This window comes from Megasphaera jansseni, assembly GCF_047974155.1.
GTDB lineage: Bacteria > Bacillota > Negativicutes > Veillonellales > Megasphaeraceae > Megasphaera.
Genome location: NZ_JBHYRR010000002.1, coordinates 58,427 through 112,745, shown reverse-complemented (window position 1 = coordinate 112,745; position 54,319 = coordinate 58,427). Strand labels below are relative to the sequence as shown.

Genomic DNA, 54,319 nt, shown 5'->3' with positions numbered 1-54,319 from the left:
ATAAAAATAGGCTTGAATAAAATTGCGATAAATGGGATAATTATGATAGCAGCTTATCCCGGTACCGAAGCCGGGGCTTGTGAAGAACAAGCGCTGCGGTCCTATTTACAGACCATACCCCAGCAGGACTTCCATATTTCGTCCTGGCAGCCCGTCAATGAGGTGCATTGTCCACCCGTATTATATATTGTACAGAAAAGAGGGAAACGTCATTATGAAGAGATTCCGTTACACCAAGATTAAAGAAATTGTCCAGTCCCGTCCTATCGAAACGCAGGAAGAGTTAGCCAAGGCCTTGCAGGAAGAAGGCATCGAAGTCACACAGGCTACGGTTTCCCGTGATATTAAAGAGCTCATGCTCATCAAGGTCCCGACCAGTGACGGCCATTACCGTTACGCCTTGTCGCCGGAACAGAATATGCTCATGTCCAAGAACCGCATGGCCCGCCTCTTCCAGGACTCCATCGTCCGCGTCGATTCGGCCTATAACCAGATCATCGTCCATACCCTGCCTGGCTCGGCGAATCCCATTGCCGCTGCCATCGATCATGCCCGCTGGGAAAATGTCATCGGCACTCTGGCCGGCGATGATACGGTCCTCCTCATCGTCAAGGACACGGAAACTGTTCCCAAGCTGGTCAAACTTATCGTATCACTGATGAAGGAATGAGGCCCTTATGCTGCAGTCCCTGCACATCCACAATTTTGCTCTGATTGAAGACCTGCACCTTACTTTTGGCGACGGGGTGACGATTTTTACCGGCGAAACGGGTGCCGGCAAATCGATCCTCCTCGACGCCATCGGTATGCTGGCAGGCAAACGCGCATCGGCATCGTTCGTCCGTCACGGGACGGACTCATTCCTCGTCGAAGGCGCGTTCTTTTTTTCTCCTTTGCCAGAAGGCCTGGAAGAGCTGCTGACCGACAACCACATCGAAGTCGATGAAGGACAGCTCATCATTTCCCGCCAGTTCCAGCGCAGCGGCCGCGGGACGATCCTGGTCAACGGCACGCTGGTGCCGACGACGGTCCTGCGGCGCCTCGGCGCCTACCTCTTGGATATCCACGGCCAGTTCGACAACAGCCTGATTTTCAACCCGTCTTACCACGTAGCCATCCTCGACGGCCTCACGGCAGACGTCCGTCAAGCCCGCCAGGACTACGACGGATTATATCGCCAGTGGCACCAGACGGAAGGGGAAATCAAGGCCCTGCGCCATGATGAAAGCGAAAAGGCGCGGATGCTCAGTATCCTGGCTTTCCAGATTAAGGAAATCGAAGGAGCCGCCCTGAAAGAAGGGGAAGACGACGAGCTGGAACAAAAAATCAACAAGGCTTCCCATGCCGAACACATCAAGGATAACCTGAAGGAGGCCATGTTTGCCCTGGAAGGGGGCGAACGCCAGCCCGGCGTCATCGAACAGATCGAGACCATCCACCGCAGCCTGGAGAAAGCGTCAGCTTACGACGAAGCCTTCAGCGCCCTGGCCGGCAAAGTCGAGACCCTGTCGTATGAAATCGAAGACGTCCACGACGGCCTCCTGCGCTATGCCGATTCCTTCGATTTCGATGAACGGGCTCTGGATGCCATGCAGTCCCGCCTGGCGTCGATTGAAAAGCTCAAGCGCAAATACGGCTTCACTGTCGCCGATATCCTGCAATTCCTGGCCAAGGCCAAGGCCGATTACGAACGGCTCGACCAGTCGGAAAGTCATCTGGCCAAGTTGGAAGAGAAACTGGCCCGTGAGGCCGCTGCCGTGCGCCAGCAGGCCCAGGTCCTGGCAGCGGCGCGCCATGACGCCGACAGCCAGTTCAGTAAGAAAATGACGGCGACGCTCAACAAGCTGGGCATGCTGAACAGCCGCATCGCTTTCCACATCGAACCGATGAAGGATATCACGCCCGACGGTTCGGCCGGTATCGAGCTGTATTTTTCGGCCAATACGGGTGAAGATATGCAGCCCCTGGCCAAAATCGCCTCGGGCGGCGAAGTATCGCGTATTGCCCTGGCCCTGAAGACGGCCGGTCCCGAACGGACGACGGGCAAGACCATGATTTTCGATGAAATCGACGTCGGCATTAGCGGCCAGACGGGCTTGCAGGTCGCCGACCATATCCGCCAGCTCTCCGGCCAGGGCCAGGTCTTCTGCATCACCCATCTGCCGCAGACGGCGGCCATTGCCGACCACCATTATTTCATTTATAAGAAAGAAATAGATGGCCGCACGGTCACTCAGGTCCGAGGCCTCTCGGAAGGGGAGCACGTCCTGGAAATCGCCCGCATGTTCGCCGGCAACGATACGACCAAGGCCAGCATCGAAGCGGCCCGCCAGATTGTAAAGCAAGTCAAGGGCATGTAATGCCATTGACTTGCGCTGTAGGGGCGCCCCGTGGGGCGCCCGCCTGAATTGTGTCGTCACACTGACTCAACGAGACAGGTTCTTCCCATTCGACATTGCTTTGCGGGTTGACGAATGTCCGCGATAGGTATATAGTTAATTATAATTTCAAAAAATAGAAGTTCTACGAAAACGAACCCATAGGAGGGATACATATGCTTCGTGTATTAGTCAATGGTGCCGATGGCCGCATGGGCAGCCAGGTCGTCAAAGCTGTCTTTGAAGACCCGGAATTGGAAGTTGCCGGCGGTATCAGCATCACGCATGTCGGTGAAGATGTCGGCGACATCGCCGGTGTCGGCCACTTAGGCCTGGCCATCCGCAATGACCTGGGCGCTGCCCTCGATGACATCAAACCGGATGTCGTCGTCGATTTCACGACGCCGAAAGTCATCTTCAACAATGCCAAGACCTGTATCGAACACGGCGTCAACATGGTCGTCGGTACGACGGGCCTGACGGCAGCGCAGCGCGATGAACTCAACGCCCTGGCTCTGGAAAAGAAGACGAGTATCTTCATTGCGCCGAACTTTTCCATCGGTGCCGTCCTGATGATGAAGCTCTCGACAGAAGTCGCTCCGTATCTGCCGGATGTCGAAATCATCGAGCTCCATCACAACAATAAACTGGATGCGCCGTCCGGTACGGCCATCATGACGGCCGATAAGATCGATGCCGCCCGCAAGGCCGCTGGTGCTAAACCGGCTCCGGACAAGACCCACGAAAGCCTTGACGGTGCCCGCGGTGCCTCTGTCGCCGGGATCCCTATCCACAGCGTCCGCCTGCCGGGTTACGTCGCACATCAGCAAGTCTTATTTGGGGGATACGGCGAACTGCTGACGATCCGCCACGACTCGATGGACCGCAAGTCCTTCATGCCGGGCGTCGTCTTGGCCGTTAAAAAAGTAAGCTCCCGTCCGGGCTTGACCTTTGGACTGGAAAACTATTTATAAAAAGAACCATTAGGGGAGGAAGTTTGTTATGACAAAAGAACCGGTAGTAGCGATTTTAGGTGCCACAGGTGCCGTAGGTCAGGAATTTATCCGCTTGATCGAAGAACGTAAATTCCCGTACAGCAAGTTGAAGTTGTTAGCATCGTACCGTTCGGCTGGCAAGAAATTGACCGTCAACGGCAAGGAATATACGGTTGAAGAAGCCAAACCGGAATCTTTCGACGGTGTTGATATCGGCTTGTTCGCCGGCGGCTCGATCAGTAAGGAATTGGGACCCGAAGCTGCTAAACGGGGCTGCGTCGTCATCGACAACTCCAGCACTTTCCGTATGGACCCGGATGTCCCCCTGGTCGTACCGGAAGTCAACCCTGAAGATATTGCTTGGCACAAGGGCATCATTGCCAACCCGAACTGCTCGACGATCATCATGCTCATGGCCCTCAAGCCGATCCACGACTTGTCGCCGATCAAGCGCATCATCGTCAGCACGTATCAGGCTGTATCCGGTGCCGGCAAAGAAGGCATCGACGAACTGCGCGATGAAACAGAAGCGTACCTCAAAGGCGAAGAAATGCAGCCGAAGATCCTGCCCAGCAAGAGCCTTCCCAAGCATTACCCCATCGCTTTCAACCTCATCCCGCAGATCGATAAGTTCGTAGAAAAAGATTACACTAAAGAAGAAATGAAGATGGTCAACGAAACGCACAAGATGCTTCACGATGACTCCATCGCCATTACGGCTACGACGGTCCGCGTCCCGGTCTTCCGCAGCCATGCCGAATCGGTCTATGTCGAAACGGCCGATGAACTGACGGTCGATGCCATCCGCAAAGCCATCGATGCTTTCCCGGGCGCCCAGGTACAGGATAATCCGGCTGAAATGGAATATCCCATGCCCTTGTTCACGTCGGAAAAATATGACTGCTACGTCGGCCGTATCCGCAAGGATTTGTATAATCCGAAAGCTATCAACCTCTGGGTATCGGGCGACCAGATCCGCAAAGGCGCTGCCCTCAATGCCCTGCAGATTGCCGAATACATGCTGGCCCACGACATGATCCACTAGTACGAAGAGGGGAGAGAATCCTTTATGTTAACTTTTCCAAATGTTATTGTCGCTATGATTACGCCGTTCCATCAGGATGGCTCCGTCAATTACGAAGCCGCCGTCGAACTGGCTAAGAAATATGCTGACGAAGGATCGGCCGTCCTCGTCGGTGCTACCACGGGCGAAGGGGCTGTCATGACGGAAGAAGAAAAACTCAAGCTCTTCAAAGTCACAGCCGACGCCTTGAAGGACAAGACCCTGGTCATGGGCAATGTCGGGACCAACAATACGGCACAGTCCATCGAAATGGCTCAGAAAGCCAAGGATACCGGCGTCGATGCCTTGCTGTGCATCGTCCCGTATTACAATAAACCGAATCAGGAGGGCTGTTATGCTCACTTTGCAGCCATTGCCAAGTCGACGGATATGCCCATCTTCATTTACAACGTACCGGGCCGTACAGGCGGTAAAATCGAACCGCAGACGGTCTGCAAGCTGGCTCATGACTTCCCGAACATCATCGGCCTCAAAGATGCCAGCGGCGACCTCGACTATGCCGGTTACGTCGCAGCCAATGCGCCGGAAGGGTTCCACCTCTACAGCGGTGATGACAACCTGACATTGCCTATCGTCGCTGTTGGCGGTGAAGGCGTCATTTCTGTCGCAGCCCACGTCATCGGCAAGGAAATGAATGCCATGATCCAGGCCCACAAAGACGGCGACGTCAAGAAGGCCGCTGCCCTCCATCAGAAGTACCTGCCCTTCATGAAAGGCTGCTTCTGCACGGTCAGCCCGGTCCCGGTCAAAACCATGCTCAACATGCTCGGCTTCCCGGCCGGCCCGTTCCGCCTGCCCTTGGTAGACGCTACACCGGAAATCAAGGCCAAATGCGAACAATACCTGAAAGACATCGGCCGATTATAAGTGCTGATAAATGGAAACCTCTCCGACCTGTACTCAAGCCTCCCTTATAAGGGAGGTGGCCCAGCGGGCCGGAGAGGTTTCTATAAACTTGGTTTTATATCTAAAAAAACCTTGACAGATTCCCAATTTCTTGTTATTATATATAAGTCGTCAGGAACGACAAGATATGACTCGGTAGCTCAGCTGGATAGAGTGACTGACTACGAATCAGTAGGTCTAGGGTTCGAATCCCTACCGGGTCACCATAGAAAAAGCTCACGCATTTTGCGTGAGCTTTTTTGTTGTGTTTGGTGAAAGGCTCCCTTCATAGGGGAGCTGGCCGCCTAAGGCGGTCTGAGAGGTTGATTTTTACGAGCCACTAACCCCTAGCCCCTAGCCACTAACCACTAGCCACTAGCCACTAGCCACTAACCCCTAAAAAGGGCTTGTCGTCATGCGACAAGCCCTTTTTACACTATTTCTTCAAATCCGGTGTGCAGTCGATGATGATGCTGCCCGGTTGTTTCATGACGGTGAAATTGCCTTTTGTCGAAGATAAGGCTTTTTCCAGGGTCTTGCTGTGCCATTTTTCGACGCCCATTTGGGAACCGCCGACGTTTTTCGACGATGCCGATTGTTTCTGGGCATCTTCCGGCAGGAGGTCGCTGATGTTGACGTTTTCACCGTCCTGGACTTTGAGGGTCACCGTGACGGCCCGGCCGTTCTGGAAGACGACCTGGTAGCGGCCATTATGGAAGACGCGGATCGTGTCGCCCTGAGAGTAGGGATGGCCCCATTCATTTTCCCAATCGGCCTGGGTATCGCCGATGGTCGGCAAGTTGGCGACGGGCGTTTCTTTCGTGTCGGCCTGGCTCTTGGTATCCTGGCCCTGCTTGCTTTCGCCCGGCTGTTGCTGCTGGGTCTGGGTCTGCTGTTTCTGCTGCTGGGAATTGGTCGGCGTCGCCGGCGTACATCCGGCAGCGATGAGGGTGAAGAGCATGAGGACGATGGTGAGATAGCGTTTCATGAGTAAGACCTCCTTTAGCGGCGCCGGCGGTTGTCTCCGCCCTTATGGCGCTGTTTATGGCGTTTTTCCCTGGTCGTCTGGTAGGTGCTGGCAGGCAGCTTGTCCTTATAGGTCTTTTTCTTTTTCGGCGGCCGGCTGCTGGCCTTGACTTTTACCTGACCGGTCAGGGTGTATTTGGTGATCGTCGCGTGGATGTTGTGTTCGATACGGCGGACCCAGTTTTCATCGGCTGCCGTGGCGAACATGATGGACAAGCCTTCGCTGCCGGCCCGGCCCGTGCGGCCGATGCGGTGGATGTAGTAATCGACGTCGTGAGGGACGTCGAAGTTGAAGACGTGGGTGATGCCTTCGATATCGATGCCGCGGGCGGCGATGTCGGTAGCGACCAGAATCTGCGTCTTAGCCTTGGCAAAGTCACGCAGGACCTGGTTACGGCGTCCCTGGGACATGTCGCCGTGGAGTTCGCCGATGTTGAAGCCCTTGGCGATGAGCTTGCCTGCCAGGAGAGACGTCCGTTCTTTCGTATTGCAGAAGACGATGGCCAGATAGGGGTTCATTTCCGTCAGCATCTGGCAGAGCTTGGGCAGTTTCTGTTCTTCCGTCATCATGTAGATGCGCTGTTCGATGTTTTCCAGGGCAATCGTCTGGCCTTCGAGGATGTTCAGGACCAGCGGGCTCTGCATATGCTTCTTGGCCAGGCCTTTGATCTTATCCGGGACGGTGGCCGAGAAGAAGAGGAGCTGCCGCCGTTTCGGCGTCAGGCCGATGAGGGTGTCGACGTCTTCCAGGAAGCCGGCCTGGAGCATCTGGTCCGCTTCGTCGACGATGACCCGGCGGACGCCGCTCAGGTCGAGGGAATGGCGGCGGCAGTGGTCGAGGAGACGGCCCGGTGTGCCGATGATGACATGCGGGTGGCGGTGCAGTTTCTGCAGCTGGTTCTCGATGGTCTTGCCGCCGATGAGGCTGAGGACGTCGATGCCCAGTTCCGGTGCCAGCGTATCGGCGACGTCGGCAATCTGACGGGCCAATTCCCGCGTCGGCGCCATGACCAGGACCTGTTCGGCGTGGATATCGGTCTTGATCTGCTGCAGCGACGGCAGGAGGAAGGCGAAGGTCTTGCCCGTGCCGGTCTGGGCCTGGGCCAGGATGTCACGGCCCTTGAACAACGGCGGGATGGCCTGGGCCTGGATGGCCGTCGGTTCGTCGACGCCCTGCTTATGGAGGAGTTCACAAATCTTCGGCGTAATGCCGAGGGATTCAAAATTCTTTGTCATGTATGTTCCTTTCTGTGCGGACTAAAATCACTTGCTATAATTTCTATTGTACACAAAAGCCAGGGCTTGCGCAAACTTTTCTTTCTTTTTCGGATATGGTATACTAAAGTGATTTCGTTTGCATTATTTTAGGAGGTCTTGCAGAAAATGAGTTGGTGGCGCGATATCTTGCGGCAATGTGTCTTCATGTGTTTCTTTATCATTCCCATTCCCATCGGTGCCTATACGATCCACAGCGGCTCCAGTGCCGTCGTAGCCATGGTAAGCTATGTCTTTTTATCGCTGGTCATCCCCGTGGCTTATGTGGGCTGCCACGATGCGACATTTGGCCCCAAGGGCGGCCGTATCCGCCGCTGGGTCATGGCCCTCATGTGGTTCATCGTCTTTGCCGCTATCGGAGCTTTTACGGCTTTCATGGGTGTCTATTGGAAGGCTGCGCCTTTCTGGGAATGGCCGACTATTGGCCGTGATATCGTATTTATCGTCGGCATGTACGCGGAAATCAGCGTGACTATGCTCCTGGCCTATGCCGTATCCCAGCTCCTGCCGGGCCGAAAGGAAGTAGGTTAATGGAAAGCTTAACAAAACAGACATGGCACGACTGGCTGCTGGCCGTCGTCTGGGCATCGTGCGGTATCCTGCCGCTGCCCTTTGGTGCCTTTGCTTCAGATAGGCCATATATCGCCTCAGCGTCGATTCTGGCCTTTTTTATCTTATCCTTTGTTGTTCCCCTGTGGCTGGGCCATCGCCGCCGTCGTGCGGGCAGGGACGGCGATTATGCGTCAGCAGGGGCGACCTGCTATGGCGGCGCCGTCGTCCTGCTCATCGCCGTCGGCCTGCTCAATGGCCTGACCGGCTTGGACTGCTGGCATTCCTATCCCGTCCGGGTCGGCTTGTTCGCCCTGTGGATGTTCCTGACCGTCGCCGTACAGTATCTGGCGGCGCGGGCCGTCGATTTCTGGAAAGGGCGCCGGCGGAAATACTGGTATTCCCAGTTCGTCGACCCCATCGTCTACAGCCTGCCCCTGCCTTGTGCCGTACTGGGCATGTTCCTCTTTCCGGCGGTCAGCGATTCGTCGGTGACGCAGAGCCTGGTCGTCGGCATCATGGCCATCATGGGCTTCTGCTTCATCGGCATGAGTATCTTCGTCATCGCCACCTTTGCCCTCTATTTCTTCCCGTACAAGCGCTACGGCTACCGGGGGAAACAGCGGCTGGTTCACATCGCAGCCATCATCGTCATGGTCCTCATGTGGGCCCTGGTCCAGCACATCCTCTTTGACAGCCAGATCCACATCTTTACGTACATCTTCAAGGCCATGCCGATCCTCCAGAACAATCCCCTGGTCTTCATCACGCCCTTCGTCGTAGCGGCCCTGACCATCATCGGCTGCGTAGCCATGCGCAACGTCGTCCTGGCGGCTTTTGGGGGGAAGAGGAGTTTGTAGTTTGTAGAAATTGTAGGGGCTTGCCGTGGCAAGCCCGCCTCAGAATATGAATGATTTTCCGGTTCAAAGAACGTCGCCTGATATCCAGCGGGTCGCCCACGTGGCGACCCCTACAGTAAAAAAAGGGGCTGTCGCACGAAGGCTTTTGCTTTCATGCTAGGCCCCATTTACTTTATAGTTTGTAGCAACAGCGTTTGTAGTTTTCAGAGAAAACCTTTAAATTTAAAGCCATCCGCTAACAACTAACTGCTAGCCACTAACAACTTTAAAGGGCTTGTCGTCGTGCGACAAGCCCTTTTTTCTTTATTTAATTTCCACGATGGTCTGTTTCATGATGGTGAAGCGGACGACGTATACCAGCCATCCCAGGAAGGCGGCGAAACAGCCGCTGAGGAAGGTCGTGGCATCGGTGGTGGTCAATGCATATACGCAGTAGATAATGGATACGCCTGCTAAGAATATCGACGTATTTCTGTTACAGACTTCATTGGGGATATGTTCCTTGCTGAGGATCGTCGTCAGGGCCCCGGCACAGAGCATGTAGGGGATGACGTTGGTGACAACGGCCAGATTGGCCAGAAGTTCGAACTGGGCGGCCAGGGTCGGGCTGATGGTCATGAGGGCCAGGAGGCTCTGCATGCAGAGGATGCACAGCATGCCTTTGACCGGGACGTCAGCACTGGTGACTTTGGCGAAAATCTTGGGGAACAGGCCGCGCTGGGCGCTGGTCTTGAAGACGCGGGCCAAGGTGAACTGCCAGGACAAGAGGGAACCAGCACAGGAGAATACCATCAGGCCCATGACGGCTTTGCCGGCCGTATCGCCGAGCATGTACGAGAAGGCCAGGCCGAAGGGAGCACTCGATGCCAGGATTTCCGCATTGGGGACGATGCCGGCAATGACATTCGTCGAGGCGACGTAGATGATGGCGACGCCGAGGGTGCTGACGAAAGTGGCAATCGGAACGGATTTTTTCGGATTTTCAACGGCATCCATGTTGACGGCTGCCGATTCGAGTCCCAGGAAGGACCACAGCGTCAGGGCGATGGAATTGCCGACGGCATCGCTGAGTCCCAGGTTATTGGGATTCCACGAAGCCAGCCAGGTAGCCGGGCTGAACCAATGCCAGCCGATGATAGAAATGCCCAGGACCGGGATGATGGCACCCCAGATAGTGATGGCACTGAGCTTGCCGGAATAACGGGAGCCGCTGAAATTGAGGGCTGCCGCGATCCACAATAAAGCAATCGTATATAAACACGTCTGCAACGGCGTAAAGGTTGTCTCAAGGAAACCGGCGCCGTAGCCGACCGCCGTAATGGCGATAGCGACGTTTGCAATTACGATAGAAACAGAGTAGGCGTAATTAGCCATAAAATGTCCTACACGCCCGAAAGCGTATTCGGAGTAACCGCCCATACCACCTGGCTTCGTCGTGAACATGCCACATCGGGCAAAAGCCATGGCCAGGGCTAAAGAGCCTAGTGAGGTAATAATCCAGGAAATAATCGAGATCGTACCGACTTCGGCGAGCTTGGTCGGCAGCATGATGATACCGGCGCCAAGCATGTTGGCAGCAGTGACAAAGGTCAACTGTACCACAGACATTTTACGACATGTAGTTTTCATTATCAGTCCTTCTTTCGTTAGTGATGCGTATAAGCATGGCTTGAAATTTTTAGCAAATTAATTTTATCATTTTTACCGGGAAAATTAAATACTTTTTGGAAAAACGTTATATGTATTTGGGCCACTTTTCACGCTCCATATTCCAAATGGGAATAGAATTTTGTGGCTAAATTTAAAAACATCAGCTGACTGCTAAAAAAAAGGCTTGCCGCCGAAGCGACAAGCCTTTTTACACATGAGAAATGAAATTAGTCGATGTTTTCTACGACGCAAGCCGTACCCTGGCCGCCACCGATGCACAGTGTAGCCAAACCGTATTTGCCGCCGACTTCTTTCAAGCCATAGAGCAAGGTTACGAGGATACGAGCGCCCGATGCACCGATCGGATGACCGAGGGCGATAGCGCCGCCATGGATGTTGACTTTGCTCATATCGAAGCCGAGTTCACGGCAGCAGTATACAGCCTGAGCTGCGAAAGCTTCGTTAGCTTCGACGAGGTCGAGGTCTTTGACTTCGAGGCCTGCTTTAGCCAATGCTTTACGGGAAGAAGGAATAGGGCCGGTACCCATGATAGCGGGATCTACGCCAGCGGAAGCATAGCTTACGATCTTAGCCATCGGTTTGATGCCGAGTTCTTTCGCTTTGTCAGCAGACATAACTACGAAAGCAGCTGCGCCGTCGTTGATGCCGGAAGCGTTACCAGCCGTAACGGTGCCGCCTTTTTTGAAGGCCGGTTTCAATTTAGCCAAAGTTTCCATGTTGGAACCTTCACGCGGGCCTTCGTCGGTGTCGATGACGACGTCCTGTTTCTTCTGATGAACCGTTACCGGAACGATCTGAGATTTGAATGCGCCGCTATGGATAGCTTCGCAAGCGAGGTTCTGCGAACGAACGCCGAGTTTATCCTGATCTTCACGAGTTACGTTGAAGCGTTCAGCAATGTTTTCAGCCGTGATGCCCATATGATAATCGTTGAATGCGTCCCAGAGGCCATCTTTGATCATCGTATCGACGAGGACACCGTTGCCCATGCGATAGCCATAACGAGCTTTCGGAACAGCGAACGGAGCCATGGACATGTTTTCCATGCCGCCTGCTACGATGACGTCAGCGTCGCCGGCTTTGATCATCTGAGCTGCCAAGGATACGCAGCGGAGACCGGAACCGCAAACTTTGTTGACCGTAAGAGCCGGGACTTCAATCGGCATGCCAGCTTTGATCATAGCCTGACGAGCCGGGTTCTGGCCCTGAGCAGCCTGGAGGACGTTGCCCATTACGACTTCGTCGACATCTTTGCCTTCGATACCAGCACGTTTGAGAGCTTCTTTAATGACGACAGCACCGAGTTCTACAGCCGGTGTGTTTTTGAAACCGCCGCCGAATTTACCAATTGCCGTACGGCAAGCACTTACGATAACTACTTCTTTCATTGGAATCACTCCTTGAAAATTTTTACGTATTGAAATAGGTGCCGGTGTATCAGTATGAGAGGATGCACCGTGCAAAAGTGTCATGTTGAAAATGACACTCTGATATTACTATCTTACACCTTTTTAAAGAAAATGTATAGAGCACGTTCCAAAAATTACGTACTCTATACATCTCCATTACTTATTGCTAGGGAATAGGGAAATTTGTTAAATTACAGACGTTCTACGATGATAGCCGTGCCCTGGCCGCCGCCGATGCAGAGGGAAGCCAGACCATATTTACCGTTGATTTCCGGTTCAGCCATTGCGTAGAGCAAGGTGACAACAATACGGGCGCCGGAGCAGCCAATCGGATGGCCGAGGGCGATAGCGCCGCCGTGGATGTTGACTTTGTCCATGTTGAGGCCGAGTTCGCGGACGCAGTATACGGACTGAGCTGCGAAAGCTTCGTTCAATTCGATGAGGTCCATCTGGTCAACAGTCATGCCGGTCTTTTTCATGACTTTGCGGACTGCCGGAATCGGGCCGGTACCCATGATAGCCGGTTCAACACCAGCCGAAGCCCAGTCGATGATGCGAGCCAGCGGTTTGATGCCGAGTTCTTTCGCTTTTTCAGCGGACATTACGACAACAGCAGCTGCGCCGTCGTTGATGCCGGAAGCGTTACCAGCGGTGACCGTGCCGTTTTTGATGAAGGCCGGACGGAGTTTAGCCAAGGTTTCCATGGTGCAGTTCGGGCGGATGAATTCGTCTTTGTCGACGATGACGTCGCCTTTTTTCTTATGAACCGTTACCGGAACAATCTGGCTGTCGAATTTGCCTTCCTGCTGAGCTTTGTAAGCCAGGTTTTCAGAACGGCAAGCTAATTTATCCTGATCTTCACGGGTTACGCCGAAACGGGCAGCGACGTTTTCAGCCGTTACGCCCATGTGGTAGTTGTTTTCGGTGCAGAACAGGCCATCGCGCATGAGCAAGTCTTCGAGGACGCCGTTACCCATACGGTAGCCGCGGCGGCCTTTAGCGATGGAGTAGGGGGCGTTGGACATGGATTCCATACCGCCGGCTACGATGATGTCAGCATCGCCGAGTTTGATCTGCTGGGAAGCGAGGGAAATGGCACGCATACCGGAACCGCAGAGTTTATTCAATGTGAAAGCAGGAACTTCCTGAGGAATACCCGAATGGAGGGCTACCTGACGGGCCGTGTTTTCACCGCAGCCAGCCTGGAGTACGTGGCCCATGATGACTTCGTCGATCTGATCTACAGGGATACCTGCGCGTTTGATTGCTTCAGTAACAGCAGCAACACCGAGGTCTACAGCGGTGACGTCTGCGAACTGGCCATTGAAACTGCCGATGGCCGTACGGCAAGCACTTACGATAACAGCATCTCTCATTAAAAAAACCATCCTTTCTGATGTGGAACAAAGTATAGAATAATATAGTATATAAGACTTTTTTGGCGGAGCCACCGCTTACGCAGCTCCTTGGGGGTTACGCTGAAATGAAGAACTTGAGTTCTAAATTTCACAATCTCCATGCCTATATAGTACATTTTTTCACAAGGAAATGCAAGAGGAAAATGAATTTTTCTTATGCTAGATACTCATGCTAAAGAAAGAAGCAGATGAGAAAAGAATAAAGAGAACGAATAATTCGCTATACGTATGGTTATGTAGGGACCGTCCCAGCGGGCGCCCCGGCTCTCCTCATAGGAGAGCTGTCAGCGAAGCTGACTGAGAGGTTAACATCTCAGTCCCTCCGGGCTACCCCTACGAACCCCTAACCCCTAGCCCCTAACTGCTAACTGCTAAAAAAAGGGACTGTCGCACGTGCGACAGCCCCTTTTTTATCCCTTTTAAAGAAGATGAGCGATGAAACTGTATGAAAGTAAAGCACTCATGGAGATGATGATTTTTGCATTGGCACTTAAGTTCATAGTTCTTACCTCTTTTCTTCCTTAATATATGACGATACTTAATAATTTTAAATCATTCCCAGATATTCGTTCCGCCTGTGGAGAAACTCTTTATCTATAAATATAATAACATACGAGTAAATAAAATCAATGGCTGAAAAATGCAATGACAGGTCTCATAAATGATTTAAACGCAATAAATGGCTTAATAACGATATAAAATCAAGAAAAACAGGGGACTTATTTTTTAAAAAGAAGAAAGATACGGTGAAAAACAGGAAGTATAAAGCAGTATAAAATAAATATTTATTCATAACAGAAAAATATTAAAATTTACGTTTAAATAAAGAATAAACTTAAAAATAGATAAAATGCGCCGTCGGCGGTACTAGCGGCAAGTTCAGAAATGCCTTATAATAGATATGTCTGCTGGCGGACGGCGGAGGGTTCCGCTGCCGGCATCGGTTGAAAAGGTTATTATTAATGTATTATATATATTATAGGAGGAATACCATGGGATTTTTTGACGCTTTCTTTAAAGAGCAGCAGCGCACGAAGAGTGAAGAAATCTATGACAATGCGCTGCAGATCTTTAATTCACCGGAATTACAGAACCAGGCTTTATCGGGAGAATTGGCCGACAAGGTGCGGCATGGGGAAGACTGCGACATCGTTCCGGGCGCCTATGGACGTTTTGGCCATGATGCGACTAATCCCATCCCCGTCAACGGGCCGAGTGGTGAATTCGTCTATTTGTCGCGCCTGCGCCTGCGCCGGACCGGGTCCATGGTCTTTTTCCACAAGGCCGGCCAGGTCGGGAATCTGGACGTCTTTGAATTGACTAACGTCAGCGGTAAGTTCGTCGACCGCCTGTACGTCGACATGTATCATCCCCGCTGTTCCCGCCGCTATCCGGACGGTTATACGCTGGAACGGGAAGCCGTCTTTCCGCGGGGGGTGACGACGACGCTGGCCGATTTTCCCAAGGGCCTCTATAAGGCCATCAAAAAAGAAGCGAAATTGCGTCTGGGCATCGACGTCGCCGAAAAGGAAAGCGATTGCATCGATATCCCGGCCGTTCAGGAGGCCTTGGCCCATTTTCGCCAGGAACGCCCGGCAGCTCCCGTCATGAAGCCATTGAAATAAAGGGAAACTATGGTATAATTACACCAGGTTAGTAATGTAGATTATTAGGAGGGTTATCGATGAGAGAATTACCGAAAGCACATGAAATTTGGCGTCACTTCAAAAAGAATACCTATGAAATTATTACGATTGCCGAACACACGGAAACTGGCGAAAAATTCGTCATTTACAAAGCCTTGCACGACACGATGAAGACCTATGCCCGTCCGTTGAAGGATTTCATGAGCGAAGTCGATAAGGAAAAATATCCCCGTGCTGAACAGGATTACCGTTTTGTCAAGGTCAAATAAGCTTGACAAGGCCTTTCTTGGCTGATATAATATGTACTGTTGAAAATAAAGCAGAAGCTATCCGCTTCTCACCTTACAAGGCGCTGGAGTCACTAAGGTCTATGACGGAAACGTAGAGCGGATAGCGATGCTATCCGTTCTTTTTTTATTTCGGAGGTGAAAGACGATTAGTAAGGAATTACGTATCAACGATCAAATCAGAGCCCGTGAAGTACGCGTGGTCAGTGATTCTAACGAACAGCTCGGTGTCATGTCTCTCCGTTCGGCCCGCCAGATTGCGGAAGAACGGCATTTGGACCTGGTAGAAGTCGCACCGAATGGCAAACCGCCTGTCTGCCGCATCATGAACTACGGGAAATACCGTTATGAACAGCAGAAGCGTGAAAAGGAAGCCAAGAAAAAGCAGAAAGTCTTGACATTGAAGGAAGTAAAACTTCGTCCCAATATCGAAGACCATGACTTCTACGTTAAGATGAAAGCTGCGCAGCGTTTCCTGGGTGAAGGCAGCAAAGTCAAAGTTACGATCATGTTCCGCGGCCGCGAAATGAGCCATCCGGAACTGGGCCGTGATTTGCTGGTTCGATTCGCTGATGAATTGAAAGATACCGCCCATGTAGAAAAAGAACCTAAAATTGAAGGCAGAAACATGACCATGGTCATCGCTGTCAACAAGAAGTAACAGGAGGACAATTATTATGCCGAAATTGAAAACTCGCCGTGCTGCGGCAAAACGCTTTAACACAACTGGTACAGGTAAAATCAAACGCATGAAACCGTATAAGAGCCACATCCTGGAAAGCAAGAGCCCGAAACGTAAACGTAACCTGAGAAAAGCTACGCTCGTTTCCAAGACCATGACGGAATCGGTCCGCAAGATGTGCCCGTTCATCTAATAGCGTAATATACTTTTTGATATAGATTCGGAGGAATAGACTAATGGCAAGAATTAAAGTTGGCGTTACAGCACACGCTCGTCATAAAAAAATCTTAAAAATGGCTAAAGGCTACCGCGGTACCCGCAGCCGTCTCTTCAAAAAAGCTAACGAAAGCGTCATGAAAGCGCTCTACTACGCTCGTCGTGACCGCCGCGCCAAGAAACGCGAATTCCGTAAATTGTGGATTGCCCGTATCAACGCCGCAACCCGCGCTAACGGCCTCAGCTACAGCCGCTTCATCTGCGGCCTCACCAAAGCTGGCGTCATCGTAAACCGTAAAATGCTCGCTGACCTCGCCGTCAACGACGCAGCTGCTTTCGCAAAACTCGTAGAAGTCGCAAAAGCACAGTAATTTAGGCAAATAAAATCCCCTGCATGAAGGTTTCTACCGTCATGCAGGGGATTTTTGCTTTGCAGCAGTCAGCCGTTAGCCGTTAGCAGTCAGCCACTAACCCCTAGCCCCTAGCCACTAGCCACTAACCACGAGCCACGAGCCACTAGCCCCTAACCCCTAACCCCTAACCGCTAGTCCCTAACGAGCCCCTAGCCCCTAACAGCTGACTGCTTATTTCCTCCAGGCCTTGGGTACGGGGATGAGGAAGGCGAAGATCGTGCCGATGATGGCGCTGATCCAGAGGCACTGCAGGGCGGCCGAGATGCCCCACTGGTCGGCGCCCCAGCCGACGACGGGCGAGATGAGGCCGCCGATGGTCGTCGTCAGCCCTAAGGTGACGCCAGAGGCGAAGCCGACGTTCTTGCCGAGGTAGGTCTGCCCGAGGACGACGATTGGGCTGTAAGCGGCAAAGAGCGAGAAGGCGACCGGGAGGAGCAGCAGCGTCGCCGTGACGATGTCCGTGCTGTTGACCAGGAAGAACATGGACGGAATCATGATGATCATGGAGCCGCGGAGGACGCGGAGAAAGCCGAAGCGGTCGGCCAGGATGCCGCCGACGAAGGTGATGACGACGCCCATGGAAAAGAGGATGGACAAGGCCAGGCTGCCTGATGCCGGCGATGCATGGAGGACGTGGATCCAATAGAGGGGGATGAAGGTATTGCAGACCGTAAAGCCGATGGAACGGACGAAGATGACGACGGACAGGCGGGCAAAGGCGCTCCAGTCGTTGGTCCGGACTTCGCCGGGATGGGCTTTCTTTTCGGCTGTCGCCGCCTCGCTGACCTGCGATAAGATGCGCGGCATCTGATGGTAGAGGACGAAGGCGATGAGGGCGTTGACGATGCCGAAGATGACCAGACCGTGGATGTCAAAGGCATAGGCACAGGCCCCGGCTACCATGGGGCCGATGGCGAAACCGGCATTGCCGCCGACAGAAAAGGTCCCCATAGCCTGGCCCTTGCGGTCGCCGGCGATGTTGTTGACCATGCGGGCCGCTTCGGGATGATAGATGGAAGAGCCGAAGCCGCTGAACATGGAACAGAGGAAGATGAGCCAGTAGTTCTGCGTAAAGGCCAGCAGCGTCAGGCAGAGGCCGCAGAGGATGGGGCCGAGTGGCGCGAACCAGGGTTTGGACACCTTGTCGGAGTAATAACCGAAAATAGGCTGGGACACCGACGATAAGAGCATATTGGCGAAGATGAGCGTCGCTGCGTCCTGATAATTCAGGTTGCACGACGAGATGAAATAGGGCAGCAGGGCCGGGATGGCGCCTTGCGCCCAGTCTACGGAAAAATGGCCCGTAGCGAATAGGTATACATAAGGACTGAGTTTCTTCATGCAAATCCTCCTTTCGGGAAGTTAAAATCATATCTATTATAGCATAGGCTGTTTTCCTTTTCCTATTGGTGTTATAATAATAACAAACTAATCAATATATATTAAAAGGAGTTGTTATTATGGCATCAAAAGAAATGTATGCCCTGGGGTCCCAGGCTTCGGTCATCCGTGACCTCTTCGCGTATGGCCAGGAACAGGCCGCCATTGTCGGCAAGGAAAATGTCTTCGATTTCAGTATCGGCAATCCGACTGTACCGGCTCCGGCCTGTGTCAAAGAAGCGATTGAAGATATCTTGGAAACGCGGGAATCCGTAGCCATCCACGGCTATACGGCAGCTGCCGGCGATACGGCCGTCCGCCAGGGTCTGGCCGATTTCATGAACAAGACCTATGATGCCCAGGTGCGGGCTGACAATTTCTACATGACCTGCGGGGCTGCGGCTTCGCTGACGATCAGCCTCAAAGCCCTCGTCGAAGGCCCGGATGACGAAATCATCCTCATTGCGCCGTTTTTCCCGGAATATACGGTCTTTGTCCACAACGCCAACGCAAAAACCGTCGTCCTGCCGCCGGATACGGACCATTTCCAGATTTCTCTGGATGCCCTGGAAAAGGCCATCACGCCGCATACGCGGGCAGTCATCATCAATTCGCCCAATAACCCGTCCGGCGTCGTCTATTCGGCCGATACCTATGAAAAACTGGCGGCCCTGCTGACGCGGAAGTCCCAGGAAATCGGCCATCCTATCTACATCATTTCGGATGAACCGTACCGGGAAATCATTTACGACGGCCTTCCCATCCTCTATGTCCCGAAATTCTATAAAGACACGATCATCTGCTATTCGTACAGTAAATCCCTGAGCCTGCCGGGCGAACGTATCGGCTACGTCCTGGTCCCGGACTGCGCTGCTGATGCCAAAGACGTCTATACGGCAGTCTGCGGCGCCGGCCGTTCCATGGGCTTTGTCTGCGCGCCTCATCTCTTCCAGGACGTCGTCCTCCGATGCTTGGGCCAGACCGGCGATATGAACATTTACGATGAAAACCGCAAGCTCTTATATAATGGCCTGAAGGAAATGGGCTATGACTGCGTCTATCCGAGCGGCGCTTTCTATCTTTTCGTCAAATCGCCGGAAGCCGATGCCAAGGCTTTTTCGGATAAGGCCAAGAAGCTGAACCTGCTCATCGTCCCGGCCGACAGTTTCGGCTGCCCCGGTTATGTCCGCGTATCGTACTGCGTCGACCCGGATATGATCAAGCGGTCCTTTGCGGCCTTTAAGAAGCTGATGGAACAGTATAAGTAAAAAGATGTAAGAAATTGGAAAAAATTCCTTGACACGTCCTATATCTGTGGTATACTAAACGAGTCGTTAGGAAATGGGCCTATAGCTCAGCTGGTTAGAGCGCACGCCTGATAAGCGTGAGGTCGGTGGTTCGAGTCCACCTAGGCCCACCAATTTTTCACTTGACAATTTTCTGCGATATTGTTATACTAAGCAAGTCCCATGACATGGGCCTATAGCTCAGCTGGTTAGAGCGCACGCCTGATAAGCGTGAGGTCGGTGGTTCGAGTCCACCTAGGCCCACCACACAGACCATCGTTTGGATTATTCCGGAACGATGGTTTTTTTTTCAACAGAAGGAGGGAAGACCATGACGGAAAGTGAAAGGCAGCTCCAGGAGATGGCCCTGTCGATCCAGGCAGCCCGGCAGCAGGCCGGGTGCAGGGCTGCCGTCACGGCACCAGCGGCAGGGGCTGATACGATTCCCAATCTCGGCGGTGAAGCCCGGGCAGGAGACTGCCTGGTCAGTATGCTGGCCAGCGGCAGCAAAGGCAATGCCGCCTATATCCGTTGTGGGAAGACGAATATCCTCATCGATGCCGGCATCAGCTGCCGCCGCATCGAGCAGGGACTGAAGCGTTACGGCTGCGCCCTGGGCGACCTCGATGGCGTCTTCATCACGCATGAACATTCGGACCACGTCAACGGCCTGGCGACGCTCTTAAAGCGGACGGATATGCCCGTCTATACGACAGCTGAGACCTGGCAGGCCCTGGGACGGAAAGTGGAAGGCTTCCAGGACCGCTTCGTCCGCCTGACGCGCCGCGTCGGCCTGAAAGACATCCAGGTCATCCCCTTTGCCATATCCCACGATGCGGCCCGGCCTGTCGGCTATACGGTCTGCCATGGTACGTCGAAGATCACCTTGGCGACGGATTTGGGCTGCGTCAGCCCTGACGTCGCCGCGGCAGCCGCTTATGCGGACATCCTCATTTTAGAAGCCAACCACGACGAAGGCATGGTCCGCAATGGCCCCTATCCCTATCCGCTTCAGCAGCGGATCCTCAGCCGCTGGGGCCACTTATCCAATAAGACGGCAGCTGCTTTTTTAGCCGGCCTGCCGTCAAAGGGCGTCATGCGGGTCCTCCTGGCCCACCGCAGTGAAAAGAACAATACGCCGTCCCTGGCGCTGCATACGATGCGCACGGTCTTGTCCCAGGCCGGCCGGGTCATCGGCCAGGATATTCTATTACGATTGGCCTGCCAGAAGGGCAGCGTCCGCTTCCAGGAAGGGAGTCATGAAGTATGATGCAACGTAAACATGTCATTACGGCGGCAGCCGCCGTCGTCCTCATCGCCGTCGGTGTCTTCGGCGGCTTTAAGATCCACGATGCCTTTTTTACGCCCAGCGGTACGTATAATGGGACGGTGAACCAGCTCCAGGAACCGTCGAAATCGGATTCCATCTCCGATGCCCGCAATACGGCCGTCGTCCAGGCTGCCAAGAAAGTCAGCCCGGCTGTCGTCGGCATTACGACCAAAGTCTATAACCGCGATATGTTCAACCGCAAAGTCCTGGTCGGTGAAGGTGTCGGCTCTGGTGTCATCTTCGACAAGGCCGGCTATATCGTCACTAATAACCACGTCGTCGGCACGGCCAAGACGGTCATCGTCTCTTTAGCCGATGGCCAGAGTACGGAAGGGACTGTCGTCGGCCGCGATGAAAAGACGGACCTGGCCGTCGTCAAGATTAAGATGGACAACCTGCCCGTCGCTGAATTCGGTGACAGCGATTCCCTCCAGGTCGGCGAACCGGCCATCGCTATCGGCAACCCGCTGGGCCTGGAATTCCAGGGCACGGTCACAGTCGGCGTCATCAGTTCCCTCAACCGGACCATCGGGGCTGAAGGTCAGAGCATGAAGCTCATCCAGACCGATGCGGCCATCAATCCGGGCAATTCCGGCGGTGCCCTCGTCGATGCCGACGGCAAGGTCATCGGCATCAACAGTGCCAAGATTTCCAAGGAAGGCGTCGAAGGCCTGGGCTTTGCTATTCCCATCAATGCAGCCCGTCCGATTTTACAGGACCTCATCAAGAACGGCAAGGTCGTCCGTCCGTACCTCGGCTTATACGGCCTGGACCAGCAGATGGCAGCCCGCTTCGGCATGAAACTGAATGTCGCCGGGATTTACGTCTATAAAGTCGCTGCCGGCGGTCCTCTCGACCAGGCAGGCCTCAAACACGGCGACGTCATCCTGAAACTGGATGGCACCGATGTCAAGGACTTCAGCGCTCTCCAGAGCGTCATGGATAAGCACAACGTCGGCGATTCGGTCAGCCTGGACTATACGCGCAATGGCTCGGATCACGAAGTCACCGTCGTCCTTCAGGAAAGCCCGCAGAACGATTCGTCCGACCAGGAAGACGGGGCCAACTGATGAAGTACCACGTCATTACTATCGGCAAGATCAAAGAGAAATACCTCACGGCCGGTATCGATGAGTTCTTGAAGCGCCTGCGCCCGTACGGCCAGGTCGAGCTGACGGTCCTTCCGGAAGAGAAGATGCCCGACAACCCGTCGCCGGCCCAGAAGGCCCAGGTCCTCGATAAAGAAGGGGAGAAGATGCTGCGCCACGTCCGCCAGGGCTCGTATCTCTTCGCCCTGGACGTGCAGGGCAAGCTCGTGTCCTCCGAAGACCTGGCGGCGTCCTTTGCCAAACTGGCCCTATACGGCTGCAGTGAAATCTCCTTCATCATCGGCGGCCCCTTCGGCCTGAGCGACCTCGTCCGCCGCAAAGCCGACAGCTGCATCTCCTTTGGCCGCATCACCCTGACCCATCAGATGATACGCCTCCTCTTGTTAGAACAAATCTACCGCGCCATCAAAATCGACCGGCACGAACCGTATCATTTGTAGGCGAAAACAGGGACCACCCACGAACCTTTCGGTTATTATGGGTGGTCCCTGTTGTTTTATAGTTTGTAGGGGTCGCCGCGTGGGCGACCCGTTGGATTTGGATGATTATTCTAGCAAACTGGGCGGTAAATCGTATATATTTCTAGAACGGGCTCGCCACGTGCGAGCCCCTACAACTAAAAGGCTTGTCGCACGTGCGACAAGCCTTTTTTCATTCTGGTGGACCATCAGGGGCTCGAACCCTGGACACCCTGATTAAGAGTCTTCAATTTTGATTGGCAGGAATGGCTTATTTACGCTATTTTCAGCCAATGGGCATGGATGGAAAGACGCTGTAGAGCGCAGTAAAACGGAGTAAAACTGTAGGCGCGGGGTCAAGATGGGGGTCAGATGAGGTCACGGAGTTTGTCGACGACGCTGCTTTCCATGGCCGGCGTGATGTGGCTGTACGTGTCCATGGTCTGGGCAAAGGTGGCATGGCCAAGGCGATATTGGATGACTTTGAAGTGGACGCCGGCTTTGACCAGGAGCGTCGCATGAGTATGACGCAGGGTGTGGAAAGAGAAAGCTTCCGGCATGCCAGCTTTGCGTCCGTAGGCTTTCGTGCGACGGGAAATATATTTCGGATCATACGGACGTCCATCGGGCCGGGCAAAAAGTAAATTATTATTTTCGTAGTGCACGGCAGCCATGCGCTCTTTAAAAATGATTTTTTCCTGGTTCCGGATGACTTGCAGCGTCTGATCATCAACAGAGATAGTCCGATGAGATGACTTGTTTTTCGTTGTCTGACTGATTACGACTTTTCCGCCGACGTTTAAAACAGTCTGATTGACAGTGAGCGTTTTATTTTTTACGTCGATATCATTGATGCGGAGACCCAGGAGCTCGGACCGGCGCAGTCCCGTATATAAGGCGACCCAGTACAGATTGTGGTGCTTATAATTCGGGACGGCTGCCAGGAAGCGGGTGGCCTCGTCTTTAGTCAATGCCAGGACCTTGTCATGAGTCACAGCCGGAAGCTTTACCCCACGTAGGGGATACGTCGGGATGATGCCGTCATTGACCGCCTGGCGCAGTCCGATACGGACAACGGCTATAGCGTATTGGACCGTGCGATTGCTGTAGCCCTGGGAAAGCAGGGAGGCAATCAAGTCGCGGAACATGTGCGGTTGTAGCTCAATCAATTTGACTTTGGCCAGCGTCGGCAACACATACCGGCGCAACTGGAAGACGTAGGAATCAAACGTATCCTCTGCCAGCGTCGCTCTGGCGCCGTGAAGCCATACGGACAGCCATTGGCCAAGAGTTACGTTGTAATCGACGTTAGGAGCGGAATGGAGCGCATTTTTAAATTGGTCGCGCCGCTGTTCCGCTTCTTTGATGGTCCGGCCGTAAAAATAACGCCGTTTACCGCCTATCGTAGCGGAAACCTTATAGCGGCCATCTGGTCGTTTTTTCAACTGTCATCACCACCTATCTTTTGCAGATCTTTTGAATAAGGGCCGAATTTCGCAAGATAAATCATTTTCGGCCGTGTCTTGTGACTATCTAAGGGTGATATTTTTGACACCCTTAAATAACTAATGCAAGAATAACTTTTTTAGATGGCCTGGACGTTTTTGTTGTATGATTTCGAGAATTTCATAAATTACATCAAGCGTTTGTTGGACATTACGCGCATCGGGATAACTGTGTATATCTAAATGCTCTGCGACGCTATCTAAACTGTGCGATTTCCAACTATCATGATATTCCCAGAAATAATCACACAAATCAATTTCTTTCATTTCAGGGATTGCGATATGATTTCGTTCTAATGTTCTAATTAAGGCTTTCATGTGGGCATCCGCAAAGTAAGTAACAACATTTTTATTGATGAAATACGGGCTTAAATCATTCCAGACGGCAGGAAACGCTGGAGAATTAGCTACATCATCCAACGTAAGACCGTGATAGTTAGAAAATGAGAAAGTCTTTGTTTTGGGATTGACCAGGCGGATAATATCTTTATATTTTCCGTCTTCTATGTATCGGATAGCTATTTCGCAGGTACTACCGTAGCTTTTATTGGCCCGTTGGATATTCAGGATAGTAGCTTGATAGGGAAAGTTCGTTTCATGCCACTCATCGTCCAGCAGTTCGATGATGCGCCGCTTTTTAGGAGCCTTCGGGCGTTGTTCTTTCGTCTTAGTATTTGGGTCACTCGAAAAGATTTTTTTTAAAAAGCCAAACACAATATCACCTCTTGAGGAAAATCTAATTGCAAGCTAGCAGTCATTAAAATACCGTATTTTTGCTATCAAATCCCGAAACAGGTATCAAAAACGGCTATTTTTGTGATTTCATTATGAATTTTGACTGATAAAAGTCGGATTCTACGTTTTGCCAGCGTCAGCAAAACGTAGAATCTGTCAAGTATATAAAATGGGATGAAATGGGCAGGAATGGAGTTTTTAATTGAAAAAATCTTCAATTAGATCGTAGAATGTGGATTCGCTCAATATCTTCAAGTCTTGACCATCTAGTATCATTTTTTCCGCTTTTTTCATTTTAGAACTTTTACCATCTTTAACTAGAGGGTTATCATCAAGACCGCCGATTATAAGGAAATTGGTTTTCTTGGTGACATTATTATCGCAGAAGCCGCCGATGTTACAAACGATTTGCGCAGCATCTTTACGGACGAATCGCTGTAATTTTCCAGTAAACACACAATGTTTGCCATACAGTGGATTAGATGGTTCGTTTAACGTTACGTCGCCAGTGAGTGTAGATAAATCAAAGTTCTTGTAATGATGATGATGCTCTAAATCAATGTTATTCTCTTGAATATAGTCCAAGAGCTTGAAAAGAACCGCATGAGTGATTTGACAATCGTTTAGGGCCCTGTGCTGGATTCCGTCAATGGAGAAGTATTTTTTTAAATCCTTTAAACGGTGATGCGGCAGATCAGGTAAGGCGATGCGGGATAAACGCATGGTGTCCAGAAAATCGTTCTTGAATTCACAACCTAAACATCCTAGGAAATTATCATACAGGAAATTAATATCGAAATTAACATTGTGGCCAACAATAACAGAATCGCCTAAGTAGTCGTACAAATCCTTTGCGATATCCTTAAACTTAGGAGCATTAGCCAGCATGTCATCAGAGATTCCAGTTAATTCAGTAATGAAGTCATCTACATAATGAATGGAATCATCTTCGTCATCCTCATAAGGCGTAGGCTGTACATATGAGTGGAAAGTATCTATTTTTTCAGAGCCGGCATAACGAATACAGGCCACTTCGATAATTTCATCGAACCGAGGATTGTATCCAGTAGTTTCTAAATCCAATACGATATAATTGTCTGGCAACGACAAAAGAGAAGAACCCTTATGGCGCGTATACTTTTTCCCATCTTCATGAGATGAAGTCATTGAAAGCGTTATTGCATCTTTATTCATGGATATACTAAACATATTACCACCTCATTTATTTTTAAAGTCCACAATAATCAAATTGCCTCGTCGCTCTTAACCTTTGGAGCGATGGCATCATATTGAATATCTAAAATAGCTAGTACGGATTGCTTTCCAGTAGGGGGTAAGCAGCGAAATTTTTTAATCATCATTTCCTCTTCAGGAGTACATTTGAAATAGCTATTATTGACGGGCGATGTACCATAGAGTGTATCAAGATTTACATTAAAAAAATCTGCAAACATTTCTAATACTTCAAAACTTGGTTTTCGTTTTCCATTTTCATACATGCTAATAGAACTTTTGGCTAATTCCAGCTTTTTTGCAAGTTCTTCTTGAGTTAAGCCCCGCTCTTTGCGCAGTTCTCGCAATCGTTGTGAAAAATCCACGACTATCACACTCCCTTTTTTACATATTATCACGCTACGTGAAAAGATACAATGAAAAGTTCACATTAAGTGTTTACAAGTTTGACAAAACGTGGTACACTTTAAGTGAACAAAGGAGGTGTACAATATGGTAAGCAAAGAAAAAATTGGCCAACGCCTTACTGCATTACGCAATCAAGCTAGAAAGACACAACAGGAAGTTGCAGAGGCAAACGGCACTTCCGTGTCAGCTATTGCGATGTATGAAGCTGGGAAACGCATTCCAAGAGACGAAGTGAAAGTATCGTTAGCAAATTATTTTCATCGCTCTGTCGAAGAAATTTTTTTTACCCCGTGAGTACACTTTAAGTGACCTTAATAAAAAGAAGAGATGAAAACATGACAAGCAAGGAAAAAGAAATTTTAAAGACCCGGTTCCAGCAACGCTGGGCCGAAGCCATTACCAAACAGGAATGGGCTAAGACCGGGAAACATGGATGGACCCGAGAAAGGGCCATCGAAGAAGCGGCCGTCGCCCGCGGCTATATGTACGCTATCGGCGACGCCCTGGAAGCATCCATGAAGCAGAGTAAATCAAATGAAATCGTCCGTAGCTGGGCGGACGAAGTAGAAGAAAACAAAGGCGTAGCGCTGGAACTGTAAGAAAGAAGGGTAAGCCATGAATAAGAAGGAAAAGGAATTTTTAGAAAATAACTTGTATTTCAACTATTTAAGGCGTCTGCGCACACAGGCGGACATGAAGAACGACAAGAGCAAGCAGGCTCGGATCATGGCCCAAGTCGCGGAATTTGCCGCCGAAGAAATGGAAGTAATTTGCAGGCACTTGATTCCAGGCCTGGACGTTGAAAGCGTCAAAAAAAGAGCTAAGGAAACATTTGAATTAGAGAAAGGATAAAAACATGCAAGAAATAGAACCGATAAAAATATCTGTTGAATGGAAAAAAGAAGAACTTGACTTCCAACGGAAATTACGAACTCTCAGAGCTTTTGAAGAAGCCTTACGAGTGGCTGACAAACACTTTTACTTGAGATTGGTAAACAATGAAACGGTAGAGGTTATCGACCTGGCGAGTGGATCCACACGGCAAGTCAATATTGCCTGCGATAACGCAGCGGCGATGATGTATGACATCTTTCGCCAGGCCGGCGACTGGATTTTGTAAGGCTACTTATATTGTAGCCGAAGGGAGGCGTTACACCATGACAAAGCGGTTCGGGATTGAAATCAAAAAAGCCCGCAAAGATGCGGGAATGACGCAAGAGCGGGCAGCGGAAGCGCTGAACGTGTCCGTAAGGACATACGCGAAATATGAAAGTGGCGAAATCCTGCCAGGTGACGACATGGTCGCCGGCATGATGCAGGTTTTTGAAAATCCGTGCCTCGGCTATGCGTATTTGTCGAAAGAATCGGCAGTCGGGCGGATGATCCTGCCGAAAATAGGAAAACTGCCAGGCGTTGCGGCCGGGGCCATGCAGTATCATGTAGCCCTGGCCGATGCGAACAGCGACTGCATCCGGCTCGAACGCATCTGCTGTGATGACAAAATCACCATGGCCGAAGAAAGGGACCTAAGTCCCATTGTAGAGAAAATATTTGATTTAGCCGGCAAAGGCTTGACAATCTATCTGACGTGCCCGAAACGGACACAAAAAAAGAACCGCTCGGCGGCAACCGAACGGCTCTCATACGGGAAGTGAACAAAAAATAAGTCTACAGATATTGTAGCACGAAGCGAAGAAAGCCGCAATAGAGAGGAAACCACATGGGAAATCAAATAAATGACGGGCCGTGGGCCGAAATGAAGCAAATCAATGAAAAAGCGGAGCGAATCAATAAAAAAGCGGAGCGAATCAATAAAAAAGCGGAGCGAATCACCGCGATTAACGTCTTAATCCTCGTTTTGAATATCGCAATATTCATGATGGGGAAGTAAAAAGGGGCGATAGTATGGAAAAGAAGCTGGAACCGATGAAATTAAGCGACCAACTGACATGGAACCGCAAGGAATTGGCGGAAGTCACCGGGCGCAGTAAAGAAGTCGTCGACCAATGGATCTATGAAGGGGCGCCATGTTGCCGGGAAGGGCATACGTACGTCTTTGAGCGTACGAGCATGATTGCCTGGCTTCGCGCACGGGCCGTGAACCGGACGGGGATGATTCGAAAAACGGAAGTCTATGACGACATCTTCCCAGGAATCGAATTGGCATAGGAGGGAACAGTATGAAAACGATGAAAATATATGACCATCAACCGGATGTAAAGCGGACGTCGAAAAAAGGGAAAGTGGCCCACCTGGCCATGACGATTTTGCTTGCCTTTGGCATCGGCGTATATGCCGGCACGGGCATCGGAAATATCGGCCAGGGGCCGACAGTGGCCGCCGATGAAGCGGACGTACACGTCGTAGAAGACGGTGAAACGCTGTGGGACATTGCCCGCAGCGTCGCCGATGCACGCGGCCAGGACATCCGCGAAACCATTTATGAAATTAAAATTAACAACGGATTGCAGGAAGACGATAACCTGCAACCAGGTCAACGAATTATTATCCGATAGGAGGGATTGGGATGAAGACAATCAGTAAGGATGCACTGAGGAACATGCTCAGGCGGAAAGAAGGTTGGGTGTTGGTGCCGGACGGCGTGAAAGATTTGCTGACAGACGTCGTCTATAAACAACTGGCAAACGGTACATGGAGAAACGGAAACCCGGAAACCATTTTTATAGCTAACGGCTACTATTGCGTACGCTATCAAAATGGCATGTGGTGGCACTATGATCTGATTCATAAAACGTGGTTTTAAGGGGTGGAAAAATGGAAGAGCTGGAAAGAAAATGCATGATTTGCGGTCATGTCTTTACCCTGGACTTACGAGGGAGAAAAAAGAAAACGTGCTCAGCTTGTAGGGAACGGATATTGCAAGAGCATGACAAATATGAAGCGGCCTTTAACCGAGGAGAGAAGCCGGCGCCCGATTTCTGTATCGTCTGTGGCAAGCAGATAGACAATCCGCGCACACGGAAATATACGTGCAGCCAGACATGCCGGCGTGAAATGGTCAACGTCGTATGCAACCGATGGCAACGGAAGAAGCGGAAAATCATAAAGCTCAAGCGGATGCAGGAAAAAGCAAGGGAAAAAGAAGAAAAAGCAAAAGATGCCGAATTTGCCAAAGAAATCAAAAAACAGTTCCGAAAAGGTCATCGACCGCCGAAACCGAAAACTTATACTCCGGAAGTGAAAGAATTAAGCCGTATGGGGAAGTGCATCGAAGAAGCCAGGAGGGCGGGCTTATCATACGGGCAATATATGGCCCGGAAAATGAGCATGAGGCACGGTGATTAGGATGTTCAATCGACAAAAAGAAAAAGAACGTGCATTGATTGCTGGGGATGCGTCTGCGGAAGCGGTAGCGGCACTGTTTTTCATGGCCCTACATGATGAGTTTCGTTTCGGTAAAGTCCGCGTGGAGAAAATCTTCCGGCTATGGAACGATTTACCGTATAGCGCGGCATATGAAGCACCGGTATCCCGTAACGGGTATAACCGGGGCCGTATGGACCGAAATTTCATAAAAAAAATAATGGTTGTCATAGGCGCAGACAAGATTGACAACAAGCGGCTGCGCAATACCCTCTATCAGGTACTGACGGAAACGGTAATCAATATGCTGTATGTCCTGGAAACCAATTATGGCTTTAGGGCGGATGAAGTGCATCGGCTGGAAAAGCGCCTTTATGACTACGCAGACATTATGTTAGACACTGAGGCCTATGGTGTGACCATCTGGCAGTTCATGGCCTGCATCCGCTACGAGCTCAACGTACGCTGTGACATGCTGAAGGAGTATGAAAAACAATATGGCCGGGTTGACCTTGGACCGAAATGGGGCATCAACATGATAACCGGCAAGCCTCGAAAGAAAAATGAGGCGATAGCATGAAGTTTGGACGGTTTGAGGCAGCATTAGCGTATACAGAAGGAGCTACAGAGCACAATGAATTTTATTTTAAAAATGGCTACGGAGCCAGTGTCATCCGAGGGCCTTTTAGCTACGGCGGTTGGGATGGGCTGTTTGAATTGGCCGTACTCCGGAAACGTCGGGGATACTGGGATATCACGTATGATACCCAAGTATCAAACAACGTGCTGGGATGGCTGACGGCAGAGGAAGTCACGGAAAAGCTGACAGAAATTAGTAGCTGGAAGAAAAGGAGATAGAAATAATGAACGATGAACAGTTTTACAAACGCCACATTCCCAACCCAGGCGAAAAATGGCAATACTTCAATGGGAACATTTATAAAATTATCTGCATTGCAGAGGATTCAGAACGCGTGGACCCAGTTATTGTGTATCAAGGGATTCATGATTTTGCTTACTGGGTATTGCCGTTGGGCAAATTCATGAGTGCGGTTGACCATGAACAGCATCCGGATGTAACACAAGAATATTGTTTTGAAAAGGTGGCTGATGGTATTGCTAAAAATCCTTGAGTTGTTTGGTGGAATTGGCAGCCCAAGAGTCGCATTGCGTAATTTAGGTATCCCAGTAAAGGCAATCGACTATGTCGAAATTGATGAAAAGGCTGTCAGATCATACAATGCGATGTTCGCAAAAGAGTTGCCGTATAGGACGCAGGACGTTCGCGGATGGAACTTGAAGCCAGATATCTTGATCCATGGAAGCCCTTGCCAAGATTTTTCCATTGCAGGCCATCAAAAGGGCGCAGATCCAGGGAGCGGGACCCAGTCATCACTCATGTGGGAAACGCTGAACATCGTAAAAAACATGGGGCTGTGGCGCCCTCGGATAATTATCTGGGAAAACGTGAAAAATGTGCGGTCAAAATACATGGTGCATAACCATGAGCAGTATATGTCTGAACTGAAAAAACTGGGATATACAAGCAACTTTAGCATGTTAGATGCTAGAGAATTTGGAATACCACAGGCCAGACAGCGGATATTTACTATATCGGTGTTGGGCGGTCAAGATTTTGACTTTGATGTGCTTAAACGGAAGCCCATGAACCCAATTGCTGATTACCTGGAGAACGGCCCAGTAGACGATTTTTATACCGTCAAAGCACCCAGTATGTTGCGGGCAATCGGGAAAACGGGGACTGTACGCCGTCTGCCGATTATCAAAAATTATTGCTATACCATTACGGAGCGTCCAGACAGAGCACCAGGGAGTGGCTGCCTGCCCATAGGCAACGGGAAGTATAGATATTTAACCGAGCGTGAATGTTGGAGACTCCAGGGATACAGTGACACTGACTTTGAAGCGGCAGCAGCCGTCAATTCACGGAGGGCGTTATACAAACAGGCAGGTAATTCTATACCAGTGCCGATTTTTGAAAGTATTTTTGAAGCAATGCTGTAGAAAGGATGATGTAAATGCGATGGGTAGATGTGAATGAGCAGTTACCGATTCCCCAGCGCCGCGTGCTGGTAGCGATGCACGCCGGCACGGAATGGGAATTTAAAGCTGTCGGTGTATATTGCCATGATCATTGGATTGTAGACGGGGAAACCCGTCTCATCCCGATGGGCGAGGTAGATTATTGGGCGCCGATAGCCTCGACGCCGAAACGATAGGAGAGATAATATGGGAATCACCGATGAAGAAATGAAAAACGCTTTGAACACAATTATTAAAGGCTGTGAGCAGCAGGAAGATTGCATGCGCTGTCCCATCGAATGGCAGTGTAATCGTATGGTAGCCGATCAGACACGGCCCAATGGCGTAGGACAAGTGCCGAAAGTGCCAAAGGCTGGTGAAAAATACTATTATGCAGATTCGTTAGGGGTGGCAATAGAAAAAACGATGGGCTACGACTTGCTGGATAAAATCAACACGTCCACCCGCAACTATTTCCCGACAATTTGGCAAGCGAAACAGTATGCAGAGGAAATGAAAGGGATGTGGACGATAATCTTTGAAATAATACATCGTGAGTATCTCAGGATGAAGCAGAAACAACGGGATGATAAATGAGGTGGACAGATGGAAAAATGGTACAAGCCGGGTCCGGTGCGTATCTCTTACACTAAGCCGAATCCACGGCCAAAGAAGCCGAAACGGGACTGGGAAAAATACAGTGACATAATGGCCTACCAGGCTAAGACTGTCGAAAAGATCCGCAAGCGGCTGGAACACGCAAAACGAAAATAGGTGGCATGAATGAAGCGTTGTTATTATTGCCATAAAAAATTAACCGGGCGGATACAATACGTTGTCACTCCGTCCGGCAATTTAGCGCCTGTCTGTGCCGACGACCGGGAGTGCAAGCCCAGAGGCATCACCTGCCATGGGCAGAAACCAAAGGCAAAGAAGCAGCCACGGACACGGGCGTTGAAGCGGAATCAATAAGGAGAACAAAACGTGAAATTTGGAGACTTTGAACCCGTATTAGCTTATACGCAAGGGGCTACGGAACACAATGAATTTCATTTCAAAAATGGTTACGGGGCCAGTGTCATACGCGGCCCATTTAGCTACGGCGGCTGGGATAGATTGTTTGAGTTGGCCGTATTGAAAAAACATAAAAAAGATTGGGAGGTTACGTATGAAACACCCATTACAGACGACGTCCTGGGCTGGCTGACGGCCGATGATGTTGCAATATTACTGAAGAAAATAAGCACATTAAAGAGGTGATGGAAGCATGGTGGAGGACTTCGGGGATTTTGAGCCGGAATATATCAGACTGACAGAGGATAAGCGGGAAATATATGACTTCCGTTTTTTTAATGGGCATGGCGCCTGCGTTATGCGGACTTTTTGGCTAAGAAGCGAACTTGACAGTATAGGCCGAGAGCAGTGGCTATACATTGTTTTTCTGACTAAAAAGAAGGAAGGATACTGGCTGTTAGATAATGATCAACAACTCAACGATGAAATTATGAACGGATTCGGCAGGTTGTTAGAGCCGAAAGACGTTGAAGCAGTCCTGAAAAGAATAAGCAGCCTGCCAGATTACGAGGCACCAAAGAGAGGAGGGAACCCATTGGATATTAGTATGAACCGGATACGGCGGGACATTGACCGGGCCTGTGAAGCAGGGCGGCAATACACGATTATCCCGCAGACAGGCGACCATCATGTCGACGCGGCTATTTGCACGACGATGGAAGCGGAAGGATACAAAGTGGCCCGGAATCAAAATAAGATCTTAATCAGTTGGTATTAAAAGGAGTTGAAGCAAATGTTAATGGTTTATGTAAGTCATCCGTGGGGCGGGAAAAAAGGAAATGAAATCAACGCCGATGAAGAGACAATAAAATTGCAATTAGATTATGAAGACGTCGTCTTCGTGTCGCCCATCCATGCGATACGGACCGGCGGCTATAATAAAGTCGACTATGTGGACGGCCTGGCGTATGCCATCGAATTGATGCGGCGATGCGATATAGTCTATGTCGCACCGGGCTGGCGGGAAAGCACAGGATGCCGGGCCGAAGTAGAGGAAGCACGAAGGAAAAACATACCGATTGTGACCAATCGTCAACAATTAGAAGAGCAGCTGGAACGGACGTGTGAATTGACGTCTAAAATGTATTATCAGCCAGTGCAGCGGCAATACGTTTGGAATTTGCTCGAAGAAATAGAGGGATACCATGCATAGTATACGCAAAACATTGATAACATTAATCGCTATATCTATTACGACATGGGTACTGGTCGGAGTAGGCATTTGGTTGCTGATATGGTAAAGGACAACACGGACTGTACAATCTGTGGCGCAGAGTTCCATAGTTGTATATATTGTCAGAGAGTCCAGGGAAATGTCTGCCAGGAACATTGCTTAACCTGCCGGCACTTTGAAAAATATTCGGGGTGCTGGCACTGCACATACAAAAAAGACGACGAAGAGACAGCCAAATAGGCAAGGTCTCTTTTCGCCTTATATATGTATTATATAAAAAATAAGAGGCAGCGGCCTCTTAGGGGCTAGTAGTAGGCGTTATATTTAGTTCCATTTGTCTAAAAAAGCAGCGGAAAGAGGTGAATGATGTGGGATTCGTACGCAATGTGAAATATTTCTGTGGAAAAGAATATGTAGAAATGGACCTGTTCGAGATGGCCGACATGCGGGAACGAGGTCGGAAGATGCGGGGCAAGAAAATCAATTTGTCATCTGCTGACCAGGTACGCCGAAATCGAAACCGGGCGGCTCGGACTTTTTTGCAGAAAGTGCATACGAATTTCACAGCTAACGACATTTACCTCACGCTGACCTATGATTTGATGCATCGGCCGGCAGACACGAAGGCTGCTAAACTGGACTTTCATAATTTCATACGCCGGATAAACCGCCGCCGGAAAAAACTCGGTCTGAAACCCGTGCAATACATGGGGACCATCGAACGAAAGGGCGAAAATTATCATTTTCACATGATTATCAGCGGCGGCCTGGACCGGGACGAATTAGAAAATATTTGGGGCAAAGGATTGAGCAACGCCAGCCGTCTGCGCATCCACGACCAGGAATTGATGCAGAAGTTGTGCAAGTACATCCTGAAAGAAGCCCGCGACAAAGAAAAGTACGAAAATACCTACATCTGTTCGCGGAATTTAAAGAACCCGGTTGTCAAGAAAAACGACTGGGCCTTTAGTCACAAGAAACTGAACGAACTGGCAGGGATGACAGACTGCCGGGAAATCTGGGAAGCTATGTATCCCAAGTATGAATTTATCGAAGCCATGTCAACCTATAATGACATGACGGGTTGGCATGTGACTGTCAAAATGAGGAAGAAAGAAGGGAGTGCATGAATCCACTCAAGATAGTGATTCCCGGGCCGCTGCCAGGACTCAACGAGTATGTCAAAGCGAACCGGGCCAATCCACACACGGGGAGCCGGATGAGCCGGGCGGCTCACGAAATCTGCAAGACCGGCATGATTAAATACAACGGCCGTCACATCAAGCGGGGGCGGTTTATTTTCTCGTGGTATGAAAAGAATCAGCGCCGGGACAAAGACAACATTGCCTTTGCAAAGAAATTTATCCTCGATGCCCTGCAAGAAATGAAGATCCTGAAAAATGACGGCTGGGCAGAGGTGGCCGGCTTCGAGGACCGCTTTTATGTAGACAAGCATAATCCACGAGTTGAAGTGGAAATTTACGAAGAAGGGAATGAAGACGATGAAGCAGAACAGACGGGTACGAAAGATTAAAGTCGACAAGCAGGGGAAAATATCCATTGACTGGGAAGTTAGGCCCGAAGGGCTATCAACATGGGACGAATATCACATGAAATGTTCAGACCCGGCACGGCCAGAATTTTATAACGCCCTGGTAAATTTGCGCCAGGATGTATTGACCTTGCTGGAATATCCCAAGACATGGCTGGACGATATTCTTGTCAAAGGCGTATCATTCAGCTACAGCGATGACGGCATCAAAGGCGCCGTCATCTCGGGACAGCGGACGTTGCAATATTCGGCGTCGCCGGCAAATTTTAACACGCCGCATAAACCGTATGAGATGTACAACGAGAACGCCATAGACGAAGACGGAATCATCGTCATGCCCGAAGAAATCCAGGAGCGATTAGACGTGCTGGACGATGAAGCCAACAAATATATTGACGGCGACCGGGCACAAATGGAACTGAAATTTGAAGATGTGAGAAAAACAGATCAACAAGATAAACCAGCATAGAAAGGGTGAAGTGATGTGACAGCAGAAGAGTATTTGAAGCAGTATGCAGTGATGCGGGCGGAAGTGGAACAGAAAGAGCGTCTGATCCGGACGATGGGGCGGGAAATATTCGGCGGGCCATCGGACCGGATAACGTCAGTCATGGCGGGGAGTATGGGCCGGTCCAGTCAGGGGAACTACTGGGACCCGAAGAGCCTGCAAAAATTCAAAAACGAACTGGACAAGCAGGAAGACCGGGTCAGGGATATGCGCAATTTCATGATGCGGATTATCAACCAGATTGACGGCCTGGACGACGGCAAAGACCGGGCGCTGCTAAACGGCTACTATGTCCAAGGCATGACATGGGGAGAGCTGGCCCGGCAAATGAACTATGCCGATGTATACGTCCGGGGATACTTGAAAGCTGTCGCACTCAATCACTTCGACAAAAAATATCACGAATTTCTTGTCACTTATCAACATGTTACAAAATAATACACCTTGACGTGATATACTGTAATCAGTCAAAGAGGGGATGATGGGGCCCAGATAGGAAGCGGCGGTCCCACATCCCACACACTTGACAATTCGGGTGATTTCACCTTCTCATGCCTCAAAGGTAAAGCACACAAGGAAAGAGCGTCCTGCAAAGGGCGCTCTTTTACTATGCCGGAAAAGGAGGGGCCGGAGAAAACGGGGGTACCTGGAAAAAACAGGGGGTGCCTCGGAAAAACAGGGGATGCCTGAAACACAAAAAGAGAAAGGAAGTCGACGTCATGGCCCGTGACTTTGCCAAGGCTTTTTACAACTCACAGCGATGGCGCACGTGTGCCAAGGCATACGCAGCATCGAAGCTCTATATCTGTGAGCGATGCCACAACAAGTTTGTCCGGCATGACGGAAAACGGCAGCGGTGGATTGTACACCATAAGATACCGTTGACGCCGGACAACATCAACGACCCACGCATCGCCTACGGGTGGGACAACCTACAGTTCTTATGCATTGAGTGTCACAACCAGTTGCACAGCAAGCACCACGCAGGACGACGATGTCAGTTCGATGCCGACGGAAACCTTTTATATTTTAAGTAAGGAAGCTTTGACACCCCCCACCTTTAAGCCGCCACTTAAAGCTGGATGACGCCGGGGGCGGGCTTTTCTTTAATACAAGCCTCGCGCCCGAGGGGGGTGTAGTCCATATATACGCGTAAGAAGATTTAGCAAAAAGAGGAGAGGAGGGATGACATGGCAAAACTTCAACCGAAAACGATACTGAATCGGCGAATTAAAGAATTGAAAGAGATTTTTTCTGCCGTCGATTCGGACAAAATGAAAGTCATCGAACCGTCGCTGATCCAGGCGGCCAAGATGGAATTGTACATCGTCGACCTGGCACGTCAGCTTGATGAAGCAGGCTTTGTAGAGACCTATCAAAACGGAGAAAACCAGACCGGGAAGAAAGAGTCGACCGAGTCCAGGGCCTATAGCACGATGGTCAAAAATTACAATGCCGTCATCCGAACTCTTCTTAGTTGCTTGCCAGAAAGCGAACAGAAAGGCGCAGAAGACGAAATGCTGGCCTTCCTGAAATCGCGGACGCGTAAATGAACTACATCGAAAGCTACTACGGCGCCATCGAAAGCGGTACGGTCGTTACATCGGAAAAGATTCGACGGACTTACAAGCACCTGGTGGCCAAGATGCACGACCCGGACAGCGCGTATGTATATGACGACGACAAAGCCAACTTTGCCATTGATTTCATCCAGACCTTTTGCAAACACAGCAAAGGCAAATGGGGCGGAAAGCCCTTAGTCCTGGAGCTGTGGCAGAAGGCGGCGACGGCGGCTCTCTTCGGCTTCGTCGATAAGCGGACCGGATTGCGGGAATACCGGCAGATGGTTCTTATCGTAGCCCGTAAGAATGGCAAATCCACCTGGGCCGCCGGCATGGCCTTGTACCTGCTGGTCGCCGACGGTGAAGCGGGGCCGGAAATCTATAGTGCCGCTACAAAAAGAGACCAGGCAAAAATCATCTGGACCGAAGTGCGGCGGATGATAAAGAAATCGCCGGCACTCAACAAACACATCAAATGCCTGGTGGGAAGTATCCGTTGTATGTTCAATGATGGCGTGTTTGAACCGCTGGGGTCTGACAGTGACAAGCTGGACGGCCTGAATGTTCATGGCGCCCTTATCGACGAACTACACGCCATCAAGGACAAGAACATCTATGACGTCCTCATCGACGGCATGACAGCCAGAGAACAGCCGGTATGCATCATTACAACGACAGCCGGCACCGTCCGGGACAACATTTTCGACTTGAAATACGATGAATGTGCCCGGATCGTGGCAGGCTATGGCGACCCGGAAGGGTATCACGACGAAACCATCCTGCCCCTGGTCTATGAACTGGACAAGCGGGAAGAATGGACAGACCCGGCCGCCTGGGCAAAAGCAAACCCGGCCCTGGGAAGCGTCAAAGATAAAGAGCAGCTGGCCCATAAGGTCTATCAGGCGCAGCATAATCCGCTGCTGGTCAAGAACCTGCTCTGCAAAGACTTCAATGTCCGCGAAACAGCGACAGAAGCGTTCTTAACGTTTGAGCAGCTGAACAACGAGGCCACCTTTGACCTGGATGCCCTGCATCCGCGGTATGCCATCGGCGGCGTCGACCTGTCAGCGACGACCGACTTGACGTGCGCGACGGTCCTATTCAAAGTGCCGGGAGACGACGTTAATTTCTATGTCCATCAATGCTACTGGATACCGGAAGACCTGCTGGAAAAGCGGGTACGTGAAGACCGGGTCCCCTACGACATATGGAAAAAGCGCGGCTTTGTCCGTACCAGCCCAGGGAACAGCATTGATTACCGGCTTATCGTCCAGTGGTTTGAAGAGATGCAGAAAGAGCATGACATTTATCTGTACAAAGTCGGCTATGATGCCTGGTCAGCCAAGTATTTTGTCCAGAACATGGAAGAAATATTCGGCGAGCCGGTCATGGAAGCGGTCATCCAGGGGAAGAAAACGTTGAGCGGACCGATGAAGAGCCTGGCCGCTGAATTGGATGCCAAACACATTATTTACAACAACAACCCGGTACTCAAATGGTGCATGGCCAACACGTCCGTAGACGTGGACCGCAACGGCAACATCCAGCCGTGTAAGCTCCAAAACGCCAAACAGCGTATTGACGGCATGGCGTCCCTGCTGGATGCCTATGTCGTCTATGAGCGCAACCGGGAAGAATACGACAACCTGCGATAGGAGGTGAGACGATGCAATTACGCAGTATATTCCAGAAAATTTTCGGATCCGAAAAAAGTTATGCCGGCGCCGGACTGTTGAAACTGCTCAACAGCTACAACAACGTGTATACGCCGTGGGACGGCAATGCCTACGACGACTCGACCGTCCGGGACTGCATCGACACCATCGCCAGGCACTTCGGCAAGATGCGGATACGGCATATCCGCCGGAGTGACGGGAAAATCGTAGAGACGGTACAAGACAAGCTTAATTACCTGCTGAGTACCAAGCCCAATGAGTTCATGACCAGCAGTGAGTTCCTGGAGAAATTCATTGCTCAGTATTACAGCTACAACAACGCCTTCATTTATATCCAGCGCGATGCAAATGGGGGCGTTATTGCGTTATGGCCGTTGGATTTCTCCATGGTGGAACTGCTACAGAAGGGCAGTGACATCTTTTGCCGGTTTACCTTCGGCGGCGGGAAGCGGACGACCGTGCCGTATACCGACATCGTGCATGTCCGCCGGCACTACAACCGGGACGACTTTTTCGGCGACGATAATTGCCGGGTCATCAAAGAGGACTTGACGACGCTTCGGGCCTGCAAGGCATCTATCATCAACGCCGTGAAAAACTTCGGCGCCTTGCGAGGCATCATCAAGTGGGCGCAGGTATTGCGGCCGGAAGACGAAAAGGCGGCCTGGCAGCGCTTTGTAGAAACGTACGCTTCGGGTAAAAATGGCAGCGGTATCGGGTCACTCGATAAAAAAGCCGATTTCCAGCAGATCAACACGACTGTTACGACGTTTGATGCCAACCAGATGCAATACACGAAAGAAACCATCTATGAGCACTACGGGCTGAATGCGAACATCGTCAAAGGCAATTACAAGGAAGACGAATACATTGCCTTCTACGAGTCGGTGCTTGAACCGGTCGCCGTGAAGCTGTCCCAGGAGCTGACGGACAAGCTCTTTACTGAGCGGGAACAGGGATGGGGCAACGAGGTCATCATGGAAACGAACCGGCTCAGTTATATGAGTGTCGCATCTAAAATCAAGGTCTGCCAGGCCTTGACGCCTATCGGCTGCATTACAATCAACGAAGTCCGTGAAATGTTCGGTTATGCCGGCGTAGAAGGCGGCGACAAGCGGCAGGTTAGCTTGAATTACGTCAATGCTGACGATCAAAGTTTGTACCAGACCGGGAAAAACGGCGACAGTAGCAGTGATGATAATGACGACGATACGGAAGGAGGTGACGACGATGCAGGAACGAGTAAAACGAATCATGACGATAAGGGCGGCACTGCCAAATGATGATGCGGCCGACGACGGCAGAATGATCGTCGAAGGTTATGCAGCCGTCTTCAACAGCCCTACGGTACTATGGAAATCGAGCTGGTCGGGCATAACCTATATGGAACAGATTGACCCCAATGCCTTCGCGGAAACGAAGATGGACGACACCATTTTTAATTACAATCACGGCGACATGGCATTAGTCCTGGCAAGTGCAAAAAATAAGACATTGACCATGGAAACCGATGCCAAGGGGCTAAAAATACGGGCTGAAATCGCCGATACGACAATCGGCCGGGATATTTACACGCTCATCAAGCGGGGCGACCTGGACAAAATGAGTTTTGCGTTTGACATTACCAGCCAGACCATCGAAGAAGACAACGAAGAAAATACGCACTTGCGCACCATAACAGGCATCGGGAATCTGTATGACGTCTCCGTTGTCAATTTCCCGGCCTATGATGATACATCCATCATGGCCAGGGAAAAAAATTATTTTGAAGAGCGGGAGGCGAAGTTAAGGGAACGCCGTCACCGCCTGGAATTGCTCACATTATAGGAGGAAAAACATGAACAGATTAGCAGAAATCCGCAAGAGAAAAGCCGAAATCAGACAGATGCTCCAGGACGATACGCAGCAGAATATTGACCTTGACGCACTGGAAAAGGAATTGCGAGCCTTGAACGAAGAAGAAACAGAGCTGGAACGCCGCCAGGATATGGCAAATAACATCAATACGGGAGAAACGACAGCAACCGTCATCGACGCCCCGCAGGCACCGGCAAAACGCGCCGAAAATATGTATGATTCTGTTGAATATCGCAACGCGTTTATGCGCTATGTAACCCGGAACGAAGCCATTCCGGCCGAGTTCCGCAGCGATGCTAATACGACGACCGAAGACATCGGTGCTGTCGTACCGCCGGTCACACTCAATAAGATCGTCGAAAAAATCGAAGCCTATGGCATGATTTTGCCGCTTGTAACCCGCACGGCCTATAAAACAGGCATGAACATCCCTGTTGCATCGGTCAAACCGGTAGCCAGCTGGGTAGCCGAAGGCGCTGGCAGTGACAAGCAGAAAGAAAACCTCGATGCGTCTATCACCTTCGGTCATTTTAAACTCCGTTGTGCCGTCAGCGTATCCCTGGAAGTCGACAACATGGCACTGTCGGCCTTTGAAACGCGCCTGGTAGCATCTATCTCCGAAGCCATGGCCAAAGCCATCGAACAGGCCATCTTGACCGGCACAGGCAAGGGACAGCCGACGGGCATCCTGAAAGATACGACGAAAGGCGAAAGCATCGCCGTCAAAGCCATCGACTACAAGACGCTTGTTAGCGCAGAAGCGGCTTTGCCCATGGAATACGAAAACGGCGCCGTCTGGGTCATGAGCAAAAAGACGTTTATGGAATTTGTCGGCATGACGGACACCAACGGCCAGCCGATTGCCCGCGTCAACTATGGCATGGGCGGCACACCGGAACGGACCTTGCTCGGCCGCCGCGTCGTACTCACAAACTATCTGCCGGCATACGCCAGCACACTCAAGACGACGGACGTATTTGCCATGCTCTACGATTTCAGCGACTACACGCTTAACACGAACTTCGAGGTAGGCATGAAAGTATATGAAGACAACGACACCGACGACATTGTCCGCAAGAGCATCATGGTCTGCGACGGCAAGCCGATTCTGAGCGCATCCCTTGTCAAACTGACCGGGTCCGCCGCGTAGGAGGTGACGCGAGATGGTAGAGCTGACAGATTTGAAAGAATATCTGCGCATTGATGCAGATATTACCGAGGACGATGTGTTGATTACATCGCTCGGGGAAGCCGCCGTCTCGTACCTCGAACAGACGACGGGAAAAGCCTACAACGATGAAAGCGCCTTGATGCGGATGGCCGTTTGTCAGCTGGTTTTGCTGTGGTACGAAAACCGCACGCCCTTTACGACTAAGACCAACGTCAACGACCTGCCAAACAGCCTGAACGCTATCATCAAGCATATTGCCCTGGCGCAGGCGTACCCGAGTAAGGAGGATGTGGCGACATGATAAACATGGACGAAATCGGCCTGCTCAATCGTCGCATCCGCCTCTTACAGTACGTAGAGACCGAAGACGAGTATGGATTAACGCACCAAGAGCTGAAAGACGCCATTGGTCATCCCATATGGGCCAGGATAGAACCGGCACGGGGAAAGACGTACTATGAACAGATGCGCGACAAGGTCGAATTGATTACGAAAATAACCATCCGCTATAGGCCAGGAATTGATGAAAACATGCTGGTCCAGGACGGAAAGAAAACGTATAAAATAACCTCTGTCGTAGATCCATACGAAGCTCACATCAAACTTGAACTCATGTGCAACCTCAAGAAAGCAGGTGAATCCGGTGACGATTGACGAATTTAACGCCAAGTTAGACCAGTTTGCCAAGGAATACCCGGCCGACGCCAGCGATGCCCTGCAAAAAGGGGCGCGCAAAATGGTGCGGGAATTAAAAGCAGCCACGCCGATTGGGCGTACGAATCACAGGAAAAAACTGGCGAAAAGCTGGAAAATCAAAATGAAAGACCGCTATGGCCGGGCACCGGAAGCGGATATAAGGAACGCCGCCCCGCACTACCACCTAGTAGAAAGAGGCGTACAGAATCCGAAAGATCCGCACGGGCAGCCAAAGCCAGAATGGAAAGCATCCCTTAATAAACACGTCGGATTTACCGAAAAGGCCGTACAAAGCAACTGGCCCAAGGTAAAAGAAAGCATGTCCAAGACGTTCTACAAAAAGGTGCGTGATCATTTTGGCTGAGATTGTCCGCCAGGCCGACGTGCTGAAACATATCATCGCCATGCTGACGGCAGAATTTAAATGCAAGGTTTACGCCGACGAAGTCCGCGAAGACTTCCGGAAACCTTGTTTTTTTATTGCCGCCACGTCGGTCATGACGCCGAAGACGATGAGCTGGATGCAGAAAGAATTGACCGTACGCCTGGTGTATTACCCTAAAGACGCAGAAAAGAACGAAATCACCTACATGGACGTAGTGGACCGGGTACAGATGCTTTTCCCTGTCGGCATACAGACCAGTGACCGCTTCCTGAAAATCGAGTCCATCGAAGACGACCGCGTCGGCGAAGAAGACGACATCTTGGCTATGACGATCGTCATCCCGTACATCGAACGGACCAACATCAACCAGGGCAGCGGTGACATGATGGAAGAGGTCAACATGAACGTCATCGACAGCAAAGAAAATAAATTCCCGGACACCATCACTAAAGAAGAAACAGGAGGATAAGCAATGGCAAAATTAGGTATGCCCTCGATTAACATCTCATTCATCGAAGCGGGCATCGAAGCGATTAACCGAAGCCAGCGCGGCATTGTAGCCCTGCTGCTGGAAGAACCGCAAGCAACGATCACCAACTTGCTGAAAGACCATGAAGTCACGAGCGGGGAAACGACAACGACGGTCAAGGCCATCAAGAACCCCTTTACCGTCTATACGACCGACGACATCCCGAGCGAATTGACCGAAGAAAATAAAGACTATATCACCAAGACCCTCATCGGCTATGTCAAAGCGCCGTACCGGGTCAAAGTCTATCTCATGGCACAGGACGAAACGGCAGACTCCAAAGAGGATAAGTTTGCCAACGCCCTGAAAGGACTGGCTACGGACCGCTGGGACTATCTGGCTATTCCGACCATTACGACGGCCCAGTGCGAAAGCGTCGCAACATGGATGAAGACCAACCGCGACAACAAACATAAGCGCTCGAAAGTCATCCTGCCAGGCTATGCCGGGGACTATGAAGGCATCATCAATTTCTCCAATACGACCATCGTCACGGCCAGCAAGACCTATACCGGCGCTCAGTACATCCCGCGTATTGCCGGGCTGATTGCCGGTACGCCGCTGACCATTTCGGCCACTTATGCGCCGCTGTCGGAAGTCATCGACTGCGACAAATACACGCTCGATGAAAACGATGAAAAAGTCAACAAAGGCGAACTCTTCGTATGGTACGACGGCGAAAAGTTCAAGATGTCCCGCGCCATGAACAGCCTTGTCACGACAACCCAGGGCAAACAGGAAGCCTATCAGACTATCAAGAGCGTGGACATTATGGACGCCATCTATGACGACCTGCGCAAGACCACGGAAGACTCGTACATTGGCAAATATACAAACGATTACGACAACAAGCAGATTCTGATTACGGCCATCTACGGCTATTTCAAAGAATTGGAAGACGGCCGGCTGCTGGAAAAAGGCTACTCGAACGTAGACATCGACGTGGAAGCGGTCAAGAACTACCAGCTCCAGCACGGCTTATACACCAAAGAACAGCTGGCCGACATGGATGATCTGACCATCAAGAAGCTGGACACGAAAAAGAAAGTGTTCTTGACGGCTAACATTAAGATCCTCGACGCTATGGAAGATTTCGATTTCCCCATCAATATTTAGGAGGTGACGCGCAATGGATTCGATGAAAGCACAACAGGTTATGTCCGGCACCGAAGGCGAACTGTGGATTGACGGCACCCAAATGGCCCAGGTAGAGCAGTTCAAGGCCGAAGTTAACCTCAATAAGCAGGAAGTCAAACAGGTCAAGAAGCGCAGTAAGCAGTATAAGGTCACGGGCTGGGAAGGTAAAGGATCGCTCAAAATGAATCACGTATCGTCGTTTTTTATCGACAAAATGAGCGACAACATCAAAGAAGGGCATCAGACCGTATGCACGATTATCGGGAAATTGTCCGACCCGGATGCTATCGGCGACGAACGGGTCGTCATCTATGACGCAACGTTCGACAAGCTGACGTTGATGGACTGGGAAGCCCAGAAGCTGACCGAAGACAGCTACGATTTTACCTTCACTGACTTTGACATCCTCGATTCGGCGAGTGAATAAGGAGAGAAACAATGAATTTAGCAGATGCATTACTGGCAGCAGATGCCGGAAAAATAACCAAGAAAGAGCATAAGTCGTATGAAGTGAAGCGGCTGTCGGCTATCCTGGGCGAGCCCTTTGTTTTAGATCTTCGACAGATTCCGAATAAACGGGTACGCGAAATACAGGACGATAGCATGAAAATTGAAGGCGGGAAAACATCGGTCGACCAGTACAAGTTGACCATGGGCCTGCTCTGCGACGGCATTGCAAACAAAGATTTTGACAACCGCGACGTACTGAAACACTACGGGGCAGCTACGAGAAAAGACCTGTTCGACACGCTTTTCAACGCCGGCGAAATCCAGGACATTGCCAATATCGTCAGCGAGCTGTGCGGCTTTGACAGCAAAAAGACGGAAGAGCAGGTTGACGCTGTAAAAAACTAATCAGCTCTGACGGAGAGGTGCAGGAAATGTTCTGGCATTACGTCAGGCATAACCTGCGTCCGTCAGACTACTATGCAGCAGGGCCAGGGGAACGCATCGTTTTGCGGGCCTTCATGCTCAAAGAAATCGAAGAAGAAAAACGGATGAAGAAAGAAATTGAAGACAAGACGAAGGGAGGGCGCTGACCGTGGCAGAAATTATTGACGTCGTTATGAGATTGACCGATAACGTGACCGATGGGCTACGAAGAATACGTAGCGAAATGGAACAGACGTCTAAAGCCAACCAGAGCATGGGGCGGAACCTGAACAGTATCGGCAAGGGCGTCGGCAACCTGGCCAGCAGTATGATGCCATTGGCCGCCGGCATCGCCGGGGCCGGGGCGATTGGCGTCAAGACCTTCATGGACTTCGATTCTGTCATCACCGGGGCTGGCGTTAAAGCCGGGGCCACGTCCGAAGAGATGCAGAAGATGAAAGACGCCGCGGCCCAGATGGGGGCCAAATTCCCGACGACGGCCCGCGAGGTCGCCGAAGGCATGGACCGTCTGGCAGCAGGCGGCTTTGATGCAGAACAGACCATCGGGGCCATGCCGGGCATCATCGAAGCATCTATCGCATCGGGCGAAGACATGGCGACGACATCCGACGTCGTCACGTCAGCCCTGTCTATCTGGAACATGAAAAACGGCGACATCGCCGCCAGTACGACCCACGTAGCCGACGTCGTCCAGGCCGCTGCCAATGCCTCTAAATTAGGCATGGCAGACTTTGGGCTGGCTATGCAGTATGCCGGCGCCCCGGCCGCGGCCCTGGGCATCAACATCGAAGAACTGGGCACAGCTATGGGCATCATGAGCAATAACGGCATCGAGGCATCGACTATCGGGACATCGTTACGAGCGACATTATCACGACTGGCGGACCCGCCCAAGGCAACCGCCGACGCGTTTAACCAACTGGGTATATCCATGTCTGACCTACAAAAAAGAGACGGCAGCTTTATCGGGTTGACTGGAGCCGTCGACTTACTGCGCAGTAAGATGGCAGGATTGAGCGACACTCAGCAAGTGGCGATTGCCAAAGCCATAGCTGGCGAAGACGCTTACAGCGGCTTGCTGGCATTGATTAGGACCAGCCCGGAAGCATATAAGCAAATGTCTGACGCAATTACAAATAGCGCCGGCAGTTCCCACGAAGCGTACTTGAAAATGCAGGATACCTTAAAAGGGTCCGTCGATGCTCTGAAAAGCTCTCTGGAGGCTCTGGGCATCTCTTTCGGGTCGGCATTGGCACCGAGTATACGCAGTGCAGCGGCGGCGCTCAAAACCGTAGCTGACGCATTTACCAATATGTCGCCAGAGGCGAAACAGGTAGTTATCCACATTGGCGAAGCAGTTGTAGCCTTTACCGCCATGACTTTTGCGACGTCTAAGGTGTTAGGTGTTGCTGGCTCTGTCATCACGACATACGGCCAGATAGGCCGTGTTTTAGCTGGGCATACGATACGTAATAAAGCTTTGCAGTATGCAGTGCTCGGTGTAGCTAAGGCTTTACCGATTTTGCGGGCAGGTATTATCAGCGTAGCCAGCGGATTCCGCTTTGTTTTAGCGGCCATGGGTCCTGCTGGCATTGCTTTTATGGCTATAGGAACTATCGCCGCGTATGTCATCGCAAACTGGGAGACATTCGGGCCGATTGTCAGAAACATTTGGCAGGGCGTCGTAGAAACATTTATATGGGCGTACAACGGGATAGCTGGAGCCATTGATAGCCTTATCCAGACGGTCAGCAGCATCATCGATTATATTAGTGGGACATTTTCCAGCGCCTGGGATGCCTCCTGGAATGCCATTGTATCGTCGTTTAGCAGTATATTTGGCAGTATCCAGAGCATAGCCAGTGGCATCATCGATGGCGTGAAATCAGCCATCAATGCTGTCATTGATGGCATCAATTCTATCAACGTCGATATTCCGGACTGGGTCCCTGGCGTCGGTGGGAAACACATTGGGTTTAATATTTCCCATTTGTACACTGGCACGACAGACTGGACCGGCGGCCCGGCCGTCATCAATGACCGGTACGGCGGCGAAATCGTTGACCTGCCAAGTGGTACACGCGTCATCCCGCACGATCAGAGCATCAACCAGGCGTACAACATGGGCCGCGCAGGAAGCGGCACTGGCGGTGCCAAAATCACAATCAACATTGGTACGGCCAACATGGGCAGTAACCAGGATATCAGGATGACCGCACGGAAGCTGGCGGAACAAATCTTATTCGAGCTCGAAACACGGGCTATCAATCAAAACGTGGGGGCGATTTAATGGCAGATTTTTTAAACTATTTAGATTCGCTGGCCACGGTTTTCGGCGGCGATGGATTCGGCGGCGAAGAAATCCTGTTTACCCTGTCTTGTGGCTTCGACAGCGTCACGTTCCCGGTCAACCCGTCGAGCTATGCGATAAAGAACCCACGCAACAACTCGATACTGACTATCAACGCCCTGGGCGAAATGAACATGCTGGGGAAAGCCGGCTTGCGGACCCTGGAGATTTCTTCCTTTTTCCCGGCCGAGGCATACGGCTGGGAAGTGTCGTATCCGTCGCAAGACCCATACGGCTATGTGTCGACGATTAAAGGCTTCCAGGACGAAGCGGAGCCGTGCAGCCTGACCGTATCCGGGACGGACGTCAGCATGAAATGCAGTATTGAAGATTTTACGTACGGTGAAAAGGACGGAACCGGCGACGTGTACTTTTCCCTGTCCTTGAAAGAGTATCGGGATTTTCCGCCGGCTACACAGCTACAGGCGGACACGGCAAACGGTACGGGTATCATTACCAGCGATTATAGCAAGTTCAGTAGTAAGACCTATGCCAGCGGCCTGTACCCAAGGACGTCGGTAGAACAGTTTGAAAAACAAGTGACGGCCATGCCGAAACAGATGGACCGTATCGATATGGCAGCCAAAGCCGTCCGGCGGACTGTAGGGATTGCCAGGCAGAGCATACGGCGCGTCAAGATGGCCAAGGCACTGCTAAAAGGCGGACCCATAAAAGGCGGGACGGTCATGCACGTCCTCAAAGCCGGCGTCCGCTATAAAGATGGCAAGTGGCTGACAAAATGGTAATGCAGCGGAGGTGATAACGTGGGACTGCAAGTATTTTATTCCGACCCGCCACAGACAGAAGCGGAAAAGAAAGCCGCCGAAGAGGACAAAAAGAACGGCAAGAGCGTAGCAGACCCCGTCTCTATGCTGGACATTACGAACTACATACCTAGTGTCGAATGGAGCGGGGACCTGGACAGCGCCGCCCGCAAGATTACTTTTAAAATTGCCTACAATACGGCCGCCAACGACAGTACCTTCCAGGCGGTACTACTCAAGCTGGGCGGCTTCATTTATGCCTACTATGACGGCCAGCAGATTTTCAGCGGCCGGATCTTCTACGTCAAGCGCAACACGAACGACTATACCTTTGATTATGTCGCTTACGATGACATGATCTTTTTAGCCAAGTCGCAGGTCTATCTAAAATTCAGCGACGTCGCCATCACAGACGTCATCAAACAGACATGCGCCGAAATCGGCATCCCTGTCGCCGACGACATCCCGAAGATGGATGCCAAAGTATCTTTTATCGCTGACGGCAAGAGCTGTACAGAAGTCTTCCAGATGCTCAAAGGAGAGTCGCGGAAAAAGACGCTGTCGAAAACGACGACCGGCACCGGAACACACGGAGCCTATGAAGGCAACAAGTTTTGCGTGGCCATCATCGACGCAGCGCGTCAAAACGGCATCGACCCGCATATCGCCCTGGGCATGGCGGCACGGGAAACGGGCGGCGACGACATCAACAATATCTATATGGACCGACAGAACGGCGGTCTGATGCAGATAACGGAAGGAACCGCCGCCGACTATGGCGTCGACTCCCTGTATCCGAAATGGCGGACAAGCTACAAGCAGAACGCCCAAGCTGGCATGTACATCCTCAAGCGCAAAATAGACGAACAAAACGGAGATGTATGGGAAGGCGTCCGGGCCTACAATGGCGCCGGACCAGCGGCCGAACGATACAAAGAACTCGTCCGAAGCAATTCCCAGACCATCCCGCAAGACACGGGCGACGGCGATACCACAACCAGTCAGACAAACGAAGAGACGACCGGCGGCGGTGGCGAATTTGCCGTATACTGCAAACTGGATAAGGTGGAAGTCGTGCAGAAAGGAACGCTGGCGACGAATGACATTTTGTCAGACGACGTACAGATTGAGCACACCGAACACAGCCAGAGCATCGAAGACATGATTAACCGGGTCAAATCTGTGGACGACGTCGGAAATATCTGCCAGGTCTACAGCATCGAGGACGACATGACCCATTACGGGACACTCCAGGCCGTCTATAAGATGCAGAACCCCAAGGACCAGCAGACCGATAACGTCGCCGCAGCCAAAGCGCAGTTGAAGCGGATAAAAGAAGAATCAAGCCTGTCCGGCCTGGGCAATATCAACTGTATCAGCGGTTTTTGCGTGACTGTCCAGGAACAGCAGCTAAAAGGAAAGTTTTACATCAAGGCCGACACGCATAAGTTCGAGCATAACATGCATACTATGAACCTGACGCTGGAATACATGCCGGCTAATCCGGAAACGCCGACGATCAAAGTTGAAAACCTGGCGACACCGGTATTCAAGTCGAGCGGCAGCCACAAGACATCTGGGACCGCCGCCGATACCAATATCGACATGTCGAGTGTCGGCCAGAACGTCGATACCGGATGCCAAGCCCTGTACAATGCTCAAGGCGATTATGTCCCGAACGGCTGTGTATACCGATTGACTCAAGCAGGGTCATACTGGTCGCCTTTCCTCAAAGGAGAGTACGACAAAGGGACCATGGGCGTCGGGACGCTCTACCAGGACGCACAGAGTGCCGGCCTAAGCGTCATTGCGTATGACGAAAGCCAGCTGGAAAAGGGCGACACCATCGTCTACCGGGAAGCAGATGACTCCGATTGGGCCCACGTCGGCGCCTACGACGGAGAAGGCGGCGTCTGGCATAACAGTTCAACCGCAACAGAATGGCACCACCAGCAAGGCAGTACGTCCATGGGCCGTAGCGAATATCCGGCATATATTATCAAGACATCGAAAGGATGACCGTCATGAAGAACACGAACGACCCATACAAAGGGATATTAGCGCTTATGGCGGCCATGGCACTGCGCATGGGAATCCAGACCGGCGCTGCCCTTGGTGTCGTCATCAGCGGGCCGCCGGATATAAAAGTCGGCTACAATGGCATGACGCTGACGAAAGAACAGCTGTTGGTAGATGAATACTGGATTCCGGGACACGTACGGCATGTCGTCGGGGCTACTAGTTTTGCTGGCGGCGGGTCCGGGGATGCGGCATATGAAAGCCATAACCATCCGATAGACAATGACGAAGAGTTGACCGACACTTGGGCACCAGGCGACAGGGTAGGTCTTATACCGCTTTACTCCAAGGAAGACCCAAGGGGCGGGCAGAAATTCCTGGTCTTAGGGAAATTCCGTTACTTAGATTAGAGGTGATAACATGCCGACTAACCCGTTTATGACAGCCGGGACGACATCGTCCTTGACGCCGTCGTCAGCCCTGACAGACCGGGATGATTTGCCAGAGTTCAAAGAGCTGGCTTGGGACTTCGAGCATAATAAATTTATTTATAACAGCGATGGGACGCATAAAGTGCTGACCCAAAACGAGGCCATAAAAGTGTGGATCCGTAAGGCACTCCTAGTAGAGCGATACCGTTACCGGGCCTATTTTGATGACTACGGAATGGAGCTGGAACGATTCGTAGGGAAAACGCCGAATGACGGCATATCTCAGACGCTACTTTTCCAGTACATCAAAGAAGGACTGCTGGTAAATCCCTACATCAAGCGGGTGACAGCCGCCGGCGTAACCAGGATCAAGAAAAAGATCATCATGAAATTGTCCGTCACGACGATATATGGAAAAGCCGAAATAGAAACGGAGGTGTAAGCCGTGGCCTTTGAAATCAAGACCCAGGATAGGGTACTACAAGAGCTAAAGAACGCATATGAAAACCTATACGGCGGCTCGCTGTCCGACGTTTCCGGCACCTTTGTCGGCGACAACCTGGCAGCCAATGCCGTAGAATTTGAAAAAGCCTACATCGAAATGAATTTGATGATGGAAGCGGCCTTTGCAGAAACATCATGGGGCGAATATCTAACCATGAGAGCCGCTGAACATGGCATTGACCGCAAAGACGCTGTACAGGCCCAGGGAACTGTCACCGTAACCGGCAACGGCGTCGTCCCTGTAGGATCCCTGTTTGCTACAGAAAGCGGGATTACTTTTGAAGCAGTCAAATCGGTGACAATCGAAAAAAGTGGCGATGTACCTGTCCGTGCCGTAGATGCCGGCACATCGGGCAACGTTGCGGCCAAGACAATCACGAAGATCCCCGTAACTATCGCCGGTATATCGTCCGTCATCAATAACGACGCGACGTACGACGGCTATAATGCCGAATCAGACGAATCACTGTTGAACCGGCTGTATCTGCATGTCCGGAACCCCATCACGTCGGGCAATGCGAACCATTACAGAGAATGGGCGCTGTCTGTCGGCGGCGTAGGGACGGCAAAAGTCGTGCCGCTGTGGAACGGCAATGGGACAGTAAAAGTCATCATCGCCGACAGCGACAATAACCAGGCTTCGGAGGCCCTGATTAAAAAAACAGCGGACTACATCGAGACAGTACGCCCCATCGGCGCGACTGTAACCGTAGTGACACCGAGCATCAAAGAATTTTCCGTATCCGCGAACGTCGTAGTAGTCAAAGGCTGGGAAAGTATGTATGCAGACAAGCTAAGGAGTGCGATTGCCAATTACATGCAAAACGAAGCCTTTACCGACGGGAAAGTTTCCCTGGCAAAAATCGGGAAAGCCATGTTAGATAGCGGAACGATTTCCGATTATAACAAATTGCTCCTGGACGGAAGCAATGCGAATATCACACTGACCACGGAACAGCTTCCGAGGCTTAAAGATTTGACGGTGACAGCCGATGAATAATTTTATCAGAGATGACATAGTCGATTTATGTAAATATTTGCCTGCGTTTCTGACAAAAGACCCGGAATTTGCGGCTAAATTAAAAGCAGAATCATCGGCTCATGATGATGCGCGGAAAACGCTCATTGACTTGTTTGAGCAGTTCTTTGTATCTACGGCGACGTGGGGCCTGGAAAACTGGGAACGCTTTCTTGCATTGCCTCATGACAAAGCGGACAGCGACGAGAAGCGGCGCGCCCGGATACTGATTTCACTGCGCGGGCCGAGTACGACAACACTGGAAAACGTGCGGAATATCGTACAATCGTACGGCACCGGCTCCGTGGAAGAGCACAATGACAAGTATTATTTCATCATATTCACGACCGAAGCCGATGCCGAGACACTGAACGAAATGCGGCGAAAAATAGAAGTCTATAAACCGGCTCATTTAGACTGCTATGTGTATCTTGGCTGGTCCTGGAATGGCAAAATAAATTTTGACGGTAAATATACATACGGAACAAACACAGAAGAATGGAGTGGAAACAATGGCTGATTACTTAGAAAAATGGAAGACAGATTTCCCGGAAACAATCAATAACCAGACGCGACCGACAGAAGGGATTGACAATTCGCTGGCATATAACACGGACGGATTCCCGCAGCGTATTACGAATGACCCGGTACACGCAAAATTGGAAAATGACATGGCCAGCCAGCTTTTTTCAAACGACGAACGCTTAAAAGAGATGTCCGACGCAGTAAGTAAGAATCTGGACGCCCACAATAGAAACGCCGACGCCCATGCGAACGGAATCAGCGGGAAAAGCACGGGACTCAAGACAGGAAGGAATTTAAAAGTCAACCTGGCAAGTCCATATAGTGCCGTATTTGATGGTACAGCAGACGTGACTGGTATCGGTGTAAGCGGCATACTCCCGGTAGCCAATGGCGGAACGGGGAAAAGCAATTTAGGGGAAGTAAACGTAGGCAGCGCAAACAAATTAGCCACGCCCCGCAGAATCAACGTATCGGGCACGGGCTTGACCGGCACGGCACAGAACTTCGACGGGTCCGGCAATATCACGATACCGATTACCCTGGTCAACTCCCTGCTCGCCATGGCAGGCGTCACCCCAGCCGCCGATAAACTGCCGTACTTTACAGGTGCCTCGTCGGCCAACCTGACGGCACTGTCTGCCTTTGCCCGGACCATCCTCGACGACACCAGCGCCGAAGCCGTCCGCAATACCATCGCGGCCAATGCCGCTACATGTGGTGGCATCGTGGCACAGAGTTTAACATCTAACGGGTACTGCAAATGGGCGAACGGCTTTATTATACAGTGGGGAAACCTTAACGTAGGAACTACGGATACTAAAGTATCGCTGCCAATCAACTTTAGCAATGATGCATATAGAGTCACAGTTACATCCACCTGGAACGCTG

At 51.1% G+C, this 54,319-nt stretch carries 72 protein-coding genes, 3 tRNA genes and 1 other annotated feature (2 of these 76 cut by a window edge); of the genes, 65 read left to right on the top strand and 10 right to left on the bottom strand.

All coding sequences use genetic code 11. The features are described 5' to 3' along the window. The 7 genes from ACE418_RS01445 to ACE418_RS01415 all read left to right on the top strand — a co-directional run. Positions 1 to 243, top strand: partial view of a class I SAM-dependent methyltransferase gene (locus tag ACE418_RS01445; RefSeq protein WP_416448825.1) — the 3' portion only. 372 nt of this gene lie to the left of the window's left edge; the window shows 243 of its 615 coding nt (coding positions 373–615); its start codon lies beyond the left edge, outside the window; the stop codon is at positions 241 to 243. Further along, positions 215 to 670 carry an arginine repressor gene (argR, locus tag ACE418_RS01440; protein ID WP_014015971.1) on the top strand — a complete coding sequence of 152 codons (456 nt, stop codon included), beginning with the start codon at positions 215 to 217 and terminating at the stop codon, positions 668 to 670. The genes ACE418_RS01445 and argR overlap by 29 nt, the downstream gene beginning before the upstream one ends. A 7-nt stretch (positions 671 to 677) precedes the next feature. Further along, positions 678 to 2,360 (top strand): DNA repair protein RecN, encoded by a 1,683-nt coding sequence (gene recN / locus ACE418_RS01435; RefSeq protein ID WP_416448824.1) that lies wholly within the window; start codon positions 678 to 680, stop codon positions 2,358 to 2,360. A gap of 194 nt (positions 2,361 to 2,554) precedes the next feature. Beyond that, positions 2,555 to 3,352, top strand: a complete 798-nt coding sequence (gene dapB, locus ACE418_RS01430; protein WP_416448823.1) for a 4-hydroxy-tetrahydrodipicolinate reductase — start codon at positions 2,555 to 2,557, stop codon at positions 3,350 to 3,352. A 28-nt stretch (positions 3,353 to 3,380) separates the two neighbouring features. Beyond that, on the top strand, positions 3,381 to 4,418 hold the full coding sequence (locus ACE418_RS01425) for an aspartate-semialdehyde dehydrogenase (RefSeq protein WP_416448822.1): 1,038 nt from the start codon (positions 3,381 to 3,383) through the stop codon (positions 4,416 to 4,418). 24 nt (positions 4,419 to 4,442) lie between these two features. Next, a complete protein-coding gene (gene dapA / locus ACE418_RS01420; RefSeq protein ID WP_416448821.1) occupies positions 4,443 to 5,324 on the top strand; it encodes a 4-hydroxy-tetrahydrodipicolinate synthase in 882 nt (293 codons plus the stop codon). 168 nt (positions 5,325 to 5,492) lie between these two features. Then, positions 5,493 to 5,569: transfer RNA gene (locus tag ACE418_RS01415), tRNA-Arg, on the top strand. 209 nt (positions 5,570 to 5,778) lie between these two features. Here the strand turns inward: ACE418_RS01415 and ACE418_RS01410 are convergent. Then, positions 5,779 to 6,330, bottom strand: a complete 552-nt coding sequence (locus tag ACE418_RS01410; RefSeq protein WP_416448820.1) for a hypothetical protein — start codon at positions 6,328 to 6,330, stop codon at positions 5,779 to 5,781. A 14-nt stretch (positions 6,331 to 6,344) separates the two neighbouring features. Next, positions 6,345 to 7,604, bottom strand: coding sequence for a DEAD/DEAH box helicase (locus tag ACE418_RS01405; RefSeq protein WP_416448819.1), 1,260 nt, complete (start codon positions 7,602 to 7,604; stop codon positions 6,345 to 6,347). A 147-nt stretch (positions 7,605 to 7,751) separates the two neighbouring features. Here ACE418_RS01405 and ACE418_RS01400 point away from each other — a divergent pair, with 147 nt between their 5' ends. Further along, entirely contained in the window at positions 7,752 to 8,174 is a 423-nt protein-coding gene (locus ACE418_RS01400; protein WP_416448818.1) for a hypothetical protein, read from the top strand. After that, a complete protein-coding gene (locus tag ACE418_RS01395) occupies positions 8,174 to 9,052 on the top strand; it encodes a hypothetical protein (RefSeq protein ID WP_416448816.1) in 879 nt (292 codons plus the stop codon). Before ACE418_RS01400 ends, ACE418_RS01395 begins: the two co-directional genes overlap by 1 nt. 303 nt (positions 9,053 to 9,355) lie before the next feature. Here the strand turns inward: ACE418_RS01395 and potE are convergent, their stop codons facing one another. The 3 genes from potE to ACE418_RS01380 all read right to left on the bottom strand — a co-directional run bounded on the left by potE (position 9,356) and on the right by ACE418_RS01380 (position 13,508). Beyond that, positions 9,356 to 10,681 carry a putrescine-ornithine antiporter gene (potE, locus tag ACE418_RS01390; RefSeq protein WP_416448815.1) on the bottom strand — a complete coding sequence of 442 codons (1,326 nt, stop codon included), beginning with the start codon at positions 10,679 to 10,681 and terminating at the stop codon, positions 9,356 to 9,358. Positions 10,682 to 10,929: 248 nt separating this feature from the next. Continuing rightward, positions 10,930 to 12,111, bottom strand: a complete 1,182-nt coding sequence (locus ACE418_RS01385; RefSeq protein ID WP_416448813.1) for an acetyl-CoA C-acetyltransferase — start codon at positions 12,109 to 12,111, stop codon at positions 10,930 to 10,932. Between the two features lie 212 nt (positions 12,112 to 12,323). Beyond that, positions 12,324 to 13,508 (bottom strand): acetyl-CoA C-acetyltransferase, encoded by a 1,185-nt coding sequence (locus tag ACE418_RS01380; RefSeq protein ID WP_416183839.1) that lies wholly within the window; start codon positions 13,506 to 13,508, stop codon positions 12,324 to 12,326. Between the two features lie 1,034 nt (positions 13,509 to 14,542). Between ACE418_RS01380 and ACE418_RS01375 the strand changes: the two genes are divergently transcribed. The 5 genes from ACE418_RS01375 (at position 14,543) to rplT (ending at position 16,752) form a co-directional block, all read left to right on the top strand. Further along, positions 14,543 to 15,175 (top strand): hypothetical protein, encoded by a 633-nt coding sequence (locus tag ACE418_RS01375; RefSeq protein WP_416448811.1) that lies wholly within the window; start codon positions 14,543 to 14,545, stop codon positions 15,173 to 15,175. A gap of 59 nt (positions 15,176 to 15,234) precedes the next feature. Beyond that, positions 15,235 to 15,465, top strand: a complete 231-nt coding sequence (locus ACE418_RS01370; RefSeq protein WP_020310403.1) for a DUF1653 domain-containing protein — start codon at positions 15,235 to 15,237, stop codon at positions 15,463 to 15,465. Positions 15,466 to 15,507: 42 nt separating this feature from the next. Beyond that, positions 15,508 to 15,617 (top strand) — a sequence feature (ribosomal protein L20 leader region). Positions 15,618 to 15,631: 14 nt separating this feature from the next. Next, positions 15,632 to 16,144 carry a translation initiation factor IF-3 gene (gene infC, locus ACE418_RS01365; RefSeq protein WP_071601828.1) on the top strand — a complete coding sequence of 171 codons (513 nt, stop codon included), beginning with the start codon at positions 15,632 to 15,634 and terminating at the stop codon, positions 16,142 to 16,144. 16 nt (positions 16,145 to 16,160) lie between these two features. Continuing rightward, a complete protein-coding gene (gene rpmI, locus ACE418_RS01360) occupies positions 16,161 to 16,358 on the top strand; it encodes a 50S ribosomal protein L35 (RefSeq protein WP_416448810.1) in 198 nt (65 codons plus the stop codon). Positions 16,359 to 16,401: 43 nt separating this feature from the next. Beyond that, positions 16,402 to 16,752 (top strand): 50S ribosomal protein L20, encoded by a 351-nt coding sequence (gene rplT, locus ACE418_RS01355; protein ID WP_014015987.1) that lies wholly within the window; start codon positions 16,402 to 16,404, stop codon positions 16,750 to 16,752. Between the two features lie 213 nt (positions 16,753 to 16,965). On the opposite strand, the gene ACE418_RS01350 is transcribed toward rplT, so the two are convergent. Further along, the gene (locus ACE418_RS01350; protein WP_416448808.1) at positions 16,966 to 18,135 is read right to left on the bottom strand and encodes an MFS transporter; all 1,170 of its coding nucleotides are present in this window, start codon (positions 18,133 to 18,135) and stop codon (positions 16,966 to 16,968) included. A 119-nt stretch (positions 18,136 to 18,254) separates the two neighbouring features. Here ACE418_RS01350 and ACE418_RS01345 point away from each other — a divergent pair, with 119 nt between their 5' ends. From ACE418_RS01345 to rlmH, 6 genes are all read left to right on the top strand, one after another. Further along, positions 18,255 to 19,442, top strand: a complete 1,188-nt coding sequence (locus ACE418_RS01345; protein ID WP_416448807.1) for a pyridoxal phosphate-dependent aminotransferase — start codon at positions 18,255 to 18,257, stop codon at positions 19,440 to 19,442. A 75-nt stretch (positions 19,443 to 19,517) separates the two neighbouring features. Further along, positions 19,518 to 19,594: transfer RNA gene (locus tag ACE418_RS01340), tRNA-Ile, on the top strand. A 56-nt stretch (positions 19,595 to 19,650) separates the two neighbouring features. Then, positions 19,651 to 19,727: transfer RNA gene (locus ACE418_RS01335), tRNA-Ile, on the top strand. Between the two features lie 64 nt (positions 19,728 to 19,791). Continuing rightward, positions 19,792 to 20,730, top strand: a complete 939-nt coding sequence (locus tag ACE418_RS01330) for an MBL fold metallo-hydrolase (RefSeq protein ID WP_416448806.1) — start codon at positions 19,792 to 19,794, stop codon at positions 20,728 to 20,730. Beyond that, positions 20,727 to 21,860: a S1C family serine protease gene (locus ACE418_RS01325; protein WP_416448804.1), complete on the top strand. Its 1,134-nt coding sequence runs from the start codon at positions 20,727 to 20,729 to the stop codon at positions 21,858 to 21,860. The genes ACE418_RS01330 and ACE418_RS01325 overlap by 4 nt, the downstream gene beginning before the upstream one ends. Next, positions 21,860 to 22,339, top strand: coding sequence for a 23S rRNA (pseudouridine(1915)-N(3))-methyltransferase RlmH (gene rlmH, locus ACE418_RS01320; RefSeq protein ID WP_416448803.1), 480 nt, complete (start codon positions 21,860 to 21,862; stop codon positions 22,337 to 22,339). Before ACE418_RS01325 ends, rlmH begins: the two co-directional genes overlap by 1 nt. A gap of 386 nt (positions 22,340 to 22,725) precedes the next feature. On the opposite strand, the gene ACE418_RS01315 is transcribed toward rlmH, so the two are convergent. The 4 genes from ACE418_RS01315 to ACE418_RS01300 all read right to left on the bottom strand — a co-directional run bounded on the left by ACE418_RS01315 (position 22,726) and on the right by ACE418_RS01300 (position 26,195). Beyond that, complete coding sequence (locus tag ACE418_RS01315) at positions 22,726 to 23,802, bottom strand: tyrosine-type recombinase/integrase (RefSeq protein WP_416448802.1); 1,077 nt, start codon at positions 23,800 to 23,802, stop codon at positions 22,726 to 22,728. 120 nt (positions 23,803 to 23,922) lie between these two features. After that, positions 23,923 to 24,576, bottom strand: a complete 654-nt coding sequence (locus ACE418_RS01310; protein WP_416448801.1) for a 3'-5' exonuclease family protein — start codon at positions 24,574 to 24,576, stop codon at positions 23,923 to 23,925. A gap of 219 nt (positions 24,577 to 24,795) precedes the next feature. After that, positions 24,796 to 25,791 carry an exonuclease domain-containing protein gene (locus tag ACE418_RS01305; RefSeq protein ID WP_416448800.1) on the bottom strand — a complete coding sequence of 332 codons (996 nt, stop codon included), beginning with the start codon at positions 25,789 to 25,791 and terminating at the stop codon, positions 24,796 to 24,798. Between the two features lie 50 nt (positions 25,792 to 25,841). Beyond that, positions 25,842 to 26,195, bottom strand: a complete 354-nt coding sequence (locus ACE418_RS01300) for a helix-turn-helix domain-containing protein (protein WP_416448799.1) — start codon at positions 26,193 to 26,195, stop codon at positions 25,842 to 25,844. A gap of 127 nt (positions 26,196 to 26,322) precedes the next feature. On the opposite strand from ACE418_RS01300, the gene ACE418_RS01295 reads away from it, so the two are divergent. The 45 genes from ACE418_RS01295 to ACE418_RS01075 all read left to right on the top strand — a co-directional run. Next, positions 26,323 to 26,532: a helix-turn-helix transcriptional regulator gene (locus tag ACE418_RS01295; RefSeq protein ID WP_416448798.1), complete on the top strand. Its 210-nt coding sequence runs from the start codon at positions 26,323 to 26,325 to the stop codon at positions 26,530 to 26,532. 41 nt (positions 26,533 to 26,573) lie between these two features. Beyond that, the gene (locus ACE418_RS01290) at positions 26,574 to 26,837 is read left to right on the top strand and encodes a hypothetical protein (protein WP_416448797.1); all 264 of its coding nucleotides are present in this window, start codon (positions 26,574 to 26,576) and stop codon (positions 26,835 to 26,837) included. A gap of 16 nt (positions 26,838 to 26,853) precedes the next feature. Continuing rightward, positions 26,854 to 27,090: a hypothetical protein gene (locus ACE418_RS01285; protein WP_416448796.1), complete on the top strand. Its 237-nt coding sequence runs from the start codon at positions 26,854 to 26,856 to the stop codon at positions 27,088 to 27,090. Positions 27,091 to 27,094: 4 nt separating this feature from the next. Further along, complete coding sequence (locus ACE418_RS01280) at positions 27,095 to 27,358, top strand: hypothetical protein (protein ID WP_416448795.1); 264 nt, start codon at positions 27,095 to 27,097, stop codon at positions 27,356 to 27,358. A 37-nt stretch (positions 27,359 to 27,395) separates the two neighbouring features. Beyond that, entirely contained in the window at positions 27,396 to 27,893 is a 498-nt protein-coding gene (locus ACE418_RS01275; RefSeq protein WP_416448794.1) for a helix-turn-helix domain-containing protein, read from the top strand. Between the two features lie 65 nt (positions 27,894 to 27,958). Then, on the top strand, positions 27,959 to 28,129 hold the full coding sequence (locus tag ACE418_RS01270) for a hypothetical protein (protein WP_416448793.1): 171 nt from the start codon (positions 27,959 to 27,961) through the stop codon (positions 28,127 to 28,129). 14 nt (positions 28,130 to 28,143) lie between these two features. Further along, positions 28,144 to 28,407, top strand: a complete 264-nt coding sequence (locus ACE418_RS01265; protein WP_370836175.1) for a hypothetical protein — start codon at positions 28,144 to 28,146, stop codon at positions 28,405 to 28,407. 11 nt (positions 28,408 to 28,418) lie between these two features. Further along, a complete protein-coding gene (locus ACE418_RS01260) occupies positions 28,419 to 28,754 on the top strand; it encodes a LysM peptidoglycan-binding domain-containing protein (RefSeq protein ID WP_416448792.1) in 336 nt (111 codons plus the stop codon). Positions 28,755 to 28,765: 11 nt separating this feature from the next. Further along, positions 28,766 to 29,002: a hypothetical protein gene (locus tag ACE418_RS01255; protein WP_416448791.1), complete on the top strand. Its 237-nt coding sequence runs from the start codon at positions 28,766 to 28,768 to the stop codon at positions 29,000 to 29,002. 113 nt (positions 29,003 to 29,115) lie between these two features. Next, complete coding sequence (locus ACE418_RS01250) at positions 29,116 to 29,544, top strand: hypothetical protein (RefSeq protein ID WP_416448790.1); 429 nt, start codon at positions 29,116 to 29,118, stop codon at positions 29,542 to 29,544. A 1-nt stretch (position 29,545) separates the two neighbouring features. Continuing rightward, entirely contained in the window at positions 29,546 to 30,142 is a 597-nt protein-coding gene (locus ACE418_RS01245; protein ID WP_416448788.1) for a hypothetical protein, read from the top strand. Next, a complete protein-coding gene (locus tag ACE418_RS01240) occupies positions 30,139 to 30,420 on the top strand; it encodes a hypothetical protein (RefSeq protein WP_416448787.1) in 282 nt (93 codons plus the stop codon). Before ACE418_RS01245 ends, ACE418_RS01240 begins: the two co-directional genes overlap by 4 nt. Before the next feature lie 5 nt (positions 30,421 to 30,425). Then, positions 30,426 to 30,695: a DUF1653 domain-containing protein gene (locus ACE418_RS01235; protein WP_416448786.1), complete on the top strand. Its 270-nt coding sequence runs from the start codon at positions 30,426 to 30,428 to the stop codon at positions 30,693 to 30,695. Continuing rightward, the gene (locus tag ACE418_RS01230) at positions 30,673 to 31,587 is read left to right on the top strand and encodes a DNA cytosine methyltransferase (protein WP_416448784.1); all 915 of its coding nucleotides are present in this window, start codon (positions 30,673 to 30,675) and stop codon (positions 31,585 to 31,587) included. The genes ACE418_RS01235 and ACE418_RS01230 overlap by 23 nt, the downstream gene beginning before the upstream one ends. 225 nt (positions 31,588 to 31,812) lie before the next feature. Continuing rightward, a complete protein-coding gene (locus ACE418_RS01225; RefSeq protein WP_416448783.1) occupies positions 31,813 to 32,202 on the top strand; it encodes a hypothetical protein in 390 nt (129 codons plus the stop codon). A gap of 9 nt (positions 32,203 to 32,211) precedes the next feature. After that, entirely contained in the window at positions 32,212 to 32,379 is a 168-nt protein-coding gene (locus ACE418_RS01220; protein ID WP_416448782.1) for a hypothetical protein, read from the top strand. Positions 32,380 to 32,589: 210 nt separating this feature from the next. Continuing rightward, a complete protein-coding gene (locus tag ACE418_RS01215) occupies positions 32,590 to 32,865 on the top strand; it encodes a hypothetical protein (protein WP_416448781.1) in 276 nt (91 codons plus the stop codon). A 349-nt stretch (positions 32,866 to 33,214) separates the two neighbouring features. Then, complete coding sequence (locus tag ACE418_RS01210) at positions 33,215 to 33,397, top strand: hypothetical protein (RefSeq protein WP_416448780.1); 183 nt, start codon at positions 33,215 to 33,217, stop codon at positions 33,395 to 33,397. 15 nt (positions 33,398 to 33,412) lie between these two features. Continuing rightward, the gene (locus tag ACE418_RS01205) at positions 33,413 to 33,832 is read left to right on the top strand and encodes a DUF4406 domain-containing protein (RefSeq protein ID WP_416448779.1); all 420 of its coding nucleotides are present in this window, start codon (positions 33,413 to 33,415) and stop codon (positions 33,830 to 33,832) included. A 389-nt stretch (positions 33,833 to 34,221) separates the two neighbouring features. Further along, positions 34,222 to 34,983 carry a rolling circle replication-associated protein gene (locus tag ACE418_RS01200; protein ID WP_416448778.1) on the top strand — a complete coding sequence of 254 codons (762 nt, stop codon included), beginning with the start codon at positions 34,222 to 34,224 and terminating at the stop codon, positions 34,981 to 34,983. Continuing rightward, positions 34,980 to 35,387 carry a RusA family crossover junction endodeoxyribonuclease gene (locus ACE418_RS01195; RefSeq protein ID WP_416448776.1) on the top strand — a complete coding sequence of 136 codons (408 nt, stop codon included), beginning with the start codon at positions 34,980 to 34,982 and terminating at the stop codon, positions 35,385 to 35,387. The genes ACE418_RS01200 and ACE418_RS01195 overlap by 4 nt, the downstream gene beginning before the upstream one ends. Beyond that, on the top strand, positions 35,356 to 35,874 hold the full coding sequence (locus tag ACE418_RS01190; protein WP_416448775.1) for a hypothetical protein: 519 nt from the start codon (positions 35,356 to 35,358) through the stop codon (positions 35,872 to 35,874). Before ACE418_RS01195 ends, ACE418_RS01190 begins: the two co-directional genes overlap by 32 nt. A gap of 15 nt (positions 35,875 to 35,889) precedes the next feature. Next, the gene (locus ACE418_RS01185) at positions 35,890 to 36,351 is read left to right on the top strand and encodes a hypothetical protein (protein ID WP_416448774.1); all 462 of its coding nucleotides are present in this window, start codon (positions 35,890 to 35,892) and stop codon (positions 36,349 to 36,351) included. A 281-nt stretch (positions 36,352 to 36,632) separates the two neighbouring features. Further along, positions 36,633 to 36,950, top strand: a complete 318-nt coding sequence (locus ACE418_RS01180; RefSeq protein ID WP_370836150.1) for an HNH endonuclease signature motif containing protein — start codon at positions 36,633 to 36,635, stop codon at positions 36,948 to 36,950. Positions 36,951 to 37,103: 153 nt separating this feature from the next. Beyond that, entirely contained in the window at positions 37,104 to 37,466 is a 363-nt protein-coding gene (locus ACE418_RS01175; RefSeq protein ID WP_416448772.1) for a hypothetical protein, read from the top strand. Continuing rightward, the gene (locus tag ACE418_RS01170; RefSeq protein WP_416448771.1) at positions 37,463 to 39,130 is read left to right on the top strand and encodes a terminase large subunit; all 1,668 of its coding nucleotides are present in this window, start codon (positions 37,463 to 37,465) and stop codon (positions 39,128 to 39,130) included. The genes ACE418_RS01175 and ACE418_RS01170 overlap by 4 nt, the downstream gene beginning before the upstream one ends. A gap of 11 nt (positions 39,131 to 39,141) precedes the next feature. Continuing rightward, on the top strand, positions 39,142 to 40,434 hold the full coding sequence (locus tag ACE418_RS01165; RefSeq protein WP_416448770.1) for a phage portal protein: 1,293 nt from the start codon (positions 39,142 to 39,144) through the stop codon (positions 40,432 to 40,434). Then, positions 40,382 to 40,978, top strand: a complete 597-nt coding sequence (locus ACE418_RS01160; protein WP_416448769.1) for an HK97 family phage prohead protease — start codon at positions 40,382 to 40,384, stop codon at positions 40,976 to 40,978. Before ACE418_RS01165 ends, ACE418_RS01160 begins: the two co-directional genes overlap by 53 nt. A 10-nt stretch (positions 40,979 to 40,988) precedes the next feature. Beyond that, positions 40,989 to 42,158: a phage major capsid protein gene (locus ACE418_RS01155; protein ID WP_416448768.1), complete on the top strand. Its 1,170-nt coding sequence runs from the start codon at positions 40,989 to 40,991 to the stop codon at positions 42,156 to 42,158. 13 nt (positions 42,159 to 42,171) lie between these two features. After that, the gene (locus tag ACE418_RS01150; RefSeq protein ID WP_416448766.1) at positions 42,172 to 42,480 is read left to right on the top strand and encodes a head-tail connector protein; all 309 of its coding nucleotides are present in this window, start codon (positions 42,172 to 42,174) and stop codon (positions 42,478 to 42,480) included. Beyond that, a complete protein-coding gene (locus ACE418_RS01145) occupies positions 42,477 to 42,833 on the top strand; it encodes a phage head closure protein (RefSeq protein WP_416448765.1) in 357 nt (118 codons plus the stop codon). Before ACE418_RS01150 ends, ACE418_RS01145 begins: the two co-directional genes overlap by 4 nt. Beyond that, complete coding sequence (locus ACE418_RS01140) at positions 42,823 to 43,239, top strand: HK97 gp10 family phage protein (RefSeq protein WP_302349186.1); 417 nt, start codon at positions 42,823 to 42,825, stop codon at positions 43,237 to 43,239. The genes ACE418_RS01145 and ACE418_RS01140 overlap by 11 nt, the downstream gene beginning before the upstream one ends. Continuing rightward, on the top strand, positions 43,232 to 43,729 hold the full coding sequence (locus ACE418_RS01135; protein WP_416448763.1) for a phage tail terminator family protein: 498 nt from the start codon (positions 43,232 to 43,234) through the stop codon (positions 43,727 to 43,729). The genes ACE418_RS01140 and ACE418_RS01135 overlap by 8 nt, the downstream gene beginning before the upstream one ends. A gap of 3 nt (positions 43,730 to 43,732) precedes the next feature. Beyond that, entirely contained in the window at positions 43,733 to 44,905 is a 1,173-nt protein-coding gene (locus ACE418_RS01130; RefSeq protein ID WP_302349190.1) for a phage tail sheath C-terminal domain-containing protein, read from the top strand. Positions 44,906 to 44,918: 13 nt separating this feature from the next. Beyond that, a complete protein-coding gene (locus tag ACE418_RS01125) occupies positions 44,919 to 45,353 on the top strand; it encodes a phage tail tube protein (protein WP_416448762.1) in 435 nt (144 codons plus the stop codon). 11 nt (positions 45,354 to 45,364) lie between these two features. After that, the gene (locus ACE418_RS01120; protein ID WP_416448760.1) at positions 45,365 to 45,781 is read left to right on the top strand and encodes a phage tail assembly chaperone; all 417 of its coding nucleotides are present in this window, start codon (positions 45,365 to 45,367) and stop codon (positions 45,779 to 45,781) included. Between the two features lie 26 nt (positions 45,782 to 45,807). Continuing rightward, positions 45,808 to 45,966 (top strand): hypothetical protein, encoded by a 159-nt coding sequence (locus ACE418_RS01115; protein WP_278948177.1) that lies wholly within the window; start codon positions 45,808 to 45,810, stop codon positions 45,964 to 45,966. A gap of 2 nt (positions 45,967 to 45,968) precedes the next feature. Next, positions 45,969 to 48,110, top strand: coding sequence for a phage tail tape measure protein (locus ACE418_RS01110; RefSeq protein WP_416448759.1), 2,142 nt, complete (start codon positions 45,969 to 45,971; stop codon positions 48,108 to 48,110). Next, positions 48,110 to 48,916 carry a hypothetical protein gene (locus ACE418_RS01105; RefSeq protein ID WP_416448757.1) on the top strand — a complete coding sequence of 269 codons (807 nt, stop codon included), beginning with the start codon at positions 48,110 to 48,112 and terminating at the stop codon, positions 48,914 to 48,916. Before ACE418_RS01110 ends, ACE418_RS01105 begins: the two co-directional genes overlap by 1 nt. An 18-nt stretch (positions 48,917 to 48,934) precedes the next feature. Continuing rightward, the gene (locus tag ACE418_RS01100) at positions 48,935 to 50,953 is read left to right on the top strand and encodes an XkdQ/YqbQ family protein (RefSeq protein WP_416448756.1); all 2,019 of its coding nucleotides are present in this window, start codon (positions 48,935 to 48,937) and stop codon (positions 50,951 to 50,953) included. Between the two features lie 5 nt (positions 50,954 to 50,958). Further along, the gene (locus ACE418_RS01095; RefSeq protein ID WP_416448754.1) at positions 50,959 to 51,363 is read left to right on the top strand and encodes a DUF2577 family protein; all 405 of its coding nucleotides are present in this window, start codon (positions 50,959 to 50,961) and stop codon (positions 51,361 to 51,363) included. A 28-nt stretch (positions 51,364 to 51,391) separates the two neighbouring features. Beyond that, positions 51,392 to 51,826 carry a DUF2634 domain-containing protein gene (locus tag ACE418_RS01090; protein WP_416448753.1) on the top strand — a complete coding sequence of 145 codons (435 nt, stop codon included), beginning with the start codon at positions 51,392 to 51,394 and terminating at the stop codon, positions 51,824 to 51,826. Between the two features lie 3 nt (positions 51,827 to 51,829). Then, on the top strand, positions 51,830 to 52,888 hold the full coding sequence (locus tag ACE418_RS01085; protein WP_416448751.1) for a baseplate J/gp47 family protein: 1,059 nt from the start codon (positions 51,830 to 51,832) through the stop codon (positions 52,886 to 52,888). Further along, positions 52,881 to 53,426 carry a putative phage tail protein gene (locus ACE418_RS01080; protein ID WP_416448750.1) on the top strand — a complete coding sequence of 182 codons (546 nt, stop codon included), beginning with the start codon at positions 52,881 to 52,883 and terminating at the stop codon, positions 53,424 to 53,426. Before ACE418_RS01085 ends, ACE418_RS01080 begins: the two co-directional genes overlap by 8 nt. After that, a protein-coding gene (locus ACE418_RS01075) for a gp53-like domain-containing protein (RefSeq protein WP_416448749.1) crosses the window boundary here: on the top strand, positions 53,419 to 54,319 show its 5' portion. The gene runs 119 nt beyond the window's last position; the window shows 901 of its 1,020 coding nt (coding positions 1–901); the start codon lies at positions 53,419 to 53,421; its stop codon lies off the right edge, out of view. Before ACE418_RS01080 ends, ACE418_RS01075 begins: the two co-directional genes overlap by 8 nt.

What these genes read in the sequence shown, in the direction of transcription:
- ACE418_RS01090 (WP_416448753.1), top strand. Translation starts at nt 51,392, where the DNA reads ATGACAGCCGGGACGACATCGTCCTTGACGCCGTCGTCAGCCCTGACA.
- ACE418_RS01220 (WP_416448782.1), top strand. Translation starts at nt 32,212, where the DNA reads ATGGAAAAATGGTACAAGCCGGGTCCGGTGCGTATCTCTTACACTAAG.
- ACE418_RS01235 (WP_416448786.1), top strand. Translation starts at nt 30,426, where the DNA reads ATGAACGATGAACAGTTTTACAAACGCCACATTCCCAACCCAGGCGAA.
- ACE418_RS01400 (WP_416448818.1), top strand. Translation starts at nt 7,752, where the DNA reads ATGAGTTGGTGGCGCGATATCTTGCGGCAATGTGTCTTCATGTGTTTC.
- dapB (WP_416448823.1), top strand. Translation starts at nt 2,555, where the DNA reads ATGCTTCGTGTATTAGTCAATGGTGCCGATGGCCGCATGGGCAGCCAG.
- ACE418_RS01295 (WP_416448798.1), top strand. Translation starts at nt 26,323, where the DNA reads ATGGTAAGCAAAGAAAAAATTGGCCAACGCCTTACTGCATTACGCAAT.
- ACE418_RS01155 (WP_416448768.1), top strand. Translation starts at nt 40,989, where the DNA reads ATGAACAGATTAGCAGAAATCCGCAAGAGAAAAGCCGAAATCAGACAG.
- ACE418_RS01180 (WP_370836150.1), top strand. Translation starts at nt 36,633, where the DNA reads ATGGCCCGTGACTTTGCCAAGGCTTTTTACAACTCACAGCGATGGCGC.
- ACE418_RS01130 (WP_302349190.1), top strand. Translation starts at nt 43,733, where the DNA reads ATGGCAAAATTAGGTATGCCCTCGATTAACATCTCATTCATCGAAGCG.
- ACE418_RS01225 (WP_416448783.1), top strand. Translation starts at nt 31,813, where the DNA reads ATGGGAATCACCGATGAAGAAATGAAAAACGCTTTGAACACAATTATT.
- ACE418_RS01305 (WP_416448800.1), bottom strand. Translation starts at nt 25,791, where the DNA reads ATGAATAAAGATGCAATAACGCTTTCAATGACTTCATCTCATGAAGAT.
- argR (WP_014015971.1), top strand. Translation starts at nt 215, where the DNA reads ATGAAGAGATTCCGTTACACCAAGATTAAAGAAATTGTCCAGTCCCGT.
- ACE418_RS01145 (WP_416448765.1), top strand. Translation starts at nt 42,477, where the DNA reads ATGATAAACATGGACGAAATCGGCCTGCTCAATCGTCGCATCCGCCTC.
- potE (WP_416448815.1), bottom strand. Translation starts at nt 10,681, where the DNA reads ATGAAAACTACATGTCGTAAAATGTCTGTGGTACAGTTGACCTTTGTC.
- ACE418_RS01150 (WP_416448766.1), top strand. Translation starts at nt 42,172, where the DNA reads ATGGTAGAGCTGACAGATTTGAAAGAATATCTGCGCATTGATGCAGAT.
- ACE418_RS01330 (WP_416448806.1), top strand. Translation starts at nt 19,792, where the DNA reads ATGACGGAAAGTGAAAGGCAGCTCCAGGAGATGGCCCTGTCGATCCAG.
- ACE418_RS01260 (WP_416448792.1), top strand. Translation starts at nt 28,419, where the DNA reads ATGAAAACGATGAAAATATATGACCATCAACCGGATGTAAAGCGGACG.
- ACE418_RS01405 (WP_416448819.1), bottom strand. Translation starts at nt 7,604, where the DNA reads ATGACAAAGAATTTTGAATCCCTCGGCATTACGCCGAAGATTTGTGAA.
- ACE418_RS01345 (WP_416448807.1), top strand. Translation starts at nt 18,255, where the DNA reads ATGGCATCAAAAGAAATGTATGCCCTGGGGTCCCAGGCTTCGGTCATC.
- rplT (WP_014015987.1), top strand. Translation starts at nt 16,402, where the DNA reads ATGGCAAGAATTAAAGTTGGCGTTACAGCACACGCTCGTCATAAAAAA.
- ACE418_RS01175 (WP_416448772.1), top strand. Translation starts at nt 37,104, where the DNA reads ATGGCAAAACTTCAACCGAAAACGATACTGAATCGGCGAATTAAAGAA.
- ACE418_RS01230 (WP_416448784.1), top strand. Translation starts at nt 30,673, where the DNA reads ATGGTATTGCTAAAAATCCTTGAGTTGTTTGGTGGAATTGGCAGCCCA.
- ACE418_RS01125 (WP_416448762.1), top strand. Translation starts at nt 44,919, where the DNA reads ATGGATTCGATGAAAGCACAACAGGTTATGTCCGGCACCGAAGGCGAA.
- ACE418_RS01285 (WP_416448796.1), top strand. Translation starts at nt 26,854, where the DNA reads ATGAATAAGAAGGAAAAGGAATTTTTAGAAAATAACTTGTATTTCAAC.
- ACE418_RS01255 (WP_416448791.1), top strand. Translation starts at nt 28,766, where the DNA reads ATGAAGACAATCAGTAAGGATGCACTGAGGAACATGCTCAGGCGGAAA.
- rpmI (WP_416448810.1), top strand. Translation starts at nt 16,161, where the DNA reads ATGCCGAAATTGAAAACTCGCCGTGCTGCGGCAAAACGCTTTAACACA.
- ACE418_RS01265 (WP_370836175.1), top strand. Translation starts at nt 28,144, where the DNA reads ATGGAAAAGAAGCTGGAACCGATGAAATTAAGCGACCAACTGACATGG.
- ACE418_RS01325 (WP_416448804.1), top strand. Translation starts at nt 20,727, where the DNA reads ATGATGCAACGTAAACATGTCATTACGGCGGCAGCCGCCGTCGTCCTC.
- ACE418_RS01095 (WP_416448754.1), top strand. Translation starts at nt 50,959, where the DNA reads ATGAAGAACACGAACGACCCATACAAAGGGATATTAGCGCTTATGGCG.
- recN (WP_416448824.1), top strand. Translation starts at nt 678, where the DNA reads ATGCTGCAGTCCCTGCACATCCACAATTTTGCTCTGATTGAAGACCTG.
- ACE418_RS01425 (WP_416448822.1), top strand. Translation starts at nt 3,381, where the DNA reads ATGACAAAAGAACCGGTAGTAGCGATTTTAGGTGCCACAGGTGCCGTA.
- ACE418_RS01170 (WP_416448771.1), top strand. Translation starts at nt 37,463, where the DNA reads ATGAACTACATCGAAAGCTACTACGGCGCCATCGAAAGCGGTACGGTC.
- ACE418_RS01080 (WP_416448750.1), top strand. Translation starts at nt 52,881, where the DNA reads ATGAATAATTTTATCAGAGATGACATAGTCGATTTATGTAAATATTTG.
- ACE418_RS01195 (WP_416448776.1), top strand. Translation starts at nt 34,980, where the DNA reads ATGAATCCACTCAAGATAGTGATTCCCGGGCCGCTGCCAGGACTCAAC.
- ACE418_RS01245 (WP_416448788.1), top strand. Translation starts at nt 29,546, where the DNA reads ATGTTCAATCGACAAAAAGAAAAAGAACGTGCATTGATTGCTGGGGAT.
- ACE418_RS01385 (WP_416448813.1), bottom strand. Translation starts at nt 12,111, where the DNA reads ATGAAAGAAGTAGTTATCGTAAGTGCTTGCCGTACGGCAATTGGTAAA.
- ACE418_RS01375 (WP_416448811.1), top strand. Translation starts at nt 14,543, where the DNA reads ATGGGATTTTTTGACGCTTTCTTTAAAGAGCAGCAGCGCACGAAGAGT.
- ACE418_RS01280 (WP_416448795.1), top strand. Translation starts at nt 27,095, where the DNA reads ATGCAAGAAATAGAACCGATAAAAATATCTGTTGAATGGAAAAAAGAA.
- ACE418_RS01270 (WP_416448793.1), top strand. Translation starts at nt 27,959, where the DNA reads ATGGGAAATCAAATAAATGACGGGCCGTGGGCCGAAATGAAGCAAATC.
- rlmH (WP_416448803.1), top strand. Translation starts at nt 21,860, where the DNA reads ATGAAGTACCACGTCATTACTATCGGCAAGATCAAAGAGAAATACCTC.
- dapA (WP_416448821.1), top strand. Translation starts at nt 4,443, where the DNA reads ATGTTAACTTTTCCAAATGTTATTGTCGCTATGATTACGCCGTTCCAT.
- ACE418_RS01190 (WP_416448775.1), top strand. Translation starts at nt 35,356, where the DNA reads ATGAAGCAGAACAGACGGGTACGAAAGATTAAAGTCGACAAGCAGGGG.
- ACE418_RS01105 (WP_416448757.1), top strand. Translation starts at nt 48,110, where the DNA reads ATGGCAGATTTTTTAAACTATTTAGATTCGCTGGCCACGGTTTTCGGC.
- ACE418_RS01370 (WP_020310403.1), top strand. Translation starts at nt 15,235, where the DNA reads ATGAGAGAATTACCGAAAGCACATGAAATTTGGCGTCACTTCAAAAAG.
- ACE418_RS01275 (WP_416448794.1), top strand. Translation starts at nt 27,396, where the DNA reads ATGACAAAGCGGTTCGGGATTGAAATCAAAAAAGCCCGCAAAGATGCG.
- ACE418_RS01115 (WP_278948177.1), top strand. Translation starts at nt 45,808, where the DNA reads ATGTTCTGGCATTACGTCAGGCATAACCTGCGTCCGTCAGACTACTAT.
- ACE418_RS01380 (WP_416183839.1), bottom strand. Translation starts at nt 13,508, where the DNA reads ATGAGAGATGCTGTTATCGTAAGTGCTTGCCGTACGGCCATCGGCAGT.
- ACE418_RS01350 (WP_416448808.1), bottom strand. Translation starts at nt 18,135, where the DNA reads ATGAAGAAACTCAGTCCTTATGTATACCTATTCGCTACGGGCCATTTT.
- ACE418_RS01410 (WP_416448820.1), bottom strand. Translation starts at nt 6,330, where the DNA reads ATGAAACGCTATCTCACCATCGTCCTCATGCTCTTCACCCTCATCGCT.
- ACE418_RS01290 (WP_416448797.1), top strand. Translation starts at nt 26,574, where the DNA reads ATGACAAGCAAGGAAAAAGAAATTTTAAAGACCCGGTTCCAGCAACGC.
- ACE418_RS01120 (WP_416448760.1), top strand. Translation starts at nt 45,365, where the DNA reads ATGAATTTAGCAGATGCATTACTGGCAGCAGATGCCGGAAAAATAACC.
- ACE418_RS01240 (WP_416448787.1), top strand. Translation starts at nt 30,139, where the DNA reads ATGAAGTTTGGACGGTTTGAGGCAGCATTAGCGTATACAGAAGGAGCT.
- ACE418_RS01205 (WP_416448779.1), top strand. Translation starts at nt 33,413, where the DNA reads ATGTTAATGGTTTATGTAAGTCATCCGTGGGGCGGGAAAAAAGGAAAT.
- ACE418_RS01165 (WP_416448770.1), top strand. Translation starts at nt 39,142, where the DNA reads ATGCAATTACGCAGTATATTCCAGAAAATTTTCGGATCCGAAAAAAGT.
- ACE418_RS01160 (WP_416448769.1), top strand. Translation starts at nt 40,382, where the DNA reads ATGCAGGAACGAGTAAAACGAATCATGACGATAAGGGCGGCACTGCCA.
- ACE418_RS01395 (WP_416448816.1), top strand. Translation starts at nt 8,174, where the DNA reads ATGGAAAGCTTAACAAAACAGACATGGCACGACTGGCTGCTGGCCGTC.